The sequence below is a fragment of the Pedococcus aerophilus genome (assembly GCF_039532215.1).
Classification (GTDB): domain Bacteria; phylum Actinomycetota; class Actinomycetes; order Actinomycetales; family Dermatophilaceae; genus Pedococcus; species Pedococcus aerophilus.
The window spans coordinates 57,672-115,342 of the sequence record NZ_BAAARN010000002.1; the positions used below are offsets into that span (position 1 = coordinate 57,672).

Sequence of the window (57,671 nt, forward strand, 5' to 3'; positions counted from 1 at the left end):
CGCGCCTTGGAGAAGCCCTGGTTGTAGTAGAGCTTCAGCGGCTGCCACGGCTCGCCCGCATGGGGGTATGCCGCCGCGTCCCCGGCAGCGAGGAAGGCCGCCATGGAGACCGTGTGGGTCATGATGTGGTCGGGGTGGGGGTAACCACCGTTCTCGTCGTACGTCGTGACGACGTGCGGACGGAACCTGCGGATCTCGCGGACCAGCGCCTCCGTGGTGACCTCGATCGGCTCCAGGGCGAAGCAGCCCTCGGGCAGCGGCGGGAGCGGGTCACCCTCGGGCAGGCCGGAGTCGACGAAGCCGAGCCAGGTGTGCTCGACACCGAGGATCTCCTGGGCCCGCTTCATCTCGTCACGGCGCACCTGGGCGAGGTCGCGCAGGATGTGCGCGTCGTCCTTGAGGTGGGGATTGAGCACGTCGCCGCGCTCACCACCCGTGCACGACACGACGAGGACGTCGGCGCCCTCGGCGACGTACTTCGCCATCGTCGCCGCGCCCTTGCTCGACTCGTCGTCGGGGTGCGCGTGCACCGCCATGAGCCGCAACCGGTCAGCCACCTGCACAACCTCACTCGTCCATCGAAGAGAATGGGGGCGCGAGTCGGTCGACTCCGCGTCCGACCGACATCCTCTCACCCGTGGAAGGCCCACCATGCCGCTCCCCCGTCCCGCCTCCGGCACCGGTCGCTGGTGGGTGATCGGCATCGTCGGCTGCGTGGTCGGTGTCGCCCTGGCCACTTGGTGGGGGCTGGCCGCCAGCCTGGGCAAGGTCACCTTCACCGACACGGGGTACGAGGTCATCGACCAGCGCAGCGTCCGCGTCGAGTTCGACGTGCACCGCCCGGACGGCGAGGCCGTCACCTGCCGGTTGCAGGCCCTCGACACGACCTTCGGCGTCGTCGGCGTGCTCGACGTCCAGATCCCGGCGTCGCAGGAGCGTTCGGTCCACCGCGAGGAGGTCGTGCGCACGACGTCGCGCGCGGTCACCGGGGTCGTGGACACCTGCACGCCCGTCGCCACAGGCCGCTGACCAGCGGGATCCCGCGTCTCACGGCGTCCACGAAGGGCCTGCCCCGAGCGCGGTGAATGGACCGGTTCGCCGCACGCGGGGTACCCTTGGTCCTTCACCGAGCGGTCTGGGCCTGACCACGCACACGTGTGGGCGCCCGGACCTCTTTGCGTATCACCCCTCCTCGGCGACGCGACCGCGTCGTGCCGGGGACCCGATCAAGGAGTACACCGTGAGCGAGACCGCGACCCCCACCGCGAGCTACCTGACCCAGGAGGCCTTCGACCGTCTGAAGGCCGAGCTGGACCAGCTCTCCGGCGAAGGCCGTACGGAGATCGCCAAGAAGATCGAGGCGGCCCGTGACGAGGGCGACCTCAAGGAGAACGGCGGCTACCACGCGGCCAAGGAGGAGCAGGGCAAGATGGAGGCCCGCATCCGCCAGCTGACGCAGCTGCTCGACAACGCCATCGTGGGCGAGGCCCCGGCCGACAACGGCGTCGTGGCCCCCGGCATGGTCGTGACGGTCGAGATGTTCGGCGACGACGTCGAGTTCCTCCTCGGCTCCCGCGAGATCTCCGACGGCGACGACCTCGAGGTCTACAGCGAGAAGTCCCCCCTCGGCGCTGCCATCAACGGCAAGAAGATCGGCGACACGGCGACCTACTCGGCGCCCAACGGCAAGAAGATCGAGGTCACCATCAAGGCCGCCAAGCCCCACGTGCCCTGATCAGCCCCTGATCTGCTCTGCAGGCACCGCACGACGAAGAAGGGTCGCAACCACCCGGTGCGGCCCTTCGTCGTGTCGGGGTCCGTGGGCTCTCGCTCAGGGCGCCCTGCCCGTCCCCGGGGGGCGGGTCAGCCGAACTTGAGCTGGTAGCCCTTGCCCCGCAGGGTGCGCAGCACCTCTTCGCAGTGCTGCTTGCCGCGCGTCTCGAGCTGGAGGCCGATCTCGACCTCGTCGACGGTGATCGTCGTGCCGGTGCGGATGTGCTCGACCTCGAGGACGTTGGCGTCGACGGCGGCGCAGTCCGCCAGCAGCCGGGCGAGGTGGCCGGGGCGGTCGGAGACGCGGACCCGGAACTGCAGGTAGCGCCCGGCGGCGGCCATGCCGTGCCGGATGATGCGCAGCAGCAGGATCGGGTCGATGTTGCCGCCCGAGAGGACCGCGACCACGGGGCCGTCGACGCGCTGCCAGGCGCGGGACAGCAGGTGCGCCACGGCAGCCGCGCCCGCCGGCTCGACGACGAGCTTGGCGCGCTCGAGGACGAAGAGCAGCGCCCGGGACAGCTCCTCCTCCGTCACCGTCTCCATGCCGTCGACCAGCTCACGGACCAGGGCGTAGGGGACGTCGCCGGGCATGCCGACCGCGATGCCGTCGGCCATGGTCTGCATGTTCTCGAAGGGCACCGGCTTGCCCGCGGCGAGCGACAGCGGGTACGCCGCGGCCTGCTCGGCCTGGACGCCGATGATGCGCACGTCGCGCCGGGCCGCCTTCACGGCCACGGAGATGCCGGCGAGCAGCCCACCGCCCCCGGTGCTGACGACGATCGTCTTGACGTCGGGGCACTGGTCGAGGATCTCCAGGCCGGCCGTGCCCTGCCCCGCCACGATGTCGTGGTGGTCGAACGGGTGGATGAGGACGGCGCCGGTCTCGGCCTCCCACTCCCGGGCACGCAGCAGGCACTCGTCGATCGTCGTGCCGACCTGCTCGATCGTCGCGCCGTAGGCCTGGGTCGCGATGAGCTTGGGCATCGGCGCCCCGTGCGGCATGTAGACCTTGACGTCGATGCCGAGCAGCTGGCCGGCGAGGGCCACGCCCTGCGCGTGGTTGCCGGCGCTGGCGGCCACGACGCCGCGGGCCTTCTCCTCGTCGCTGAGCCGCGCCATCCGCGTGTACGCGCCGCGGATCTTGAACGAGCCGGCCCGCTGGAGGTTCTCGCACTTGAGGTAGACCTCGGAGCCGACGCGGTCGGACAGCGCCCGGCTGTACTCCAGCGGGGTGGGACGGACGACGCCGCTGAGCAGGTCCTGCGCAGCGTGGACGTCGTCGAGGGAGACGGACAGCAACGGTGATGCCATGGCCGCAGGCTATCGCCCGTGCGGCCCCTCCCCGGACGCCTACTGCTGGGTGCGGCGGTTGAACGCCCTGATGGCCAGCGGCGCCATCACGGCGGTGATCCCGACGCACCAGATGACGGTCGTGAGGACGGGGTGCTGCAGCGGCAGTGCCGCATCGCTCGGTGCCGGCCCGACGTTGCCCCACAGCTCACGGACCGCCTGCACGAGCGAGGAGATGGGGTTCCACTCGGCGATGGTGCGCAGCCACGGCGTCATCCGCTCGGTGGGGGCGAAGGTGTTGGCGAGGAACGTGATCGGGAACATCGTCGTGAACATCAACCCGTTGACCGCTTCGACCGAGCGCATGGCCGAGCCCACGAGGATGCCGACCCAGATCATCGCGAAGCCCCACATGAGCAGCAGGCCGTAGGCGAGGACGGCGTTGCCGAGGCCGTTGTCGATCCGCCACCCGATGACCAGGCCGGTCAGCGACATGACGAGGATGCCGATGCTCGAGTGCATCAGGCTCGAGATGCTGCGGCCGACGAGGACCGCGGCGGGGTTGATCGGCAGCGAGCGCATCCGGTCGACGATGCCCTTGTCGATGTCGGCTGTGAGCCCGACGGCGACGATGAAGGACGCGAAGGCGATCGTCTGGCCCATGATCCCGCCGAGCAGCCACTCGCGGTAGTTGGAGCCGCCGCCGGGGATCTGGATGGAACCGCCGAAGACGTAGGCGAACAGCAGCACGAACATCACCGGCTGGATGGTGACGTCCATGAGCATCTCGGGCATGCGCTTGATGTGGGTGAGGTTGCGCCGGGTGATCGCCCAGGACTGGCGCAGCAGTCCGGTCTGGCGGATCTCGGGGCGGGCGATCGCGCCCGATCGGATGGCGGGGCTGGTCTGGGTGGTCATGACGCCTGCTCCTCGGTGGTGTCGCTGGAGTCGCGCTCGGTGGTGTCCTCGGCGCGGTGGCCGGTGAGGTGCAGGAAGACGTCGTCGAGGCTGGGACGCTTCAGCCCCAGGTCGTCCAGCTCGATCTGGCTGTCCTCGAAGACGGCCGCGATCCTCGTCATGTCACGCAGACCCTCCGCCGGCGAGGTGAGCTGTCGGGCGGCCTCGTCGACGTGCACCTCGGAGACCCTCGTCCGCAGGAGCGCCTCGGCAGCCGGCAGGTCGTGCGCGTGCGACACGGTGAGCACCAGGCTGGCCCTGCCCGACCGGTCCTTGAGCTCCAGGGCCGTGCCCTCGGCGATGATCGTGCCGCGGTCGATGACGACGATGCGATCGGCGAGCTGGTCGGCCTCCTCGAGGTACTGCGTCGTCAGCAGCAGGGTCGTGCCGTCCTTGACCAGCGTGCGCAGCACCTCCCAGAGCTCGACGCGGCTGCGCGGGTCGAGGCCGGTCGTGGGCTCGTCGAGGAACAGCACCGGCGGCGTCGCGACGAGGCTCACCGCGAGGTCGAGCCGACGACGCATGCCTCCCGAGTAGGTCTTGACGATGCGGTCGGCCGCGTCGGTCAGCGAGAACCGCTCGAGCAGGTCCTCGGAGGCGCGCTTCACGTAGGACGACGACAGCCCGTACAGGGCACCGATGAGGCGCAGGTTCTCCCTGCCCGTCAGGAGCTCGTCGACGGTCGCGGCCTGTCCGGTCAGGCCCATCGACCGCCGCACGCGGTCCGGCTCGCGCACGACGTCGTGGCCGGCCACCCGGGCGGTGCCGCTGGTCGGACGGGTCAGGGTCGTGAGCATCCGCACCGTCGTGGTCTTGCCGGCGCCGTTGGGACCGAGCAGGCCCAGGACCGTGCCCTGGGGGACGGTGAAGCTGACGTCGTCGACGGCGCGGTGGTCGCCGAAGGTCTTGACGAGGTGCTCGACCTCGATGGCGGGCGAGCTCATGGGGTCCACCCCTCGACGGTAGAACGTCGGGGTGGCCCGGGGCGAGGGGTTTGTGCAGCGGGGTCGGCCATGGCCAGACGTTAGGGGCGACCACCGACAGCGGGGGTCACGACCCTGCGGGCCAGCGCCCGCGCGGTGTCCGGGTGGCTCCCCCGCAACAGGCCCACGGCGAAGAGCAGGTATGCCGAGTCCGTCACCACGGCGGCGTCCCGGGGCACCTTCCACCCGCCGCCGTGGTCGGTGGCCACGGCACCGAGGACGTGCGCCCGCCCTGCCTCGTCGGCGTGGCGCAGGACCCCGCCCGACCCGACGACGAGGGCCACGTCGGCCAGCGGCCTGGCGCTGGCGCCCGGACCCGACGGTCGCGCGTGCCGCCGGACGGCGACGAGCGCTGCAGCCCGCGCCAGGTCGAGGTCGAGGCGGCGCTCGGCGCCGTCGACGGGCAGGCGCGCCGGGTCCGCGGCGACCATCGCGGCATACGGGTCGAGGTCGTCGGGCACGTCGAGGTGCTCACGGGCCGCGGCCTCGACGACGCCCACGGCGTTCCACCGCATGCCGAGGTCGGCCTCCACGGTGCGCGACTGCCACAGAGGGGCCACGACGTCCTTGGCGAGCCCGGCGTCCTCCCCCTGGGGACGCAGGGCCGAGTAGACGTCGGTGGTCGCCCCGCCGACGTCGACGACGAGGACGTCGCCGTCGAGCTGCTCGGCCAGCACCTCGACGCCGTCGAGCACCGCGTCCGGGGTGGGTGCCTGCACCATCGCGGCGAACTCGGGCCCGCGCGACAGCCCCTTGCCACCGATCACGTGCTCGAGGAACGCCGCCCGGATCGCAGCACGTGCCGACTCCGGGGCGATGACCCCGATGGAGGGGAGGACGTTGTCGGCCAGGGTGAACCGTCGACCGGTCGACCCCAGCACCTCGGCCACCTCCGCCTGTGCGTCACGGTTGCCGGCGACCACGACGGGCGCACCGAGGCGACCACGCGCCATACGGGAGGCGTTGTGCAGCAACACTTCTGCGTTGCCGCCGTCGGTGCCGCCCACGAGGAGGACGAGGTCGGGGCGGGCCGCGCGGAGGTCCGCGAGGTCGGTGCCGGACATCGGTCCGGCGACGAGGTGGGCGACGCGGGCGCCGGCGCTGAGGCCCACGCGGTAGCCCGCCTGCGCCGTCACCTCGCGCTCGTACCCCACCACCGCGAGCCGCAGTCCGCCGCCCGCGCTCGAGCAGGCGAGCACCTCGTCGACGTCGCCGTGCTGCGCGAGCTCGTCGCGCAGCAGGCGGTAGCCGTCGAGGACGTCGGTGCCGATGGTGGTCGGCGTCGCCGCGGTGGCGACCACCTCGCCGGAGGAGTCGACGAGCGCGGCCTTGGTGAACGTCGAGCCGAAGTCGACGCAGAGCAGCCGCGCCACGGGTCCGCCGGTCGCTCAGCCGAGCCGGTCGAGGGCCTGCTTGAGGTCCTCGACGAGGTCCTCGACGTCCTCGATCCCGGTGGACAGGCGGATGAGGTCGGCGGGGACCTCGAGCTCGGTGCCACGGACCGAGGCGTGCGTCATCCGCGCCGGGTGCTCGATGAGCGACTCGACGCCGCCGAGGGACTCGCCGAGGGTCCACACCTGCGTCTCGCCGCAGACCTTGACTGCGACGTCCTCACCACCGCGCACCTGGAACGAGATCATCCCGCCGAACCGCTTCATCTGGCGGGCGGCGACCTCGTGACCCGGGTGGCTCTCGAGGCCCGGGTAGTGCACGGCGCTCACGGCCGGGTGCCCGAGGAGGAACTCGACGACGCGCTCGGCGTTGTCGCTGTGCTTCTCCATGCGCAGGGCGAGGGTCTTCAGGCCGCGTAGGACGAGCCACGCGTCGAACGGACCGGCGACCGCGCCGAGCGAGTTCTGGTGGAACGCAACGCGTTCCGCTGCGTCCTCGTAGCCTGGCACGGTGATGCCGCGGCCCACGACGACCGCACCACCGACGACGTCGGAGTGACCGCCGCAGTACTTCGTCGTCGAGTGCGTGACGATGTCGGCGCCCAGCGAGAGCGGCTGCTGGAGGTAGGGCGAGGCGAAGGTGTTGTCCACCACGAGCAGGGCGCCGGCCTCGTGCGCGAGGTCCGCGAGCGCCGCGATGTCGGCAATGCCGAGGAGGGGGTTCGTGGGCGTCTCGACCCAGACCACCTTGGTCTGCCCGGGACGGATCGCGGCGCGGACGGCGTCGAGGTCACCCATCGGTGCGATCGAGTGCTCGACGCCCCACGGGACGAGGACCTTGTTGAAGAGCCGGTAGGTGCCGCCGTAGGCGTCGTTCGGCACGACGACGTGGTCGCCGGGGGTGAGGAGGGCACGCAGCACGGTGTCCTGACCGGCCAGCCCGGAGGCGAAGGCGAACCCGCGCTCGCCCCCCTCGAGGGCCGCGAAGCATTCCTCGAGCGCGGTGCGGGTGGGGTTGGCGGAGCGGCTGTACTCGTAGCCCCCGCGGAAGCCGCCGATGCCGTCCTGCTTGTAGGTCGACACCTGGTAGATCGGGGTGATCACCGCACCGGTGCCGGCGTCCGGCTCCTGTCCTGCGTGGATCGCGCGGGTGGAGAAACCACCCGCGTCCTTGCCGTGCTGCTGCTCGCTCATGCCGGCAAGGCTAACGGCTGGGGTGCGCGCCTCAACCGTCGGTGTCGAGCACCTCGACGACGTCCCCGACCCGTATGGTGCCGGACTCGAGGATGCGGAAGACGGCACCTCCGCGGGCGTGCAGGGCCTTCATGGCACCCGGGCCGACGTAGTCGTCCATGAGCCGGCACGGGGCGGCCAGCCGCACCACCTCGAGGAGGGTGTCGCCGACGCGCATCCTCGTGCCCGGCTTCGTGGGGATAGGGCCGAGCGACAGGGTCACGTTGCGCCGGGTGGAGCCCGCCGGCACCGCCGAGCCCAGGTCGGCCGCCGCGGCGTCGAGGTCGGGCTGGGACTGCACGGTCACGTGGCGGTGCCGCGTGCCGTGGTAGCGGTCGCCGACCAGACCCTTCCCGGCCTCCGCCTCGACCAGCTCGACGGCCTTGGTCGGCAGCCGGGTGCCCGGCGCGAGGTGGATGGAGGTCACGACCGGCGTGCTGGCGGTCCCTGCGTCGTCCATGCCCCCAGTCTCCCCCGCGGCGCCGACCGGGCTCACACCACCTTCTGCCACTCCCGCAGCCAGGCGTCCTGCTCGTACCCGATCTCCCGGTTCACCGCGAGCATGTGCAGGTTGTCGTCGGCGTTCCACGTGCGGATCCGCGTGACCTCCGGCAGCTCCGTCATCACGGCGAGCGTGTTGGCGGCCTTGAGCCGCAGCCCGAGGCCGTGGCCCCGGTGCTCGCGCATCACGAGGGTGTCCTGCTGGTACGCCAGGTCCGGCGGGGCACCGACCTGCACCTGGGTGTACCCCACCAGCCGACCGGTGGACTCGTCGACGGCGAAGGTGTCGGCCACCCTGCGGCCCATCGCGGCGATGCGCGCATAGCCTTCTCGCACGCGGTCCTCGTCCCACACCTCCTCCTCGAGCTGGAGGTCCCCGAGCGGGATGTCGGTGCTCATCCGGCGGCTGAGCTCGGCCCGACCCGCCAACCAGCGGTCGGGGACGCCGTCCCAGACGGTGTGCACGGCGTAACCGTCACCGTCCCGGGACCCGAGCACGGCCCGGAGCGCCGCCCTGTCTCCCGGCAGGGTCAGGGTGCTGCGCACCACCGTCTGCGCGGCGGCATACCCGTGCTGCGCGGCGAAACCCTCACCGCACCCGTCGGTGCCCGTGACCGGCCACTGCGTCTCGGCGAGGAGCAGGGTGCGACCGTGCTCCGCAGCGCGCGCCTCCGCGTGCTGGAGCACCCGGGTGCCCAGCCCTGCGCGTCGGCGCGCCGGGTGCACCACGAGGTCGATGCCGGCCATGGTCGTGTTGTCGTGCCGGGGCATCGCCACGTTCACCCCCGCCACCACGCGGTGGTCCCCGTCGAGCGCGACCCACGACAGGCGCAGGCGCTCGGTGCTCCGCTCGAGCTCGCGCAGCTCCTCGACGCCCCAGCTCGAGTGGTCCTCGCCGAAGGTGGCGCGCGCGGAGGCCTCCTGGACGGCGGCCCACTCCCGGAACAGGTCGTCCTGGGCCGGGTCGAGCCCACTGACCGGGCGGATGACGATGTCGGTGGAGGTCATCGCGCCAGCCTGCCCCGTCCCACTGCCGTCCCGCCACCACGACTGCCGTGGAACAGCCGCGACCACCGCGGCGTTGTCACCATCGTGATATTCGGATCGCGAGCCAAGACGACCCTGCCCACTGCCGAGAACGCCCTCAAGGGCCGTTCCACGCGCCCGTTCCACCTCGACGGCACCCACACGGTGCTCAAGACCCCGCTCGAGGGTCCGTGGCCGGACGGCACCGAGGTCCTCTACATCGGCATGGGCTGCTTCTGGGGCGCCGAGCGCATCTTCTGGCGCCAGCCCGGCGTGGTCACCACGGCCGCCGGCTACATGGGCGGCTTCACGCCGAACCCCACGTACGAGGAGAGCTGCACCGGGCAGACCGGCCACACCGAGGCCGTCCTCGTCGCCTACGACCCCGAGCAGACCAGCCCCGAGCTGCTGCTCAAGGAGTTCTGGGAGAACCACGACCCGACCCAGGGCAACCGCCAGGGCAACGACATCGGCACGGCCTACCGCTCGGCCATCTACTGGACCACGCCGGACCAGCAGCGGGCCGCCGAGGCCACCCGTGAGGCATTCCAGAAGGTCCTGACCGACCACGGGTACAAGACCATCACCACCGAGCTGCGGTCGGCCGAGGACGCGGGCCCGTTCTGGTACGCCGAGGACTACCACCAGCAGTATCTCGACAAGAACCCCGGCGGCTACTGCAACCACGGCCCCAACGGCATGACGTGCCCGGTCGGCCTCGTGAAGCAGGACGAGCTCCCCTCGCAGGAGAGCGTGCTCCGCGTCAACGACTCCGGCCGCTGACGGGCGCCCGCTCACCCTTACGCGTGCCGCGCACTACGTCACTGACCGCACAGCGCGTTCAGTGACGTAGTGCTGCAGAAACCCCGTGGAGCCCTGCGGCTGCCTCGGCCTACGCTGCTCCGGTGCTGATCCGCGACGCCCGTCCAGACGACCTCGCCGCCTTCGCCCCGGTCTTCCGGGCGGTCGTCGACGCTGGGGAGACCTATGCCTTCCCCGAGGACCTCGACGACGACCAGGTCTTCGCGATGTGGTTCGAGCAGCCGCCCGGTCGGACGGTCGTCGCCACCGACGACGACGGCACCCTGCTCGGCAGCGCCAAGATGGGCCCGAACCGGCCCGGGCGTGGAGCCCATGTCGCGACCGCCAGCTTCATGGTCGCCACCGCCGCGCGCGGTCAGGGGGTCGGGCGCGCGCTCGGCGAGGAGATGCTGCGCTGGGTGCGCGAGCAGGGGTATGGAGCCGTGCAGTTCAACGCCGTCGTGGAGACGAACACCGCTGCGGTCCGGTTGTGGCGCGACCTCGGCTTCGAGGTCCTCACGACCGTCCCAGCAGCCTTCGAATCCAGGACCCACGGCCGCGTCGGGCTGCACGTGATGCATCGGCCGCTATGACGGCCCGGGCCTCGGCCGCAGCGCGCACCGCCTGCTGACGTCGCTCCTCACGCAGGACGCGCCAGCGCTCCACCATCTCGTCGACGTCGACGATCCGCGCCCAGACCGGGGACCGCGGGCCCACCCCGGGCCGCAGCCGGTCCTCGCGGACCCGGTGGTTGTAGTCGTCGAGGACCGCGCGGACGCTCTCCTCGGTGCGCAGGTCCAGCAGCGACTCGGGGTAGCCGGCGACCTCCTTGCGCAGGGCCATCGCCGGCGACATCGCACCCGACATGTCGAGGTTCTCGCGCTCGACCAGGCTCTTGACCCACCAGTCGGGGTCCTCGACCTCGGGGTTGCCGAGGCTGCGCAGGGGCTTGCCTGCGCCGGGCAGGTTGTCGAACTCCCCGCGCTCCTGCGCCTCCCGGATCGCCTTCTCCACCGGCGACTCCCACCGCTCCACGATTCGACCCTAACCCGACGCCCTGCGGCTCTGCACGCCTGCCCGGTCGCCCTCCGCAGGGCTGCGAGGTCGCCCTCCGCAGGCCTGCAAGGTCGGCGTCCGCAGGCCTGCCCGTAGGGTCGGGCCATGCGCATCGTCTCCCTCCTGCCGTCCACCACGGAGATCTTGTTCGCCGTGGGAGCGGGCCCGCAGGTGGTCGGGGTGACCTTCGAGTGCGACACCCCTGCCGAGGCCCGGACCCGCACGATCGTGTCGACCACCGCGATCCCGGAAGGGTTGCCCCCACACGAGATCGACGCCTTCGTCAGCCGCGCCATGGCCGCCGGGGAGGACCTCTACCACCTCGACTCCGGCGCCCTGTCAGCGCTCGACGCCGACCTCGTCGTCACCCAGGACCTGTGCGCGGTGTGCGCGGTGGACGTGTCGGTGGTCGACGATGCCCTGGCCTACCTGGGCTGCCGCGCCGAGGTCCTCACCATCGACCCGCACAGCCTCGACGAGGTGCTCGGCTCCGTCGAGACGCTCGGGGCTGCGAGCGGTTGCGGCGACGCCGCGGCCGACCTGGTGCGTGACCTCCGCGGCCGACTGGCCACCGTGCAGGAGCAGGTGTCGGGCGCCACTCGACCGCGCGCGCTGGTCCTGGAGTGGACCGACCCCGCCTTCGCCCCCGGCCACTGGGTGCCCGAGATGGTCACCGTCGCCGGCGGCACCAACGCCCTCGGCGACGCAGGCGAGAAGTCGGTGCGCGTGACGTGGGAAGCGGTGCGCGACAGCGCCCCCGAGGTCATCGTCTGCGCGCCCTGCGGCTACGACCTCGAGGGGTCGACCCAGCTCGCGCACGCGGCGATCGCGTCCGGGGAGCTGCCGAGCGGCATACCGGTCTGGGCGGTGGACGCGAACGCGAGCTTCGCCCGCCCCGGACCCCGGCTCGTCGACGGGGTCGAGGCGCTCGCCGGGATCCTGCACCCGGGCCTCGCTCCGGCCCCGCGCGCCGACATGGCCCGCCGCCTGCGCTGACCGCGCAGGCGACCGGCCGGACGGTCAGTCGACCAGCGAGAGCAGCAGGTCCGCGCGGGTCAGCACCCCGACCGGCTTGCCGTCCTCGACGACCATGATCGCGTCGGACTTCTCGAGCTCGTGGCGTGCGGCGGACACCGGCTCGCCGGCACCGACCAGCGGCAGCGAGGGCTCCATGTGCTTCTCGACCGGGTCGGTGAGGTGCGCCGAACCGTTGAACAACGCCTCGAGCAGCGCCCGCTCGCTCACCGAACCGGCGACCTCGCCGGCCATGACGGGCGGCTCGGCGCCGACGACCGGCATCTGCGACACGGAGTACTCGTGGAGGATCTCGATGGCGTCGCGGACCGTCTCGGTCGGGTGCGTGTGCACGAGGGCGGGCAGGTCGCCGGCCTTGTTGTGCAGCACCTCGCCGACGGTCGCCTGACCGGCGGTGCGCATGAACCCGTAGGAGCTCATCCAGTCGTCGTTGAAGATCTTGGACATGTAGCCGCGACCGCTGTCGGGCAGCAGCACGACCATGACGGCATCGGCCGGCAGGTCCTTGGCGGCGCGCAGCGCGGCGACGACCGCCATGCCGCAGGAGCCGCCGACGAGCAGGCCCTCCTCCTTGGCCAGGCGGCGGGTCATCTCGAACGAGTCGGCGTCGCTCACGGCGATCACGTCGTCGACGACGGCCGGGTCGTAGGCGGTCGGCCAGAAATCCTCGCCGACACCTTCGACGAGGTACGGGCGACCGGTGCCGCCGGAGTAGACCGAGCCCTCCGGGTCGGCGCCGATGATCTGCACGCGGCCACCCTCGCGGTCGGCCGAGGCCTCACGCAGGTAGCGACCCGTGCCGGTGATGGTGCCGCCGGTGCCGACGCCCGCGACGAAGTGCGTCACGCGACCGTCGGTGTCGTTCCAGATCTCCGGACCGGTCGACTCGTAGTGCGAGGCAGGACCGTTCTGGTTGGCGTACTGGTTCGGCTTCCACGCACCCTCGATCTCGCGGACGAGGCGGTCGGAGGTCTCGTAGTAGGAGTCCGGGTGGTCGGGGGCCACGGCGGTCGGGCACACCACGACCTCGGCGCCATACGCCTTGAGCACGTCGCGCTTGTCCTGGCTCACCTTGTCGGGGCACACGAAGACGCACTTGTAGCCCTTGCGCTGCGCCACCAGGGCCAGGCCGACACCGGTGTTGCCGGAGGTCGGCTCGACGATGGTGCCGCCGGGCTTGAGCTCGCCGGAGGCCTCAGCGGCCTCGACCATCTTCAGCGCGATGCGGTCCTTCACGGACCCGCCGGGGTTGAGGTACTCGACCTTCGCGAGAATGGTGGCCGAGATGCCCTCGGTGACCGAGTTGAGCTTGACCAAGGGCGTGTTCCCGACGAGGTCGGCGATGTGCTCTGCGTACTTCACCGTCTCATCCTCTCAGACCGTTGAGGGAGGCCGGACCACGCCCGGTGGGGCACCCTGAGGTCAGGCAGGGCGTTGGTGAGGGCACGTTCCGCTGGAGCAGAGAGCGAGGAGAGCACTGATGGGCCGGGCACGCAGGGCACGCAGGATCGCCGCGACCGCGGCCTACGGCGGGGGCGGACTCGCGGCAGGCATCGGCGCGATCGGCGCCATCGGGTACGGCGTCCTCAAGGTCGAGGCGAAGATCGCCCGCCGCATCGTCGGCCAGCCCTTCGACGGCTCGCCGGACGACAACGGCACGTATGGCGCGGGGGTCGGTGAGCCGGTCGAGCTCGTCGTCCTCGGTGACTCCTCTGCCGCCGGCATGGGGGCCGACACCCCTCACCAGACGGTCGGGGCGATCATCGCCAACGGTGTCTCCGCCCTCACCGGCCGACCCGTGCGGCTGACCAACACGGCCGTGGTCGGCTCGGAGTCCTCCGGCCTCGAGCTCCAGCTCGCCAACGCCCTCGACCGTGTCCCGCGCCCGCACGTCGCCGTGATCATGATCGGCGCCAACGACGTGACCCACCGGATCGACAAGGCCATCGCGGTGCGGCACCTCGAGACCGTCGTCCGGGCGCTGCGCGAGCTCGGCACCGAGGTCGTCGTCGGCACCTGCCCCGACCTCGGGACCATCGAGCCGATCCCCCAGCCGCTGCGCCTCATCGGCCGCCGCTGGTCGCGTGACCTCGCCGCCGCGCAGACGGTCGCCGTCGTCGAGGCCGGTGGACGCACCGTGTCCCTCGGCGACCTGCTCGGGCCCGAGTTCTACGAGCGGCCCAAGGAGATGTTCAGCGCCGACCGCTTCCACCCCTCCCCCGCCGGCTACGCCCGGGCCGCCGCTGCCCTGCTCCCCAGCGTGTATGCCGCCCTCGGGGTCTGGTCCGGCCAGCCCGACGACGACCGCGTCCCCGACTCCCGCCGTGGCGAGGGGGTGGGCCCGGTGGCCGTCGCCGCGACGTATGCCGTCCGCGACCCCGGCACCGAGGTCAGCGCCACCCAGATCGCCGGGCAGGCCCGTGGCCCGCGCGGCCGTTGGGCCAAGCTGCTGCGCCGCCCGCACGACCCCGTGCCGGACCGCGCGGACAACATGGACGACGTCGCGGAACCATCGGGGGCGCAGGGTGGGGACGCCGGCAACGCCGTGGGCGAGAGCAAGGCCACACCCGGTGACCAGCGCACCGACGAAGCCCCACGGCATACGATCGAGGCTGACTAAGCGACCGCTCACCCGGCGGTCGCCCTCGACGAGGAGGAACCCCCGTGACCGAAGCCGTCATCGTCTCCACCGCCCGCACGCCGATCGGCCGGGCGTTCAAGGGATCGCTCAAGGACATCCGTCCCGACGACCTGTCGGTGCAGGTCATCCGTGCCGCCCTGGCCAAGATCCCCGAGCTCGACCCGACGCTGGTCGAGGACCTCTACTGGGGCTGCGCCGAGCCGTCCGGCCGCCACGGGTCCAACATGGCCCGCGTGGTCTCGGTGCTGGCCGGGTTCGACGGGCTGCCGGGCTCGACGATCAACCGGTTCTGCGCCTCGTCGGTGCAGACGACCCGCATGGCGTACCACGCGATCAAGGCCGGCGAGGGCGACATCTTCCTGTCCGGTGGCGTCGAGTGCGTGTCGCAGTACACCAACTGGGCGGGCGCGGGCGGCTCTGCCGGCGACGACCAGAATCCCGCGTTCACGCCCGCCAAGGAGCGCAGCGAGGCGATCGCCAAGTCCAACGAGACCTGGACCGACCCGCGCGAGCAGGGCCTGGTCCCCGACGTCTACCTGTCGATGGGCCAGACCGCAGAGAACGTCGCGACGCTCAAGGGAATCAGCCGTGAGCGCCAGGACGAGTGGGGCGTCTCGTCGCAGAACCGCGCGGAGAAGGCCATCGCCGACGGGTTCTTCGAGCGCGAGATCGCGCCCGTCACCCTCGCCGACGGCACGGTCGTCAGCAAGGACGACGGTCCCCGTGCGGGCGTCACGCTCGAGGCGCTGCAGGGGCTCAACCCGGTGTTCCGCGAGCAGGGCACCATCACCGCCGGCAACTGCTGCCCGCTCAACGACGGTGCGGCTGCGGTCGTTGTCATGAGCGACACCAAGGCCGCCGAGCTCGGCCTCACCCCGCTCGCCCGCGTCGTGTCGACCGGCGTCTCGGCGCTGTCGCCCGAGATCATGGGTCTCGGCCCGGTCGAGGCGTCGCGCCAGGCGCTGGCCCGCGCCGGCATGACCATCGGCGACATGGACCTCTACGAGATCAACGAGGCGTTCGCCGCGCAGGTGCTGCCGAGCGCCGACGAGCTGGGCATGGACTTCGACAAGCTCAACGTCCACGGCGGGGCCATCGCGCTCGGCCACCCGTTCGGCTCGACCGGCGCCCGCATCACGACGACCCTGCTCAACGGGCTCGCCTCGCGCGACGGGCAGTTCGGCCTCGAGACGATGTGCGTCGGCGGCGGCCAGGGCATGGCCATCATCTACGAGCGCCTCAGCTGACGGCTCGTTCCTCTCCCATCCCTCATTCGATGTGAACGCGCCGGGAGAACCCGGCGCGTTCACATCGAATCGACGGAGAGGTCGGCCAAGAGGCCCCGGAGTCGGTGCGGCAACGCGTCGACGTCGGGGCCTCCTGCTGTGCAGACGTCGAAGACGAGGACGGTCAGCTGGTCCATGACGACCGCCGGCCCCAGGTCGGGCAGCAGCGGTGCCCGGTCGCCGGCGAGGTCGGCGAGGAGGGTGCGGACGGTCGGGACACAGCGGAGCGCGTGGTCCAACGGCAGCTGGTGCCACCGTCGGACCACGCGCTCGAGCTCTGTCGAAACCTCCTGCGGGACAGGTGATCTCGAGGGCACGCGGGACTACTCGCTGCGCAGGCGGCCGAGCAGGCGCAGGATCTCGAGGTAGAGCCACACGAGCGTGACGATGAGGCCGTGGGCCAGCAGCCAGGAGTACTTCTCCGGGGCGCCGGCGGCGATGGCCTTGTCGATGGAGTCGAAGTCCAGGGCCAGCATGGCCGAGGCGAGGCCGATCGCGAACAGCGAGATGCCGATGCCGAGGGCGCCGGAGCCACCGATGCCGAACGCGGTGTTGGTGACCAGGGCGTAGACCAGGTTGATGAGCGCGAAGATCGCGTAGCCGATGACCGCCATGGTGACGATGCGGCGGAACTTGGCGGTGACCTTGATGATGCCGGTCTTGTAGGCCAGCAGCATGCCGGCGAAGACGGACAGCGTCGCGAGGATGGCCTGCGGGACGATGCCCTGGAGGATCCCTGCGCCGGGCTCGGGCGGGAACGCCGCGGCGTAGAACCGCGAGATCGAGCCGACGAGCACGCCCTCGAACACCGCGTACGCCACGATCAACGGCACGCTGATCGTCTTCTTGAAGGCGATCACGAGGCCGAGCACGAGGGTGGCGGCGATGCCGGCCATCATGAGGAGGGCACCGAGCTGCGGCGTGAGCTGCCAGGCGATGGCGCCCACGACGACGACGATGGCGAACAGCCCACTGGTCTTCATGACCACGTCGTCGATGGTGATGCGGCGCGACTGCACCGGCCCTGCGGCCGGCTGGTTGTAGAGGTCCTGCAGCTGCTGGGAGGACATCGCGTCCGTGCCAGACATGCCGGCGGTGGGCTGCTGGGGCCCGCGGCCGAAGCCTGCGTAGCCCTGGCGGGAGTCCTTCTCGATCCGGTCGAACACCGGGTTGCTGGCCATGCGTTGCTCCTTGAGGGGCGTCGTGCGGCCCTGCGGTCGGCCGCTCACCCCAGAATACGTGCGGGACCCACCCGAGAGTTCCCGTGCCACGCCCCCCGTGGACGGTGGCGAGAATTCACACGGCGCATCTGGCGTGCCGCGGGGCCGGCGGAGGACGCTTGGGTCGTGAGGATCGCGAGCTTCAACGTGGAGAACCTCTTCGACCGCGCCACCCTCCTGGCCGCCGACGACTGGGCCACGCACCGCGTCCTGCTGGAGAAGTACGCGCGCCTGACGCGGATCCTCCAGCGCCCGACGTACACCGCGGAGGACAAGACCCTGATCGTCCTGCTGCTCGCCGACCTCGGCCTCGCTGCGTCCGACTCCGGGACGTGGGTGAGGTTGCGCCAGAACCGCGGCCGCCTCGTCACCCGGCGACGGGCCGGCGGCATGAGCGTGGTCGCCGACGGTCGCAGCGACTGGGTCGGCTGGCTCGAGCTCACCACCCAGGCGGTCTCCGAGCTCACGGCGCGGCACACCGCACAGGTGGTGCACGACCTCGGCGCCGACGTGCTGGGAGTCGTCGAGGCCGAGAGCCGGATCGCCCTGCAACGCTTCAACGTCGACCTGCTGCGACCCCTCGGCAACCGCATCTACGGCCACGTGATGCTCATCGACGGCAACGACGACCGCGGCATCGACGTCGGCATCATGACGCGCGGCGACCACCCCATCGAGCGCATCGTCAGCCATGTCGACGACGCCGATCTCGCCGGGCTCGTCTTCGGGCGGGACTGCCCCGAGTACACGGTCACGCTCCCCGGGGGCGGCACGCTGCTGGTGCTGGTCAACCACTTCAAGTCCAAGGGGTACGGCCAGGCTGCGGACTCGAACCGGCGTCGGCGCCGGCAGGCCGAACGCGTCGCCGAGATCTACCGCCGTCGCCGGGCCGAGGGCCACGAGCACGTGGTCGTGCTCGGCGACCTCAACGACACCCCGGACTCGGCACCGCTGGCCCCGCTCCTCGTCGGCAGCGCGGGCGAGCCGTCCGACCTGCGGGACATCTCGGCCCACCCGGGCTTCGACGACGGCGGCTACCCGGGGACCTACACGACCGGGCGCGCGGGCAACAAGATCGACTACATCCTCTGCTCCCCCGCCGTCTTCGCCGCGATCACGGCGGCGGGGATCTTCCGCAAGGGGGTCTGGACCGCCTCGAACCGGTGGGAGATGTACCCGACCCTGACCCGCGAGCAGGACGCGGCGTCGGACCACGCCGCCCTCTGGGTCGACGTCGACCTCTGAGCGACCGGGCGCACTGGTGCCCCCGACGGGGGTCGAACCCGCACCTGTGGCGATTTTAAGTCGCCTGCCTCTGCCAGTTGGGCCACGGGGGCGCGCCCAGTATGCCGCGAGCCCACTTGCGCCGCGGGACCTCCCGGTGCGTGCCGCCGGGAGGTCCGTGGCCGTCAGTGACCGCGGGCGGCGAGCCGCCGGGCGCCGGTGGCCTGGAGCTGGATGACCGCCCGGGTGACCACGGGGACGTAGCGCAGGCCGCGCCAGGTGAGGTGCGCCATCGCCCCGACCGGGATGACGGCCTTGTTGGCCGCCAGGCCGTCCACGCCGCGCTTCGCGGTGAGCTCGGCGGTGAGGAACCTCGGCTGGAGCATCCGGACGCGGGACCGGACGCTGCTGCCGCCGAAGCTGGCCGGCGCCTCGTACATCTCGTCCAGGAGCGGGGTGTCGACGAACCCGGGGCACAGCACGCTCACCTGGATGCCCAGCGCCGCTGCCTCGGCGCGCAGTGCGGTCGAGAGCCCGACCACGGCGTGCTTGGTCGTCGTGTAGGGCAGCATCGACGGGGCCGGGATGAGACCGGCCAGCGACGCGGTGTTGAGGATGTGGCCGCTCCCCTGGGCGCGCATCACCTCGTAGGCGGCGGTCACGCCGTTGACGACCCCGCGGAGGTTGACGTCGATCGCCTTGTCCCAGTGGCGCTCGTCGAGCTCCTCGAGCAGGCCGCCGATGCCGATACCGGCGTTGTTGACCATGACGTCGAGGCGTCCGTGCTGGGCGACGACGTCCTGCACCACCGTGCGCACGGCAGCGGCGTCGGCCACGTCGAGCGCGACGGCCGAGCACCACGGGCCGAGCTCACGGGCGGTCGCCTCCGCGGCGTCGAGGTTGAGGTCGGCGAGGACGACGTGGCTGCCGCGGCCGACGAGCTCGGCGGCGATCGCCTTGCCGATCCCCGACGCGCCACCGGTGACGATGCTGACCTTGGGCTCGAACGTCTTACGCATCAACGGGTTCCTTTGCTGAGGGAGGGTTTGCGGGGACGGTGACGCGTTCGAAGACCGAGTCGTCCATCGTCCGGGTGCGCCACCAGTAGGCGATCGTGGATCCGGGCCACAGGGCGGTGTTGTGGCCGAACCTGTCGAGGTACCAGCTCTTGCAGCCGGTGGCCCAGACGGTGTGCCGCGAGCGTCGCTGCATCTCGTCGGTGAAGGCGTCCTGCGCGGCCTCGGTGGTCACGCGGGCCCCGCCGCGGGCCCGGTCCAGCCCCTGGAGGATGTAGCGGGTGGCGAACTCGGTCATCATGACGACCGAGCTGTGGCCGAGCCCCGTGTTGGGGCCGAGCAGCAGGTAGAGCTCGGGGAACCCGGCCACGGTGATGCCGAGGTGGCTGTGGGCGCCCGTGGACCAGGCGTCCTCGAGGGTGCGTCCCTCGAGGCCGCGGATGCCCATCCGGTCGTAGCTGCCGGTGAGCGAGAACCCGGTGCCGAGCACGATCGCGTCGACCTCGTGGCGGGCGCCGTCGGCGGTGACCACGGCGTCGGGCTCGACCCGCTCGATCGGCGACGTCACGAGGTCGACGTCGTCGCGGTCGAAGGTTGGCCAGTAGGTGCTGGACAGCAGGATCCGCTTGCAGCCCAACGTGTAGTCGGGGGTCAGTGCGGCCCGCACCTGCGGGTCGCGCACGGCCTTCGCGAGCTCGCGCCGCGCAATACGCTCTGCTGCCCGGGCGATGACCGGGAAGCGGACGAAGAGCGGGGCCTGGGCCTCCATCCGCCAGTAGGTGAGCCAGCGGACCGCGCGCTGCAGCGCCGGCCGGCGGCGGAACGCCTCCTGGCGTCGCGTGCTCCACGGCAGGTCCTTCTTGGGCAGCGTCCAGGCAGGGGTCCGCTGGAAGACCGTGGTGCGCGCAGCCCGGGGGGCCAGCTCGGGGACGAGCTGGACCGAGCTCGCCCCGGTGCCGACGACGGCGACCCGCCGGCCGTCGAGGGCGTCGCGCTCCGGCCACTGTGCGGTGTGGATGACCTCACCGGCGAAGTCGGACAGGCCGGGGAAGTCCGGGAGGGAGGGCTCGTGCAGGGCCCCGACCCCGAGGACCAGGGCGTCCGCCGTCCACCGGCGACCGTCCGCGGCGGCGAGCTCCCAGCGCTGTTGTGCCTCGTCGTACTCGGCGGCGACGAGGTCCGCGCCGAAGACGATCCGCTCGCGCAGTCCGTGGCGGTCGACGACGTCGCGCAGGTAGCCCCAGATCTCCGGGGCGGTGGCGTAGTCGCGGCTCCAGTCCGGCTTCTGGTCGAACGAGAAGCTGTAGAGACGGGACGGCACGTCGCAGGCGCACCCGGGGTACCGGTTGTCGCGCCAGGTGCCGCCCACGTCGTCGGCCCGCTCCAGGATGACGAAGTCGTCACCGCGCTGGGCGAGCCGGACCGCCATGCCGAGGCCCGAGAAACCGGTGCCGACGACGACGACCTGGTGGTGGGGAGTGGCCATGAGCGGCAACTTACCATCAGTAAGTTACCAGCGGTAGCGGTAGGGTTGGGGCGTGCCCACGACCACCTCCTCCGCGCGCCGGGCCTCCACCACCGGGCCCGACCGACCGACCCGGGTCAGGATGCCCCGCGCCCAGCGCGAGGAGCAGATCCTCACGATTGCCGAGCAGGTCTTCGCCGAGCGGGGCTACCAGGCGACGACGATGGAGGACATCGCCGAGCAGGTCGGGGTCACCAAACCGCTGATCTACGAGTACTTCGGCTCCAAGGAGGGCCTGCTGGCCGCGTGCATCAACCGCGCCCGGACCCAGCTCCGCGAGGCCACCGAGGCCTCGTGGGCCGCCGTCGGTCCGGACGCCTCCCTGGAGGAGGTCTTCCGCGCCGGGGTGCGGGCCTTCTTCACGTTCATCGACGGCCACGCGACGGCCTTCGTCCTGATCCAGCAGGAGGGCGCAGTCGCGTCGCAGGCCAGCCCGCTCATCGAGTCGATCCGCGAGCAGCAGTCCGCCGCGACCGTGGCCACCTTCCGGGCCGCGCCCGCCCTCGCGGGCGTCCCCGACGTGCTGCTCGAGGGGTATGCCGAGGTGGTGATCGGCGCGTGCGAGCGCCTCGCGCTGTGGCGCGCGGGACGGAGCGACGTCGGGGTCGACGACGCCACCGACATCGTCGTGTCGAGCGTCTGGGGTGGCCTCGCCGCCCTGGTCCCGTCAGCCGGGTGACTGGGAGACCGTCGCTCCGCGCAGCATCGGTCCCGCGAGCAGGGTGGTGATCGCGGAGGGCGCGCGCCCCGGGTCGAGCAGGGCGCCGACGACCGCCTGCTCCTGCGTGGTGCCGGCCAGGCCGGCATCGGGATCGGTCACCGCCGCCCCGGCAGCACCGGAGAGCAGGCCCGGCAGGGCCGAGAACTCGGGGTTCGCGGGGTAGCCGCCGATGTTGTCGGTGCCGTCGTCGAACTTCTTGCCCGGGACCGGTCGAGCCTGCGACGTCCTCGGGTCGGGGAGCAGGCCGCAGCTGGCCGGGCGACGCTCCCCCCACCGCGGTTCCTCCCCCGTCCGGTACCCCGGACGCTGAGGGGCGACCTCGACGGTGATGTGGAAGGTGTCGTCCCGGAACGCCTCGTCGATGCGGGGCCGCCAGTCCACGAGCGCCTCGGTGAAGCACGGGTACTGCGGGGAGTACTTCGCGAACAGCTCCACCGTCGGCCGCTGCACCTGACCCACCCGGATGATCCGCTCCCCGTTCGCCTCCAGGAACCCCGACGCCTCGTTCGCGAACCCCGCCGTCCCCGCCAGGAACCCCGCCAACACATCCTTCTTCTGCACGATCGTCGTGTTCGTCGTCGCCAACGTCGACGCCGCCCGCACCAGATCCGGCGCCGCCACCGCATACGTGCTCGCCAGGTCAGCCAACCCCGAGATGTCCGCCTGGATCACCGGCACCTTCGGATTGATCTCCTTGAAGTAGGAGTCCACCAGCACCAGGTTCTGACCCAACCGCGTCCCACGACCCTCCAACGCCGACGCCAACGCGTTCAACGTCGCCGACAGCTTCGCCGGCTCCACCGCCCGCAACAACGGCAACAGGTCCGCGAACACCTTCTCCAGCTCGATCGCCACGCTCGACCGGTCCTGGGTGATGACGTCACCGGCCCTGATCGGGGCGGCGGGCTCGGCCTGGGGCACGAGGTCGACGTACCGCTCACCGAAGAGGGTCTTGGGCAGGAGCCGGGCGTGGACGTTGGCCGGGATGAGGTCGACCGAGTCGGGATCGAGCGCGAGCCCGAGCCGCGCCCCGTCACCGGTGGTCTCCACCGAACGCATCTGCCCGACGATGACGCCCCGGACCTTGACGTCGGCCGCGGTCTGCAGCTGCGACCCGATGCGGTCGGTCTCGAGCGTGACGCGGACGACGCGGGTGAAGACCTGGGCGTACGACGCGATGGACACCGAGATGAGCAGGCCGACCACGAGGAGGAAGGCGAGGCCGTACGTCTTGTCGCTCAGCCGGGCGAGGCCACCGGTCGCCGGGCCGAGCGGTGAACGTGGTGTCGTCGGCAGCCGGGCAGCCTCGAGCCGCCCGGGATCAGCCAGAGACGGGTCAGCCGGGTCAGCGACAGGGCGGGCGCGCTCGACGTCGACCGTCCTCACCACCCTTCGTTGCGTGATGTACGACACCGTGGCAACGAGCGAACGGGGTGGAGGTTACGTCCGGTTTCGACCGGACTCGACGGCGTCGGCGACCGACAGGGCGATGCCGTCGAGGATGTCGTGCTCCGAGGTCACCACGCGGTCGACACCGAGGTCGGCCATCCGCTGGACGACCTCGCGCCAGACCAGGGCACCGGCACCGATGACGTCGACGCGACCCGGGTGCATGAAGCCGAGCGCCGCCCGCTCGTCCCGCGTCATCTCCAGCAGCTCCTCGCAGGCCCGCAGGACGGCTTCGCTGGAGAGCTCGGCGAGGTGGATGCGCTCGGGCTGGTAGCTCGTCAGGCCCAGCGCGTGCGCGGTCACGGTGGTCACGCTGCCGGCGAGGCCGACGAGGGTCTGCACCCCGTCGAGCTCGACGCGCTCGCGGGCGAGCTCGATCGCCGCTTCGACGTCGGCCACCGCGGCGGCGACCTCGGCCGCCGTCGGTGGGTCGGAGCGCAGGTGGCGCTCGGTCATCCGGACGCAGCCGACGTCGACCGACCGGCCCGACTCGACCGTGTCGAGGCCGCGGACCAGCTCGGTCGAGCCGCCGCCAAGGTCCACGACGAGGTAGGGCCCGGGGATGCCGGCAGCGCGCAGGTCACCGGTGGCCCCGCGGAACGACAACCCGGCCTCCTCGTCGCCGGAGACGACCTCGGGGGTGGTGCCGTAGTGGGCGAAGGCCTCGCGGACGCCGGTGACGAACTCGTCGGCGTTCGAGGCGTCGCGGGAGGCCGAGGTCGCCACGAAGCGGACCTGCTCGGCACCGAGCTCTCGGCACTGCCCGGCGTACTCCGACGCCATCGCGAGGGTCCGGCGCATGGCCTCGGGGTCGATCTGCCCGGTCCGGTCCACGCCGTACCCGAGGCGCACGACCTCCATCCGGCGCAGCACGTCGGTGAGCGCACCGGTGTGGGGGTCGATGTCGGCGACGAGCAGCCGGATCGAGTTGGTGCCGCAGTCGACGGCCCCGACGCGCGTCACGCGGACGTGCCGTCCGGCACGCACGAGCCGTTCGACCACCAGTCGCCGAGCAGTGCGAGCGTCTCGTCACCGAGGGGGTTCACGCCGGGACCCGCGGCGAGGGAGTGCGCCGCGAGGACGTGCAGGCACTTCACGCGGGTGGGCATGCCGCCCGCGGAGATGCCCTCGATCTCCTCGACCCGGCCGAGCTCGTACCGGCGCCGCAGGTAGTCCTCGTGCGCGGCGGCATACCGGGCCGCGAGGTCCTCGTCCGCGGCGAGGCGGTCGGTCATCTCCTTCATCACGCCCTGGCTCTCCAGGGTCGAGATGGCTCCGGTGAGCTTGGGGCAGGTCGCGTAGAACGTCGTCGGGAACGGTGTCCCGCCCGGCAGCCGCGGCTCGGTGGTGAGCACGTCGGGCCGGCCGCAGGGGCAGCGGTGGGCCACTGCGACGACACCGCGCGGCACCCGGCCGAGCTGGACGTCGACGGCGGCGATGTCGGCCTGCGTGGGTGGCTGGGCCTGGGGCACGTCGGGGGGCAGTTCGGTCACGTCGGGGAGGTCACTTCTGCTGGTGTGGTCGGGTCACTTGCCGGGGGTCGCAGAGCCGGACGTCGCCGCCGGGCCGGAGTCGGCCACGCGGACCGACTCCCAGAGCTGGCCGTACCACGGGTGGTCGCTCGAGGCCGCAGGCGCCTTGGCCACCCCGGGCAGGGCCTTCGCCGACGGCTTGCCGTCGATCACGGTGTAGGACTTCTCGCCGACCTTGACGAACTTGAGGCGTTCGCGGGCCTGCTGCATGACGTAGGCCTCGTCGTCCCAGCGGGCCTGCTCCTTCTGGAGCTCGGCGACCTGGGCGCGCTGCTGGCCGACTCCCTCGTTGAGCGCGTCGATCTCCCCCTGCTGGCGCAGGTAGGACCGCAGCGTGGGCACGAGCGTCACGGCGAGCAGCACGAGGATCGTCGCGAGGACGACCCCGCGCAGCACCGTGCGCGACGCCTTGCGCTCGGTGGCGACCTGCGCGGACGCCGCCTTGCGGACCGCGCCGGACGCCGTGGCGCGTGAGCGCCCGGGCCCCGCCCCCGGTCGGGCGGAGGTACCGCGCGAGCTGCTGCGCGCCGTACCTCCCGAGCGGGGCGCGGCAGGACGGCGGGGCGGTGTGCCCGACCCGCTCGTCCCGTGTCCCGTTCCTGCCATGGCTGTCCCGACCGACCCGTGTCCGGCCGTCAGGCCTTGCTGCCGGCCGAGAAGCGCGGGAAGGCGCCGACCCCGGCGTAGCGGGCGGCGTCGTCGAGCTCCTCCTCGATGCGCAGGAGCTGGTTGTACTTGGCGACGCGCTCGGACCGGGCCGGGGCGCCGGTCTTGATCTGGCCGCAGTTGGTGGCGACGGCGAGGTCGGCGATGGTGACGTCCTCGGTCTCGCCGGAACGGTGGCTCATCATGCAGCGGTAGCCGTTGCGGTGGGCGAGGTCGACGGCGTCGAGGGTCTCGGTGAGCGAGCCGATCTGGTTGACCTTGACGAGCAGGGCGTTGGCCGTGCGGGCGTCGATGCCGCGCTGGAGGCGCACGGGGTTGGTGACGAACAGGTCGTCGCCGACGATCTGCACCCGGTCGCCGAGGCGGTCGGTCATGGCCTTCCAGCCGTCCCAGTCCTCCTCGTCGAGCGGGTCCTCGATGGAGACCAGCGGGTAGCTGTCGACGAGCTCGGCGTAGTAGTCGATCATCTCGGCCGAGGTCTTGGACGCACCCTCGAACGCGTAGGTGCCGTCCTCGTTGTGGAACTCGCTGGCCGCGACGTCGAGGGCCAGGGCGATCTGCGTGCCCGCCTCGTAGCCGGCCTTCTCGATGGCGATGAGGATGAGGTCGAGGGCGGCGCGGTTGGACTCGAGGTTCGGCGCGAAGCCACCCTCGTCGCCGAGGCCGGTGGCCAGGCCCTTCTCCTTGAGCACGCTCTTGAGCGAGTGGTAGACCTCGGTGCCCCAGCGCAGCGCCTCCTTGAAGGAGTCGGCGCCGATGGGGGCGATCATGAACTCCTGGATGTCGACGTTGGAGTCGGCGTGGCTGCCACCGTTGAGGATGTTCATCATCGGGACGGGCAGGACGTGGGCGTTCGGGCCGCCGACGTAGCGGAACAGCGGGAGGCCGGAGGACTCCGCGGCGGCCTTGGCCACGGCCAGGGAGACACCGAGGATCGCGTTGGCGCCGAGCTTGCCCTTGTTGTCGGTGCCGTCGAGGTCGAGCATGACCTGGTCGATGATCCGCTGCTCGCTGGCCTCGTAGCCGACGAGCTTGGGGTTGATGTCGTCGAGCACGGCGTCGACCGCCTGCTCGACACCCTTGCCGAGGTAGCGCTTCTTGTCGCCGTCGCGGCGCTCTGAGGCCTCGAACGCGCCGGTGGAGGCGCCGGAGGGAACGGCTGCCCGGGCGATGGTGCCGTCGTCGAGGGCCACCTCGACCTCGACCGTGGGGTTGCCTCGTGAGTCGAGGATCTCGCGGGCGCCTACTGCGTCAATGGTGGCCACAGACATCTCCATCAGTGCTCGAAACCAGGGGTCCAACAGGTACCCGACGAGGCTACCCGCTGCCCCCTCCCCCGTCGGCGACCGACCCGCAGTCCGGACGTATGGCGCGGGGCGGGCCCCGCGCCATACGTCACCGGCAGGTCAGGTGAGCCGCTGGTGGGCGACGGCGATCGCGGCACCGAGGCGGGCGTTGTCGCGGACGAGCGCGATGTTGGTGTCCAGCGAGCGGCCGTCGGAGAGCTCGACGATGCGGCCGAGCAGGAACGGCGTGATGTCCTTGCCGTGGATGCCGCGTTCGTCGCACTCGGCGAGCGCCTGGTCGATGAGCACCCCGATCTCGGCCGCGGGGATCTCGTCGTCGGCGGGCACGGGGTTGGCGACGGCGATCGCTCCGGCCAGGCCCAGGTCCCACTTGGCGGCCATCATCGCAGCGATCTCGTCGGCGGAGTCGGCCCGCAGCGGGGCGCGGTGGCCGCTGGAGCGGGAGTAGAACGACGGGAACTCGTCGCTGCCGCGGACGACGACCGGTACGCCGAGGGTCTCGAGCGTCTCGAGGGTGAGGCCGATGTCGAGGATCGACTTCACGCCGGCGCTGACGACGGCGACGTCGGTCTGGCCGAGCTCGGTGAGGTCGGCCGAGATGTCGAAGCTGTGCTCGGCGCCGCGGTGGACCCCACCCAGTCCGCCGGTGACGAACACCCGGATCCCGGCGAGGGCCGCGAGGCGCATCGTGGCCGCGACGGTCGTCGCGCCGTGCGCGCGGCGGGCGATGACGTGCGGGAGGTCGCGCAGGCTGACCTTGGCGACGTCGGGGTGGGTGGCGAGGGTCTCGAGCTCGTCGCGGTCCAGGCCGATGCGCGGCACACCGTCGAGCACCGCGATGGTGGCCGGGGTCGCGCCGCCGTCGCGGATGATCTGCTCGACCTCCACGGCCATGGCGACGTTGCGCGGGTAGGGCATGCCGTGGCTGATGATCGTGCTCTCCAGGGCCACGACCGGCCGGCCCGCCGCGAGCGCGTCGGCGACCTCGGCATTGAGGCGCAGTGAGTGGTGGGGCGTGGTCATCGGGACTCCTTGGTCGGGCGGCGGTGGGTGGAGGGTGTGGTCGAGCGGGAGGTGGTCGGCACGGCGGTCCTGGTCGCGGTGGCCGATGCGGTGCTGGCAGCGGCGGCCTTGGCGAGCTCGGCGTCGACGAGCCGCGGGGTGAGGTCGGGGCGCACCGTCTCCGAGCTCGAGACGGTCAGACCGGCCGCCATCTGGCCGAACCGCGCGGCGTCGGCGGGGCTGTCGCCGCGCAGGATCGCATGCACGAACGCCGCGGTCATCGAGTCACCGGCACCCGTGACGTCGACGACCTTGACGGCCGGGGCCGGCAGCAGGGTGACAGTGACCCGGCCGTCGTCACCGAGGCTGCTGAGCAGGCTGCCCCGGGTGCCACGGCGGACCCAGACGTGCTGGACTCCGAGCCCGTGGACGATCCGGGCCGCCCGCGAGATCGCGGCGCGGGTCTGGGCGACCGGCGCCCCGACGAGGGCGGCGAGCTCGTCGAGGTTCGGGGTCAGGGCGAGCAGTGGACGCTGCGGCGAGAGCATGGTCACGAGGTGGCGCGCCTTGGCGACGCTCACCGGGTCGATGACGACCGGCACCTGCACGGCGGCTGCGAAGTCGAGCAGCCACGCCGCCGGCGCCTGCGGCACGTTGCCGTCGACGACGAGCAGGTCGGCGTGGGTGATGAGGTCGCGGGCCGCACCGAGCTGGCGGACGGTGAGCCGGTCGGTCATCGCCATGTTGGACACGGCGACGAGCAGCTCTCCCGTCGCGTCCATGACCGCCAGATAGGTGCCGGTGCTGCCCTCGGTCACGATCATGTGGTCGACGGCGACGCCGGCCGCACGCGTCATGGCCAGGACCTGCTCGCCGAAGGCGTCGCGCCCCACCGGTGCCACGAGGTGCGTCGGGCTGCCGAGCCGGGCGAGGTTCTCTGCGATGTTGCGTCCCACCCCGCCCGGTGTCGTGACCGCTGCCCCGGGGTTGGAGGTGTGCAGCTGCGCCGGCTCGGCCGAGTGCGCCTTGACGTCCATGTTGGCGCCGCCGACGACCACCACGGACTGCGCCTCGGACCGCACGACGTACCCGCGACCGAGGATCTCGCCCTTCTTCGTGAGGTTCGACAGGTGCACGGAGACGGCAGCCTTGGTGGCACCGAGCCGCTCGGCGATCCCCGCGGCGTCCAGCATCGGCTGCGCGCGCAGCAGCTCGACGATGTCCCGTTCACGCTGGGTGAGGCTCATACTTGGAATCCTAAAGGAAACTTACATTTCCAAAGGATGGAATCGCCGACGTCAGTCGATGCCCGCGGACCTGACCTGCTCGTCGAGCTCGCGCAGCACCCGCCGCAGCTCGGTGTCGGCATCGCTGCCCTCAGCACGCGCCCTCGCGACGAGGGCCAGCAGCTCGTGGCCCAGGTCGCCGGGAGGCGGCGTCGGCAGCGCTCCGCGACCGGTGCGCTCCCAGCGGGCGACGACCTTGCCGGCCGCGAGGAGCGCGGGCAACGACGCCGGTATGCCGTGCAGCAGCCCGTCGTGCCCCACCTCCCCACCGGGGTGCGAGGCTTTCGTGGCGCGCTCGGCCGCCTTGATCTGCTCCCAGCTGGCCTCGACCTCGGCCGGTGTGCTGGCGCCACCGTCGGCGAACACGTGCGGGTGGCGTCGGACGAGCTTCTCCACGAGCGTCCCCGCGACGTCGTCGATGTCGAACGGCTCGGTGGCGTGGTCCTGAGCGACCCTCGACTGGAAGGCGACCTGGAGCAGGACGTCCCCGAGCTCCTCCCGGATGTGGTCGCGGTCGCCGGACGCGATCGCCTCGGCCGCCTCGTGCGACTCCTCGATGAGGTACTTCACGAGCGACTCGTGGGTCTGCTCGGCGTCCCACGGGCAGCCCCCCGGTGAGCGCAGCCGGTCCATCACGGCGACGACGTCGAGCAGGCGTGCGCCCGGGACGTCCCAGGACGCGACGAGGACCTCGACCTCCGGGGGTTGGCCCAGCCGCGACACCTCGGAGGCGACCGCGTCGGTCAGCCCGGGGTCACCGTCCGCGGACGCGACCCAGACGACCTCGGCCTGCGCGGCACGGTCCATGAGGTCGCGGGCCAGGTCCGGGGCGGACGCCGCACCGAGGAACGTGACCTCGAGACCGGCCTGGATCACGGCGTCGGCCAGCGGCTCCTCGGCGTCGCGGGCGAGCACCATGGTCGCCGCGTCGAGGGTCTGCCAGGCGACCCGGGTGAACAGCCCCGGCGCGATCCGCGGACTGCCGACCAGCAGCGAGAGGCGTCCGGGCACCGCCCGGTCAGCCCTGCGGGGTGGCGGCAGGTGCGGGCGCCTCGGCAGGCGCGGGCTTGATCCAGTTGGGGGTGCTGGGGTCAAAGCTGATCTTCTGCGGATCGAACGTGCCGTACCGCGGGTTGATCGTGATGTCGGCCTTCTGCGCCAGCGTGACCGCGCGGGACTGCTCCTCGGACGTCATCTGGTTGAAGGCGAGGCTCGCCTTGACCAGCTCGAGCGTCGAGGGAGCCGGGTCCTGGATCGTCTGGATGGCGGTGCGCGCCGCCGAGTCGGACAGACCCTTGCCGGCGTCGTTGGCCACCGTGTTGATGAAGCCGGCCATCACGAGGCTGGCGACGGCGCTCGAGGTGGTGATCCCCGAGTCGGGCTGTGCGGCGAGGATCTGGCGGGACGCCTCCTGGGCCTCCTGCTCGGTGATCCGCTGTCCGTCGACGATCGCGGCGGTGTCGGCGGTGGAGCACCCGGAGACGGCGAGCACACCCGCCGTCGCGATGGCCACGACCGAACCACGCAGGACCTGTCGCAAAGCTGTCGGACGTGCCTTCACAGACTTCCCTTTCTCCGTGCCCACATCGGGCTCACCTGGCACAGACCGTACCTGCACCGCTGCCGGCCGTGCCCACCGCGCCATACCTGATGCGCCGCACCTACCGAGTCGCACCTACCGCGCCGTGCCCACCCGGGCCGCGTCGGCGACGCTGCCCAGCAGGACCGCACGGATGAGGTCGCTGGCCCACTGCAAGACTGCCGTGTCGCGCAGCGGTTTGCCAGCCACCCTCGCCGTGGTCGGCTTCGGCACGAGAATCGTATGCACCGACTCCTTGACCAGTGACTTGGGGTAGAGCCGCTGGAGCCGCAGCTGGGCCGACTCCGGCAGGTCGACCGGCCCGAACCGCACGTAGTTGCCCTGCACCGAGATGTCGGCCACCCCTGCGGCGCGGGCCACCGTGCGCAGCCGCGCCACCTCCATGAGGTTGCGCACCGGCTCCGGCAGGGCGCCGTACCGGTCCACGAGCTCGGCCTCGATCTCGCCGAGCTGGGCCTCGTCGACGACGCTGGCGAGCTTCTTGTAGGCCTCGAGCCGGAGCCGTTCGCCGGGCACGTAGTCGTGCGGCAGGTGCGCGTCGACCGGCAGCTCGATCTTGATCTCGGTGGGTGCGGTCTCCCCGTCACCACGGAACTCGGCGACCGCCTCGCCGACGAGGCGCACGTAGAGGTCGAAGCCGACGCCGGCGATGTGGCCGGACTGCTCACCGCCGAGCAGGTTGCCGGCGCCGCGGATCTCGAGGTCCTTCATGGCGATCTGGATGCCGGAGCCGAGGTCGGTGTGGCTGGCCATCGTCTGGAGCCGGTCGTGGGCCGTCTCGGTCATCGGCTTCTCGGGCGGGTAGAGGAAGTAGCAGTAGGCCCGCTCGCGCCCACGGCCGACGCGGCCGCGGAGCTGGTGCAGCTGCGAGAGCCCGAGCACGTCGGCGCGCTCGACGATCAGGGTGTTGGCGTTGGAGATGTCCAGACCCGTCTCGACGATCGTCGTGCAGACGAGCACGTCGAACTTCTTGTCCCAGAAGTCGAGGACGACCTGCTCGAGCTTGTGCTCACCCATCTTGCCGTGGGCCGTCGCGACCCGGGCCTCGGGGACGAGCTCGCGGATGCGACCGGCGGCGCGCTCGATGCTCGACACCTTGTTGTGGACGAGGAACACCTGCCCCTCACGGAGCAGCTCGCGCCGGATCGCGGCGACGATCTGCTTCTCCTCGTAGGCACCGACGTAGGTCAGGACCGGGTGCCGCTCCTCGGGCGGGGTGGCCAGCGTCGACATCTCGCGGATGCCGGTCACCGCCATCTCCAGCGTGCGCGGGATCGGCGTGGCGGACATCGCGAGGATGTCGACTGCGGTGCGCAGCGCCTTGAGCTGCTCCTTGTGCTCGACGCCGAACCGCTGCTCCTCGTCGATGACGACCAGGCCGAGGTCCTTGTAGCGGATCTCCTTGGACAGCAGGCGGTGCGTGCCGATGACGAGGTCGACCGAGCCGTCGGCGAGGCCGGCGATCGTCTCCTTCGCCTCCTTGTCGGACTGGAACCGCGACAGCGCCTTCACCGTCACCGGGAACTGCGCGTAGCGCTCGGAGAACGTCTGGAAGTGCTGCTGCACCAGCAGCGTCGTCGGCACGAGCACCGCGACCTGCTTGCCGTCCTGGATCGCCTTGAACGCCGCGCGCACCGCGATCTCGGTCTTGCCGTAACCCACGTCGCCGCAGATCAGGCGGTCCATGGGCACGGTGCGCTCCATGTCGGCCTTGACCTCGTCGATCGAGCTGAGCTGGTCGGGCGTCTCGATGTAGGCGAAGGCGTCCTCGAGCTCGCGCTGCCACGGGGTGTCGGGGGCGAAGGCGTGCCCGGAGGTCGCCATGCGCGCGCTGTAGAGCTGGATGAGCTCGGCAGCGATCTGCTTGACGTAGCGACGGGCCTTGGACTTGGTCTGCTTCCAGTCCGAGCCGCCCATCTTGCTCAGCGTCGGCTGCTCGCCACCCACGTAGCGGGTGACCTGGTCGAGCTGGTCGGTCGGCACGTAGAGGCGGTCACCGGGTTGGCCGCGCTTGGAGGGGGCGTACTCGAGGACGAGGTACTCGCGCGTCGCCCCACCGACGGTGCGCTGCACCATCTCGACGAACTTCCCGACTCCGTGCTGCTCGTGGACGACGAAGTCGCCGGGCTTGAGCTGCAACGGGTCGACCTGGTTGCGCCGCCGCGAGGGCATCTTGCGCATGTCCTTGGTGGAGCCGCCCTGGCCCGGGGTGCCGGTGAGGTCGGTCTCGGTGAGCAGCACGAGCTGCCCGCCGGGCGCGACGAACCCCGACCCGACCGAGCCGGTCGCGAGGTGGACGATCCCCGGGGTCAGGTCGGCGAGGTCCGCGTCGAGGCGGGCCGGGACCGACTCGCCGGCCAGCACCTCCGCGACCCGGCGCGCGAGGCCGGAGCCCTCGGTGACGACGATGACGCGCCAGCCGTCGCCGACCCACTTCCGGAGGTCGGTGACCGCCTCGGGGGTGGAGCCGCGGTAGCGCGGCGCCTCCTCGAGCCCGGTGTTGACCACGGTCGCGTCGTCGTCGGCGAGCTCCTCGTCGGCGACGAACGGACCGAGGTCCCACCACGGCATACGGGCCTGCGCGGCGTGGGCGCGCAGGTCGGCGAGGCTCCAGAAGGAGGCGGTGCCGAGGACCCCCTGCAGGTCGATGGGGACGGCGTTGCCTGCGGCGGCGTTGGCCCACCCGGCGTCGAGGAACTCCTGGGAGGTCGCGACGAGGTCGTGGGCGCGGGTGCGCACCCGCTCGGGGTCGCACACCACGACCGCGGTGCCCTCGCGCAGGGTGTCGAGCACGCTCTCCATGCCGTCGACGAGTGCGGGCGCGAGCGACTCCATGCCCTCGACGGCGATGCCCTCGGCGAGCTTGCCGAGCAGGTCGGCCGCACCGGGGAGCTGCTCGAGCAGGGCAGCGGCCCGTTCGCGGACGGCCTCGGTGAGCAGGACCTCGCGGCACGGCGGCGCCCAGAGCCCGTGCTCGGCGACCTCGAGGCTGCGCTGGTCGGCGACCTTGAACCAGCGGATCTCCTCGACCGTGTCGCCCCAGTACTCCACGCGCACCGGGTGGTCCTCGGTCGGGGGGAAGACGTCGAGGATCCCGCCACGGACCGCGAACTCACCACGGCGCTCCACGAGGTCGGTGCGGGTGTATGCCGCCGCGGCGAGGTCCTCGACGACGCGCTCCAGCGGTGCCTCGTCCCCGGCCCTGAGGGCCACGGGGCGCAGCTCGCCCAGCCCCTTGGAGACGGGCTGCAGGACCGCGCGGACCGGGGCCACGACCACGTCGAGCGGGCCGTAGGTGGCGTCGTCGGGGTCGGGGTGGCGCAGGCGGCGCAGGACGGCCAGCCGCTTGCCGACGGTGTCGCTGCGCGGGCTGAGCCGCTCGTGCGGCAGCGTCTCCCAGGCCGGGAAGTCGGCCACGCGGTCGGGGTCGAGGAAGCACCCCAGGGCGGCGACGAGGTCCTCCGCCTCACGCGTCGTCGCGGTGATCGCCAGCAGCGGTCGTCCCGCCTCGCGGGCCATCGAAGCGACGAGGGCCGCGCGGGCCCCGGTGGGCGCGGACACGTCGACGGCGAGCTCGCCGGCGCGCGCGGCAGCGAGCGCGCGCCCGACACCGGGATCGGTGGCGAGCGCGTCGAGCAGCGGGGCGAGGGTCATGGGTGGGGGCTCCTGCAACGGCGAGGGACAGCACGAACGCCCCACGGCTGGTGCCGATGGGGTGTTCTCAAGGGTAGTCGCCGGTCCCGACACCCCTCACCGGCCCGGGCCGCTCGACCCTCCTGCCCCGCGGGGCATTGCGGTCGCGGACGGACACTCCGTCCCACGTCGGGCAACTCACTACTGCGTTTGCATGATCCGGTCCGCCGACCGTCCCCACAGGATGGTCGGACGGTGCAACGCGGCACGTGGCAATGGGGGACGCGTGAGAGGGATGGACATGACTGGACAGGGACAGCCGGGACCGCCGCAGTGGGCCGGGCGACAGGGGCAGGGCGTGCGTGGTTACGTACCGGGGGTCTTCGACCTCTTCCACATCGGCCACCTCAACATCCTCCGGGCCGCGCGCGAGCAGTGCGACTGGCTCATCGCCGGGGTCGTCACCGACGACAAGGCCTACCGCGCCAAGGCGAAGTACCCCGTGATCCCCCTCGCCGAGCGCGTGGCCATCCTCGAGCACATCACGCTCGTCGACGAGGTCGTCGTGGAGCACCAGCCGAGCAAGCTCGACGTCTGGCGCGAGCACCCGTTCGACGTGATCTTCAAGGGCGACGACTGGCGCGGCACGGCCAAGGGCCGCCAGCTCGAGACCGACTTCTCGACCGTCGGGGTCGAGGTCGCCTACTTCCCGTACACGATGCAGACCTCGAGCACCCTCCTGCGCGCCGCCCTCGAGTCCGCCGCGTCCTGATGGCCGACTACGTGGCCCAGGGCGGGCTCGACTCCCGCCGTGCCCGGGCCCGGGAGCTCTCGGCGAGCGCGGGGAAGTCCAACCGCGGCGCCCCGGGGTACTCCCGGTGGGTCAACCGGCCGGCGGGGCGGCGGCTCGCCATCTGGGCGTTCCTGCTCGGCCTGACCCCCAACCAGGTCACGATCATCTCCGGCCTCACCACCCTGACCGGGATCGTCGTGCTCGTCGTCGCGCCCCCCACCGTGGTGACCGGGCTCGTGGTCGCGTTCCTGCTGGCCCTCGGGTACGCCCTGGACTCCGCGGACGGGCAGCTCGCCCGCATGCGCGGCAGCGGCAGCGTCACCGGCGAGTGGCTCGACCACGTCATCGACTGCGCGAAGGTGGCCACGCTGCACGTGGCCGTGCTGCTGTGCTGGTACCGGTTCTACGACGTCCCCGACTGGGCGCTGCTGGTCCCCATCGCGTTCAGCATCCAGGCCTCGGTCTACTTCTTCACCAAGATCCTCAGCGACCAGCTGCGGCCCCCGAAGACCGCGCCCCCGGAGGTGCAGCAGGGTGGTGAGGGCCGACCGCCCGTGCTGGCGTCGCTGCTCGTGCTCCCCCTGGACTACGGCCTGCTCTGCGTGACGTTCGCCCTGCTCGGGTTCCACACCCTGTTCGCCGTCGCGTACACCGCCCTTGCGCTGGCGGGCGTCCTCCTGCTCGCTGCCGCGCTGCCCAAGTGGTACCGCGACCTGGCCCGGGCCGACCGCGCCCGCCAGAGCGTCTAGCCCGCACGGCAGCCGCCTCTCCCGGGCCTGCCCGCCTTTGCCCGCCCACGCCCGCCGCGCCCTTAGCGCGGCGGGCGTATTTCGTGCGTGATCGACACGTCCCGGACACCCCTATTGGCCGTTCGGACTAGTCCTTTTCCTACGTCATCAGCACTAGTCCCTACGTATAGGAGATGAGTAAATAACTCGTCTATGTGGGTGACAGGGATGACCGACCGATGTTTGTCTACCGACGACCACATCGGCGGGGGGCCGCATACGAGAGGTTCTCCATGATCGACATCTCCAGCACGTCCACCGCCGTCACCCGACGCACGACCTTCGTCCGAGGGCGCCGCCTGAGCCGCACCGGATGGGTCGTCGGCCTGACCCTGGCGCTCGTCGCGGGCATCGCCCCGTGGTCGCCGACCGGCGCCCAGAGCCCCGCCTCGGCGGCCACCGGTCGTCGGGCGGACACGGGTGGCTCGGTCGCCCCCGGCGTGGCCCGCTACCCCTACCCGGGTGGTGCGATCTTCGTCTCCCCCTCCGGCAACGACGCAGCCCCCGGCACCTCGAGCCGTCCCGTGCGGACCATCGCCCGCGGCATCCAGCTCAGCCCCTCGCGCGGGACCGTCGTCCTGCGCGGCGGGACGTACCACGAGAGCGTCACGATCTTCAAGACCGTGACCCTGCAGAGCTACCCCGGCGAGGCCGTGTGGCTCGACGGCAGCGTCCCGATCAGCGGCTGGACCAAGGTCGGGTCCGTCTGGCGCCACAACGGCTGGACCCCGCGCTTCGACTCCAGCCCCACCTACACCAAGGGCGCCGCGGACGGCACCGCTCCCGGCTGGGGCTTCGTCAACCCGGCGTTCCCCATGGCCGCCCACCCCGACATGGTCTTCCGCGACGGCGTCTCCCAGCGTCAGGTGAAGTCGCTCTCCCTGGTCAAGCCCGGCACCTTCTACCTCGACACCGCGACCTCCCAGCTCTACGTCGGCAGCGACCCGAGCGGCGCGGCGATGCGTGGCACCGACCTCGCCAAGGCCCTCTCGGTCCGGGCGCCCGACGTGCTGATCCGCGGCTTCGGCATCCGCCGGTTCGGCAACAGCGTCTGGCACATGGGGGCCATCACCCTCGAGTCGCCGCGCAACGCCCTGGCCAACATGGTGATCGACCAGATGGCCACGACCGGTGTCGCCGCGATCGCGTCGGACATCGTCCTCAACCAGGTCTCCGTCCTCCGTAGCGGCCTGCTCGGGGTGCACGCCTCGACCGCCGACCGACTCCGGGTGCTCAACAGCCGCCTGGTCGGCAACAACGCCGAGCGCTTCAACACCGCCCCGGTCTCCGGCGGCATCAAGGTCGGGCGCCTGCGGACCATCACGGTCAGCGGCACGACGATCTCCGCCAACTGGGGCCACGGCTTCTGGGCCGACCAGTCGGTCTACGACACCCGCCTGCTGCACAACAACATCGAGTCCAACCAGGGCACCGGGGTGTTCCTCGAGATCTCGTCGCTGGCCGTCGTCGTGGACAACCTCATCGGCCGCAACACCGGCAACGGCATCAAGGTCAACAACACGAGCAACGTCCGGATCTGGAACAACACCATCGTGGCCAACCACCGCGAGCTCAACATCGTCGCCGACTCCCGGCTGGCCTCCAACACCAGCTGGGGCCACGACCCGCGCCGTCCCGACCCCGACCCCACCATGACCTGGGTCCTCGGGCCGGTGCAGGTCCGCAACAACGTCATCGGCCTGGCCCGGGGTGGCAACTGCCTCACCTGCGTCGAGGACTACACGTTCCGCCGCAGCGCCGAGCAGATCGGCGTGACCACGGGCGGCAACATCTACAACCGTCCGGCCGGGTCGACCCCGACGTGGACGCACGTGTGGAGCAGCGGCCGGACGAACCCGTACGTCTTCACCGGGCTGGGCTCCTTCCAGCGCGCCACCGGCCAGGACCGCACGAGCGTCTCCTACGAGCACGGTCCGGTCGTCACCCTGAGCGGCAAGCTCACCCCCGGCGCCCGCACCAAGGGTGCAGCCATCGCCGCACCCCTCCCGGCGGACCTCGCGAAGCTGAGCGGTCTCACGGCGGGTTCGCGCCGCGTCGGGGTCTGGGGCCGCTGACCGCCCTCACCGGCCACTTCACCAGACCGGCTGCACTCCCCGGAGCACCCCGCCTAGGGTGTCCTCCGGGGAGTGCAGCACGTCAGGGCTCCCGTCACGGACGCGGTGCCCACGAGGGCAGATGACGGAGTTCTCGCACAGATGGTCAGAACGGTTCGGATCCTCGGCACCCACGGTGTGCCCGCGGCATACGGCGGTTTCGAGACCGCCGCCGAGAACATCGCCCTGTTCCTCGTGGACCGTGGCTGGCGGGTGGTCGTGTACTGCCAGGGCACCGGCACCGGACCCGTCGTCGAGGACACCTGGCGCGGCATCGAGCGAATCACCATCCCCCAGCACCGCGAGGGCTGGCTCGGCACGTCGGCCTTCGACCTGGCCTCGATCCGGCACGCGATCGCCTTCGACGACGTCCACCTGACCTTCGGCTACAACACCGGCGTCTTCAACATCCTCCAGCGGCTCAAGGGAATTCCCAACGTCATCAACATGGACGGGATGGAGTGGACCCGCCGCCGGTGGGGCCTGGCCAAGCAGGGGATCCTCCTCGCGAACGAGCGGTGCGCCGGCCTGTTCGGCAACCAGCTGGTCGCCGACCACCCCGAGATCGAGAAGTACCTGCGCACGTTCAACCGCGCGCGGCGCGTCTCGATGATCACGTATGGCGCGCACGCCGTCACCGACGCGCCCACCGACCCCGTCCTCGCCCTCGGCCTGGAGCCCGGGCGCTACCTCACCTGCATCTGCCGCCCGATCCCGGAGAACTCGCTGCTCGAGATCGTCACCGGGTACTCCGCGAAGCCGCGTGGGGTGAAGCTCGTCGTGCTCGGCAACTTCACGCCGGAGACCGACGACTACCACCGGCAGATCGTCGACGCAGCCGGCCCCGAGGTCGTCTTCCCGGGGGCGATCTACGAGCCGGAGGTCGTCCAGGCGCTGCGGTTCCACAGCCTCGCCTACGTCCACGGGCACACCGTCGGCGGCACCAACCCCTCCCTCGTCGAGGCGATGGCCGCGGGGAACCCCGTCATCGCGCACGGCAATGCGTACAACCGCTGGGTCGCGGGGCCGGCCCAGCGGTACTTCACCGACGCGCGGTCGCTGTCGGACCAGCTCGACGCGATCCTGCAGAAACCTGACGTTCTCCACCAGATGCATGACGCGGCAAGGGCCCGTCATGCTGAAGAGTTCACGTGGGAGTTCGTCGCGGGCCAGTACGAGGCCGTCATCGCACGCCTCCAGGCGAAGCGTGGGACCACGGGCAGAGCGGCCCGAAGGAGCGCCCGCCAGACGAGTGCCGCGAGGGGCGGCACCGCACCGAAGTGAAATGGAGCTGGACGTGATCAGGCTGGGCGTCGTCGGGTTGGGGAAGATGGGACTCTCCCACCTGGCCATCTTCAAGGCCCATCCGGAGGTCGAGCTGGCCGCCGTCTGCGACTCCACGGGGTACGTTCTGGACGTCCTGGCCAAGTACACAGGTGTCACGACGTACAAGGACATGGGCGTCATGCTGCGCGAGGCGCGCCTCGACGCCGTCGTCATCGCCACCCCGTCCCACCTGCACGCACCCATGGTGCGGTCGGCCCTCGAGGCAGGTGTCCACGTCTTCTGCGAGAAGCCCTTCACGCTCGACGACGCCGACGGCCAGGCGCTCACGCAGCTCGCCGCCGAGCGCGGCCTGGTGACCCAGGTGGGCTACCACAACCGCTTCGTCGCAGCCTTCGGCGAGCTCAAGGCGCTCATCGAGTCCGGCGCCCTCGGTGACGTGACCCACGTCGTCGCCGAGGCCTACGGGCCCGTCGTGCTCGCCCCCAAGGGCGGCACCTGGCGCAGCCGCAAGTCCTCCGGCGGCGGGTGCCTCTACGACTACGCGGCCCACCCCATCGACCTCGTCCAGTGGTACCTCGGCTCCCCCACCTCGGTGGCCGGCAGCCGCCTCAACCGCATCTTCTCGGCCGAGACCGACGACGAGGTCGTCAGCACGCTGATGTACCCCGACGACGTCACCGCGCAGGTGTCGGTGAACTGGTCGGACGAGTCCCAGCGCAAGATGACCACGAAGATCAGCGTCTGGGGCACCGCCGGTCGCGCCTTCGCCGACCGCCAGGAGCTCCAGGTCTACCTGCGCGACACCGCACCGGTCCCCGAGGGGTACCGCACCGGCTGGAACGTCCGGTACACCACCGAGCTCAGCGAGCAGCCCTGGTTCTACCTGCGCGGCGAGGAGTACAGCGCACAGGCCGACGCCTTCGTCCAGCGCGTCAAGGCGCGCAGCCGCGAGGGGGCCAACACCTTCGAGTCCGGGGTGGCGACCGACCGCATCCTCACGATGATCTCCCGCGACGCCGCTGCGGCGGCCTCGGCGCCGGCTGCCAGCGAACCCCTCGGAACCATCTCGACGAACCTGCCCCTGAACGGTCGACCCACCTCCACGACGACCACCAGGCGCCGTCGCTCGCTGCCCGGCCGGGTCCCCGCCGCGCTCCGAACCCTCCGCACTCTCCGGCCCCGGCGCTCGAGGAAGGCAGCCTGATGCAACGACTTCTCTTCGGGGACAACCAGTTCTTCGGCGTGAACCACATGTCCGAGGACAAGGCCCGCAGCCAGTCCATGAAGTTCCAGGACCTCAGCGCGATCATGGAGGTCCTCGACGCCGCCTACGACGAGGGCGTCACCACGTTCATGTGCACGACGCACGACCGCGTCGCGGAGATCGCCGACCTGGTCCGGGCCGAGCCCGAGCGCTACGCGGACATGGAGTTCTTCCCCTGCATGCCGTACGCGCACAAGTACGCCAACGCGATGACCGAGGACGGCCCGCTGGGCGCGCTCAAGCGGTTCCTGCCCGACGAGAGCCTGTTCAGCGCCGCCGTCAAGGGTGGGAAGTCGTTCGCCAGCAAGGACATCGACCACGTCACCCGGATGCTCATCGACGCGGAGATGTCGATGTTCAAGGGCCTCAAGACCCCGGTGGTCTTCCTCCAGAACGTCGTCGTCGACCTGCTGCTCGGACTCGGGTTCGACGAGGCGTTCACGATCTTCGCGGACCACGTGCGTCGCGAGTACGACGCCGAGCCGGGCTTCATCACCATGAACCTCCCGTTGCTGCTCGACACGCTCGAACGGCTCGGCATCGACAACCCCATCGTCTGCTCCAACATCAACAAGATCGGGTTCCGGATGCCCGGCGGCCTCGAGGCGTACGACGAGGCGTTGCGCGGCCGTCGGTTCCGGGCCATCGCGATGTCGGTCTTCGCCTCCGGCGCGGTCCCGCCCGACGAGGCGATCGAGTGGGTCTGCGCCCAGCCGAACATCGAGTCGATCGTCTTCGGGGCGTCCAGCAGGCGGAACATCGCCTCGACGAAGTCCTTGGTGGACCAGCACTGGCCCGCCCACGTGGGAGTCTGATCTCCTCCATTCGGACGAGGGCGTCCAGCCGTGACGCACGGACAATGGATGACGCGAAACAGACAGCTGGTCGCGGTCCCGCGTGGACCGACTCGGAAAGGGGGCAGGTGGCATGACCTTGCGCGCCTACCTGCAGATCCTGCTCAAGCGGTGGCGGATCGTCGTCGCCGCCACCCTGCTCGTCCTGTCCGCCGCCGCGGCGTTCACCTACTTCACCCCCCCGACGTATGCCGCGTCCTCCATCGCGTTCGTCTCCATCAACTCCCCGGGGTCGTCGGAGTCCTCGTCGATCTACCAGAGCTCGCAGTTCGCCATGCAGCGCGTGAAGTCGTACACGGAGGTCGTGAAGAGCCCTGACGTGCTCCAGCCGGTCATCGACGAGCTCGACCTGCCGATGACCGTCCAGGAGCTGCGCCGCGTGGTCACGGCGGAGAACGAGGTCGACACCGTCCTGATCACGGTCACGGCCACCGACCGCTCCCCCACCCGCGCGCAGGCGATCTCCAACGCGGTGAACACCCAGCTCGGCCTCGCCGTCGAGAAGCTCGAGACGCCCCGCGCCGGCGGCGTCTCCCCGGTCAAGATGACGACCACCGTGCCGGCGGCGACCCCCCGCTACCCCATCTCCCCCCGCGTCACGCTCAACCTCGCGCTGGGCCTCATCGCCGGGCTGGCCTTCGGCGTCGTCGTCGCCGTGATCCGCGAGCAGCAGGACACCACGGTCAAGGGCGAGGAGCTCGAGCAGCTCACCGGTCGTGCGCCGCTCGCCCTGGTCGGCGTCATCCCCAACGCCAAGACCAAGCCGCTGATCACCATGGAGGGACACGGCCGGGGCGTCGAGGAGTTCCGCTCGCTGCGGGCCAACCTCCAGTTCGTCGACGTCGACCAGCCGCCTCGCGTCATCGTGGTGACCTCGCCGCTCGCGGGCGAGGGCAAGACGACCACGGCCTGCAACCTGGCCATCGCGCTGGCCCAGTCCTCCCTCAAGGTCTGCCTCGTGGAGGCCGACATGCGTCGCCCCCAGGCCGCGAACCTGCTCGGCATCGACGGCTCCATCGGCCTGTCCAACGTGGTCGCCGGGCAGCTCGACCTCGCGGACGCCCTCATGCCGTGGCACCGCGGCCTGCTGCAGTTCCTCGCTGCCGGCACCACGCCCCCCGACCCCAGCAAGCTCCTGGGCTCCAAGAACATGCAGGCCCTGCTCGAGACGCTGCGGGCGGACTTCGACTACGTCATCATCGACGCTCCGCCGATCCTGCCCGTGAGCGATGCAGCCGTCCTCGCCCACAACACCGACGGAGCTGTGCTGGTCACGCGGTACGGCAAGACCCGTCGCGAGCACGTCACGCGCTCGGTCGCAGACCTCGCAGCGGTGCAGGCACGCCTCATCGGAGCCGTCATCACCATGGTCCCGGCGCGCGGACAGCGCTCGCTGCGCGGCCACGACGAGGACTACGCGGCCCTCGCCGCCGCCGACAACGACTGGGTGGGCGCGAGCGCCCCCCTCGCCCAGGGAGCACGGCGCACACCCCAGCGCGGACGCCACGAGCCGCCCGAGGCCGCGCCCGGTCCCTCGGACGAGTTCGTCGACCTCGAGCGCGACCTCGACATCTACCGCGACGACGCCCTCGCCCCGGCTCCGTCCCCCGCGGCCGAGCCCTCCAGCCCGGCGTCGGCTCCCCCGACCTCGGAGGTCGGCAGCAGCACCCACGGGGAGGCCCCGAGTGCCCCCGCACGCCCGAACAGCCAGCGTCGCGCGAAGCAGCGACGTGCCCAGCGGCGCGCCACCCGGCCGCAGGGATCCGGGAACGAGCAGGACCAGCCGACGACGGACAGGGAGGACTCCCTGACCTGACCGACAGTGACTGCTCAGACCGCGACGGTCCGGGCGGTCACCTGGGAGATCGTCACGGCGAAGGTGCGCATCGCGCGGTCGAGCGCCGAGACGGCCTGGCGGTGGTGGCCGCCCATCATGTGGGGATCGAGGACGTCAATGCCGAGGACATGGGAGCGGGGAATGCGCGAGAGCCAGCCGTGCGCGGGCGCGGGCATGGTCACCAGCCCCCTCAGCGAGTCCATCTCCTCCACGAGCCAGGCGAGCTGGGACGCGGTGTCGGTCGCCACCTTGGCGTGCCGCGCACGGACCGCGAGGTCCGACGCCCGCCGCTGCACGACCGCTGCGCCGAGCACGGCTGCCTCGAGCACCGTGAAGGTGCGGTGGGCGCTGTGGACGTCGAAGGCACGCGGCGCACTGCGGTACCTGCGCTCGGTCGCCAGGATCACGTCCGCCTCCTGCACCATCGCACCGGTGACCTGGCGGGCCCGGTGGGCCCACCGCGTCTGCTCCCCGTTCGCCCCGGCGAACCGGGCGCTGTCGGCGCACCACGGGGTGCCGACCTCGGCCCGCACCCCCGCGGTCTGCACCACCACCGCACCGGAGCCGCCCGCCTCCTCGAGACCGGCGCGCAGGGCGACGGCGGCTGCAGGGGCCAGGCAGGCATCGCTGCCACAGACCACGAGAACATTCGACATGTCGACCTCCCCCGGTATGTCCGCAAGGACCCATGTCTACCGGCTCGGGGTCTTCGTCGGACCCGCCAAACTGCAGGGTGCGGCTACGCACAACGCAGGAGCCACCGCGTCACTGAGGGGCACCTCGTGAGCACGACCACGGGACGCCACGCCGCCCCGCCCCGGGAGCGACCTCCCACCGTGGCGCCACGCCCTCCCCGAGCCGAGGGCGGTGCTCCGGGTCTCCAGACGTCGGCCGGCCGGTCCACGGAGGAGTCCGACGCGCCCGACGGCCAGCCCTCGAGCGGGTGGCCGCTGTACCTGTGCTGCATCCTGCTCGTCGCCTGCACGATCCCCTGGCGTCGTGGGACGTACTTCTCCGGCGGCCTCGACCCCGTCGTGGCGCTCAAGGGCCTCATCGGTGCGGCCGGGCTGGCGCTCTCGTTCTACCTGTCGCGGGACCGCGGCAGCCAGCTGCGGCTCGGCGCCCGCACGATCGCCCTGGCCACGTCGTACCTGGTGATCTCGGTCATCGGCGGCTGGGCGGCAGGGACGACTCTCCCGTCGCTGGTCATCGCGGTCCGGGTGGCGATGCTGCTCGCCAGCCTGGCGTTCCTGCTGCAGGCCTTCGGCATCGCCCGCGTCGTGCCGGCCATGCTGCGCACCATGGGCCTGCTCGCCGCCCTCGCCATCGCCACCGGCATCGGGACGCTCGCCAGCGGACGCCTCCAGGGCGGGATCCCCCCGCTGGCGCCCAACGAGATCGCCTTCCTCTGCGGTGCCCTGCTCCTGCTCACCGTGCACCGGATCGTCGAGCGCGAGGCGACGCGCGGGGAGCTGCCCCTCGCGGCGCTGCTCGCCGCCCTGGTCTGGCTGACCGGGTCGCGCACCACGGCGGCGACGCTCGCGGTCGCCCTGGTCGTCATCATCATCCAGGCCCGCCGGTTCTCCGTGCCCGCCTTCCTCGCCCTGGTGGCGGCCGTGCCGGCCGTGGCGTATGCCGTCCTGGCCACGAGCGCGGTCACGGACATGCTGCTGCGTGGCGGGAGCCAGAACGTCACGACGCTCAGCTCGCGCACCATCGCCTGGCAGGCCGCCCTGACCATGGACACCTCGACCTACCAACGGTGGTTCGGTGGCGGGCTGACCATGAAGCACATCCCCGTCGGTGGCCAGTACTGGCAGACCCAGCTGCTCGACAGCAGCTGGGTCTCGGGGCTGGTGCAGACCGGCATCCTCGGGCTCGCGGTGATCGGGCTGTGGGTGCTCACGACCACCGTGGCGGCCCTGCGCACCCCCCGGCCGTGGCGTCCGCTGTGGTTGGGCCTGCTCGTCTTCATCGTGTTCCGCAGCCTGCTCGAGAGCGGCTTGTTCGACGCCAGCACGTCGTTCATCGTCTTCGCCCTGGTGAGCCTGGCCTCCGAGCACTCGACCCGGGTGTCGGGTGCGGAGGAGGTCGACGCGGCTGCTCAGCCGCGCCGTGAGACCTCGCCCAGCAGCCTGGCCACCGCAGACCGGTAGCGCGCCGGCGCGTAGGCCTGCGCGGCGACGTCGGCGTCGCCGAGCGCGTCCTCCCGTGACTGCGGCCAGCGCCCCACCAGCCGCTGGACCGCGTCGGCGATGGCCCCGGGGTCGTCGTTGGTCACGGGGACGGCCGCGCGCAGCCGCCCTGCCGCCTCCCGCAGGCCGGTGTGGTCGCTCACCACGACCGGCCGCGCGCTGAGCGCCGCCTCGATCACGCTGTTGCCGAAGGACTCCTCCGCGCGTGACGGCACGAGCACGACGTCGGCCGCCCTCAGGTGCGGCCAGACGTCGGTGGCGAACCCGACCAGGGTGACCTGGTCCTGGACGCCCTCACGACGGACGAGCTCGACGAGCTCCTCGTGGTACCACTCGTACCCCGGGAAGACGTCTCCCACGACCTCGAGGCGGGCCTCGATGCCGCGGCGAGCCAGCTCGGACACCGCGAGCACGGCGAGGTCGACACCCTTGCGCGGCGACAGCCGACCGACGAACACGAGGCGCACGACGTCGAGCCGCTCGCGCGGTGCCTCCACCCGGTCGGGACCGGCCACACCGTTGGGCACGACCACCATCCGGGCCGTCGGTCCCCCTGACGACGCGGCCACGGCCCGGCTGGTCTCGCTGTTGCAGATCACGCGGGTGGCCAACCGCGTGGGCAGGGCCAGGCCGACCCGGGCGACCCGGGGAACCGAGCTCTCGGCCTCGTGCACGTGGATCACCGACGGGACCCGCAGGACCTTCGCGACCAGCAGCCAGAGCGGGATGGTGACGGTGTTGACGTAGAGGACGTCGGGTCGCACCCGGCGCAGGATGCGCACCATCGACGGCAGGCCACGCACCACCTCGCCGGCGAGCCGGACGAGCCCGGACGGGCTCAGGTTGCTCTTGCGCACCACCGGCGCCCGGCAGAGCTGCCACCGGGCGCCGAGGGCGATCATCTCGGCCTTGAGCGGGCCGTCCTGGGTGGCGGCGACCACGACGTGCCACCCGGACTCACGCAGGCCGCGGACGGCTTCGAGGACCATCCGGTCGGATCCGTAGAGATCGGCAGACGGGTTGGCCACGAGGGCCACCCGCCTGCCGATCTCGGGAGGGGCTGAGGTCACGGGCGCGGCGGTCCGACCCACAGCTGGTCGAGGCCGTACACGACGGGCCCGTTGGTCGAGCTGCTGCTCAGGTAGGCGTACATGCCCACCGACCCGGCCGACTGGAAGGCGGCCGTCGAGTCCGAAGCCGTGAGGCTCCACGCCGTCGGCTCCGTCGCCGTGGACTTCCAGACCTTCACGCGCAGGGCCGTCGGCGTGGTGCCGTTGACCTGGAGGCGGACCTTGAGCTGGTCGCCGGCCGCATACGTCACGCCGGCCAGTGTGGCACTGGTCAGGATCGTCTCCGCACCGCTCTGGTTGCGTGTCAGCCACACGGCCACCTGGCCGTTGGCCGCCATGCGGACCTTGGCGCGGTAGTCGACCGTGGCGCTGACCCGGCGCCCGAGGAGGGAGACGTACTGTCCGCCGCCCGTGGGCACCTTGTCGGTCGTGACGGTGGCCGCCACCTCCGTCGTGGTGCTGCTGACCGAGGGGAGGAAGGCCGTGTAGCCGTCCCCGACGTTGAGGCTCACCCGGCCCTGGCCACCTGCGACCGACCAGCGAGCTGCCGGCCCACCGAGGGTCCAGGCGCCGCCGACGTCGGCGGTGCCCCAGCCGCTGGCCAGGGTGCGACCGAAGTCGTCCCGGGCGTACAGCAGGGGTGCCGCCACGGTGACCGGGTCGACCTTGGTGTTGGTCGCACCGCTGTTGTCGGTGACGGTGAGCGACACGGAGTAGGTGCCTGCCGCTGCATACGTGTGGCTGGCCGTGGCGCCGGAGCCGTTGGCGGTCCCGTCACCCCAGTTCCACGAGTACGAGGCGATGGTTCCGTCGGGGTCGCTCGAGCCCGACCCGTTGACCGAGACCGCGAGACCCGCCACCGAGGAGGTGAACGAGGCCGTCGGCGCCTGGTTCGCCGCGACCGTCACCGAGGCGGTCTCGGTGTCGTCCGCGCCGTCGTCGTCGACCACGGTGAGCGTCACCGTGTAGGTGCCCGCCGCCGCATACGTGTGGCTGGCCGTGGCACCGGAGCCGTTGGCGGTCCCGTCACCCCAGTTCCACGAGTAGGAGGCGATGGTGCCGTCCGCATCGGTCGAGGTCGAGCCGTTGACCGAGAGGGTCAGGAAGCTCTTGCTCGAGGTGAACGCCGCCGTCGGCGCCTGGTTCGGCGGGCCGGCCACCGTGACGGTGCCGGTCTTCGTGCCGGTCAGGCCCTTGTCGTCGGTCACCGTGAGGGTCACGGTGTACGTGCCACCCGCGGCGTAGGAGTGGGTGTCCGTGGCGCCGGAGCCCGCAGGCGACCCGTCGCCCCAGTTCCACGCGTACGAGGCGATGCTGCCGTCCGCGTCGGTCGAGGTCGACCCGTCGACCGAGACGTTGAGCAGGTTCTCGGTGTGGGTGAACGCCGCGGTGGGTGCCTGGTTGGCCACCACCGACACGTCCTTGGTGGAGCTGTTGGTGGCGCCGTCGTCATCGGTCACCGTGAGGGTGATCGTGTAGTCACCGGCCGCAGCGTAGGTGTGGGTCGCGTCGACCCCACTACCTGCAGCCGATCCGTCACCCCAGTTCCACGCGTAGGAGGCGATGGTGCCGTCCGCGTCGCTCGACGTGGACCCGTTCACCGACACCGCGAGGAAGTCCTTGGTCACGGTGAAGGCCGAGGTCGGCGCCTGGTTGGGCGGCGGCGCCGTCACCGTCACCGTCTGGGTCGTCGTGCTGGTCCCGCCGCGGTTGTCCGTCACGGTGAGCGTGACCTCGTGGTCACCGGCGGTGGCGTACGTGTGGGTGGCGGTGGCGCCACTGCCTGCGGGCGAGCCGTCACCCCAGTTCCACGAGTACGACGCGATGGTGCCGTCCGGGTCGCTCGAGCCGGAGCCGTTGACCGACAGGTCGAGGAAGGACTCCGTGTGGGAGAACGACGCCGTCGGGAGCTGGTTGGCGAGCTGCCCACCACCGGCCTGGAAGTGCGCCTTCACGGTGCTCGCCGAGAGCACGGTCGAGTAGACCGCGGCCTCGTCGATCGTGGCGTCGAGGAACGGGCTGCAGCAACCCCAGTGGTTGTCGCCACCCACGCGCCAGTACCCGGCATAACCCTGGGCGTCGGTCTGGCCGTTCGTGCCCACCAGGACACCGTCCACGTACAGGGCCATGCCGACGACGTCGCTCTGGGTGGCCACCACGTGGTGCCACTGACCGTCGTTGAGGGCGTTCGCAGTGGTGATGGTGTTGGTGAACCCGGTCCAGACCCCGAAGGTGACCTTCCCGTCGTTGCTCATGTAGACGTGCCGGTCGTAGCAGCCCGAGGTGTCGGTCTGGCTGCACCCGAACCCGATGATCTTTCCACCGTTGTTGGTCGTGGTCTTGAACCACGACTCGATCGTGTAGTTGTGCGGGTTGTTGAACTCCTGGTTGGAGGACACGAAACCGTTGCTGCCGTTGAAGCTCGCGGCGGTGTCGCTCGTGCCGGTCACGGCTCCGGCTGCGCCCAGGGTGTATCCGCCCCGGTACGTGCCGTCGGACTCGTTGGGTCCGGAGTCCTTCGCCGTGGTGCCCGTGGCCTCGCCGAGGCGCCAGTACAGGTCCGGGCCGGAGTCCCACACGGCCTGCCCGTAGGCGTCGGCCGGACGGGTCGGACCGCTGACGGTACGACCGCTGTCGCTGAAGTGGTCCTGCACCTGGGCCAGCGAGAGGCCGGTCGGGTAGATCGCCACGTCGTCGATGTCACCCTGGAAGAAGGCGTTGCCGTTCCAGGGGCTGTCACCACCGATGCGCCAGTACCCGTCGTACGGCTGGGCCGTCGTCGTGCCGCCGTTGCGGCCGACGCGCTTGCCGTCGACGTACAGCGTCACGCCGGTCGGGTCGAGGCTGCCGACGACGTGGTGCCACTGGCCGTCGTTGAACGACTGCGAGGTGTTCACGGTGTACATGCCGTTGTTGTAGACACCGAAGTACACGCGTCCCTGGGGGTCCATGTAGGCGTGCCGGTCGTAGTTGTTGCTCAAGCCGGTCGCCTGGTTGCCGAAGCCGATGATCTTGCCACCGCTGGTGGAGGTGGTCCTGAACCACGCCTCGACGCTGAAGACGTTGGGGCCGGTGATCGGCGCGCTGTTCACCGCGTAGCCGGTCGACCCGTCGAAGCTCGTCGAACCGTCGCTGTCGCCACTGATGGCGCCCGTCTGGCCACGGGTGTACGTGCCGTTGAGGGTCGCGTCGTCGAAGGCGACGTGGTCGAGCACCGCGGCGCCGGTGGGCTCACCGAGGCGCCAGAAGTGCTCCGCACCGTCGGCGAGGACCTGCGACTCGTAGGCGCTGGGAGCACCGGCCCCGATGGTCACGGTGTTGGACACCGGGCTCCACAGGATGTTGCCGTCCGGGTCGGTGATGCGCACCTGGTAGCGGTGCGTCGAGCCGGGAGCGAGCCCGGTGTCGATGAAGCCCATCTTGGGCAGGGTCCAGAAGTTGCTCTTGCCCGTGGTCTCGTGGACCCAGGTGTTGTTGTCGCGGAGCACCTCGTACTTGAGGGTCTCGTCGTCCTGGTCCCAGGCACTGCCCCACGACACCCGCGCCGTGCCGGACGTCAGTGACACCGCGGTCGTCGCCGGGGTCGGGGTCGCCGGCACGGTCGAGTACGACGGACCGGACTTCTTGGGAGCGCCCGCCTTGGTGCGGAAGCGCACGAGGCCCTGCTGGGCGACGTTGTTGACGCGCGGGAACTCACCGCCGTAGACGAGCCACTGGCCGTCCGACGAGGCGTCCACCGCCCAGCCGGCCTGGCGCGAGCTCGTGTACGAGCCGAAGGCGAAGTTGGGGTACCAGTGCAGGCCCTTGGCGTAGGGCAGACCGATGAGGCCGTAGGTGCTGCCCCACCCGTAGGCGTCGTCCTTGGTGGCGATGTCCGTGGCGTGGGAGTACTGCGCCGCGGCCTTCTGCCAACGCACGCGCGGGTTCGTGTCGGGCCAGCCGCCGATGACGGTGCAGTCGTGCTGGTGCGAGGCGTTGTACAGGACGTCACCCGCAGGGGCGATGTCGTAGGTGTCACCGAGGCAGTCGTTGACCCAGTTGATCTGGCCGGACATCGGGTCGACGGCGAAGGTGCCCTCGTAGGCCGCGCCCGCGCCGAACGCGTAGCTCGTGCCGTAGATCTGGGACCCGTCGCTCTTCACCGAGGTGATGGCGCCGTTCGCACCGGCCGCGCGGATCTTCTCCTGCGCCGGCCACGGGTTGACGCTGCCGTCCGAGGCGTTGAGCGACCCCATGCCGTAGGCGGGCTGGCCGCTCAACGTCGTGAAGGAGCCGGAGGGGATGACCCTGGACTTGTCCGGCGACATCGTCATCGCCCAGACGTAGCCACCCGCCGCCGCGGGAGCCCACGACGTCATGGCGCCGTTGCTCACCGAGAAGGCCGCCAGCCGCGTGCGGGCGACCCCGTTGGCGGAGGTGAAGTTGCCGCCGACGTAGAGCGTCGTCGGCGTGATGCCGAAGCCGCGGACCTGACCGCCCACGTTCGGGGGGACGAAGCCACCGCCGGCGACCAGCGAACCGTCGGCGGGGTTGAGCGCAGCGACGTGGCCGCGGGCCGTGCCGTTGACGGTCGTGAAGTCACCGCCGACCCACAGGCGGCTGCCGTCCGCGGACGCCCGGATGACCAGCCCCTGGGCGTTCAGGCCCGGATTGGTGCTGAAGGAGCTGACGCGCTCCCCCGTCGACAGGCGGTAGGCGAAGATGTTGTTCGCGACGACCTCACCGGCACCGCCCGCAGCGACGCCCGGCGGACGGGCTCGGGTGAACGAACCGGTGACGTAGACGACGTCACCGACGATCGCCTGGCTCCACACGACGCCGTTGATCTGCCACGTCGGCAGGGCGTCCGAGCTGACGGTCTGCGGATCGGGCACGGCGGCGGGTGGGGCGGGGTCCACCGCCTGCGCGGGTGAGGCCAGTGCGGCCATCCCGGTCAGGGCCATGGCCACCGTGACCACGCCCACCCCGACCTTGCGAGACCACCGAGCTACCGGTCCACGCGTCATGACGTCCTCTTCTTCCCCTGCTGGCAGCAGGACATCCCGGTTGTTCATCAGTTGCGAGGCCCGACCCACAGGTCGTCGACGCCGTATCCGACAGGACCATTGGTGGTGCTGCCGCTCAGGTAGGCGTAGAGGCCGATCGACCCCGGTGCCTGGAGTGCTGTCGTGCTGTCCGTGCCGGTCAGGAGCCAGGCGCTGGGCTCTGTGGTCCCTGCCTTCCAGATCTTGACCCGCATCGTCGTGGGTGCCGTGCCGTACGTCTGGAGCTTGACCTGCACCTTGTCACCGGCGGCGAACGTGAGGCCGGGGACGGTGATGCTCGTGAGGACGGTCTCCGTGGCGCTCTCGTTGCGGGTCAGCCAGACGGCCACCGCACCCGTCGAGGCGAAGCGGACCTTGGCCCGGTAGTCCAGCGTCGTGCTCACGCGACGACCCATGAGGCTGACGTACTGACCACCGCCCGTGGGCACCTTGTCGGTGGTCACCGTGGCCCGGAACTCGTTGTCCGTGCTGCTGACCGAGGACAGCGACGCCGTGTAGCCGTCACCGGCGTTGAGGCTCACCCGACCCATGCCACCGGAGACGCTCCACCGGGTCGCGACGCCACCCAGGGTCCAGGCGCCACCGGTGTCGGCCGTGCCCCAGCCCGTGGCCAGCGTGCGCTCGAAGGCGTCCGCGGCGAGGGCCACCGGCGCTGCGACGGTGATGCTCTTCGTCGTGGTGCCCGTGGTGCCCTGGTCGTCGGTGACGGTGAGGCGGACGGTGTAGGACCCGCTCGCGGCGTAGGTGTGGGTGGCAGTGGCGCCACTGCCGTTCGCGGTGCCGTCACCCCAGCTCCACGAGTACGACGCCAGGGTGCCGTCGGGGTCGCTCGAGGCCGAGCCGTTGACGGCCAGGTCGAGGAACGACTCGGTGTCGGTGAACGAGGCGGTCGGTGCCTGGTTGGCCACGACCGTGACCGACGAGGAGGTGGTCCCCGTGTCGCCGTCGTCGTCGGTCACCGTGAGCTGCACGGTGTAGGTGCCGGCTGCCGCGTAGGTGTGGGTGGCGGTGGCGCCACTGCCGTTCGCGGTGCCGTCACCCCAGCTCCACGAGTACGACGCGACGGTGCCGTCAGCGTCGCTCGACCCTGCGCCGTCGACCGAGGTCCGCAGGAACGACTCGCTGTGGGTGAACGCTGCCGTCGGCGGCTGGTTCGGCGCCGTGGCGACCGTCACCGCACGCGCGGTGGTGCCGGTGGCTCCCTTGTCGTCGGTGACGGTGAGGCGCACCGTGTAGGTGCCCGCCGCGGCATACGTGTGGCTGGCCGTGGCACCGGTGTCGGTGCCACCGTCACCGAAGTCCCAGGCGTAGGAGGCCACGGTGCCGTCGGCGTCGCTGGACGCCGACCCGTTGACGCTCAGGGCGAGGAACGACGCGGAGTCGGTGAAGGACGCCGTCGGGGCCTGGTTCGACACCACGGTGACCGAGCGGGTCGTGCTGTTGGTGGCACCCCGGTCGTCGGTGACGGTGAGGCGCACCGTGTAGGTGCCCGCGGCGGCATACGTGTGGCTCGCCGTCACCCCCGTGTCGGTGGCGCCGTCGCCGAAGTCCCAGGCGTACGAGGCGATCCCGTCGTCGGGGTCGCTCGAGGTCGATGCGTTGACCGACGTCGTCAGGAAGGACTGGGAGCTCGTGAAGGCCGCGGTCGGCGACTGGTTGGTCGCGGTGAAGCCGGCGGCCTCGTAGTGGCTGCGGACCTGCGCGGCGGTCAGGGCCGTCGGGTAGACCGCTGCCTCGTCGATCGTCGCCGCGATGTAGTTGCTCGTCGTGCCGCCGAAGGTGCGGTCACCGCCGATGCGCCACCAGCCGGTGTAGTTCGACGAGTCGGTGGACGGGTTCGAGGCCGCGACCGCGCCGTCGACCCACAGGACCATGCCGTTCGCGCCCTGCGTGGCCACGAGGTGGTGCCACTGGCCGTTGTTGTAGGAGGCCGTGGACTCGGCGAGGCTGCGGACCGCGCCGTTCACGCCGAACTGCAGGCGCCCGCTGTTGAGCATCACGACCTGGCGGTCGTAGGTGCCGCTCAGCCCGGTCTGCGCGTTGCCGAAGCCGATGAGCTTGCCGCCGCGGGTCGTGGTCGTCTTGAACCACAGCTCCGCGGAGTAGGTGCGCGGGTTGGTCCACGACTCCTTGTCGACGACGAGGCCGGAGGACCCGTTCAGCGTGACCGCGGTGCCCGAGCCCGAGGCCGGCGACCCGGCTGCGCCGAGGGTGACGCCGGTGACGTAGGTGCCGTCGTGGCCCGAGGTCGAGGAGTCGACCGCGGTGGAGCCGTTGGCCTCGCCGAGCCGCCAGTAGAGCTCGGGCGAGTTGGCCGTGACCGAGGCGGCGTACGCGTCGGTGGGCGGCGTCGACCAGGCCGCCGGACGGCCGGAGGCGAGGTAGTGCGACTGCAGCTGGGCCTGGCTGAGGGCGCTCGGGTACACGGCGACCTCGTCGACGGAGCCGGCGAGCGCTGCGTTGGTGGGCTTGTTCGCCAGGTTGGACGTCTGGTCACCCAGGAGCCTCCAGTACCCGGCGAAGGTCGCCATCGAGACCGGCGCCTGGTCGCGGGCGACCCGGCGTCCGTCGACGAACAGCGAGACGCCCGTGGCGCCGGCGGTCGCCGCGACGTGGTGCCACTGACCGTCGTTGACGGTGCGGGCACTCGCGACCGTGCGGGCCGTGCCGTTCATCAGGGTGAAGGCGAGCTTGTTGGCGCTGTTGACGTAGAGCACCATGTCGTTGGTCGCTGCGTTGGACGTCCCGGACTGGCTCGTGCCGAACCCGACGATGCGTCCTCCTGAGGAGCTGGTCGTCTGGATCCAGCCCTCGACCGTCACCTCGGCCGCGTGGTTCTCGACGAACGTCGTCCACGCCTTCGGGGTGGCGCCACCGGCGGACTGCACCGCCGTGTCACCGGCCACGGCCCCGGCCTGGCCGAAGGTCAGCCCGGTGGACGTCCCCACCCCGACGCCGGTGGCGTCGGTGATGCCGGGACCGCTGTCACCGAGGCGCCACAGGTGCGTCGCACCGTCGGCACGCACCGCGTCGACGTATGGCGCCGCGGGGCTGCTCGAGACGGTCACCGGTGCGGAGGCGAGGCTCCACTGGATGTTGCCGTCCTTGTCCTTGGCGCGGACCTTGTACGTGTGCGTCGTGCCGGGGGCGACCCCGGTGTCGGTGAACGTGAGGCCGGGCAGGCGGTACCAGATGCCGGGACCCGAGACGTTGCCGATCGTGGCGCCGCCGTCACGGTAGACGTCGTAGGTCAGGGTCGCGTCGTCGCGGTCCCAGACCGAGCCCCAGGTGAGCTTGACCTTGCCCGCCTCGGTCGAGGTCGCGACCGGGTTGATGGCCGTGGTGTAGATCGGCTTGGACAGCTTCGGGGCCGCGGACGGCATCGCGAACCGGACCAGGCCCTGCTGGGCCACGCTGTTCACCATGGGGAACTCGCCGCCCAGGGTGATGTAGGTGCCGTTGCCGGTGACCGACCAGGCGGCCTGCCGGTCCGGGGTGACGGTGCCGAACTCCAGGTCGGGGTACCAGTGGGTCATGCCGGTGAACGGCAGTCCGCGGAAGTCCCAGCCGTAGGCGTCCTTCACGGTGGTCGTGCCGGTGGGGTAGGTCGGGAAGGCGGTGGCCTTCTGCCAGCGCGAGCGCGGGTTGGTGTCCGGGAAACCGCCGACGACGGAGCAGTCGTGGACGTGGCCCACGGTGTACAGCGTCTGGTTCATCGGGAAGGAGCTGTACTCGTCACCGAGGCAGTCGTTGACCCAGTTGAGCGCCCCGGTGGTCGGGTCGGCCGAGAAGTTGCCCTCGAAGGACGCCCCGGTGCCGAACGCGTAGCCGGTGCCGAAGACCTGGGTGCCGTCGGTGCTGAGGCTGGTGATGCCGCCGTTGAGGCCGGCGGTGCGGATCTTGGTGTTGGCGTCCCACCGGAGGACGTCCGCGGTGGACGCGTCGAGCGAGCCCATGCCGTACGCGGCGACGCCGCTCAGCGTCTCGAAGGAACCCGCGGCGATGACGCGGCTCTGGTCGGGCGACATGAGCAGCGCCATCACGCTGGCGTTGGACCCGCCGGCGACGGGGGCCCACGGGAGCATCGTGCTGGACGTCGAGGAGAACGCCGCGAGCGCGCCCCGGGTCTGGCCGTTGGCCGAGGGGAAGGTGCCACCGACGTAGACCGTGGAGGGAGTGGTCGCGAGGGCGCGGACCTGGCCGCCGACGTTCGGCGCCCAGGACGTCAGGGAGCCGTCGGCGGTGGAGAAGGAGGCGACGTGACCGCGGGCGACCCCGTCGACCGTGGTGAAGTCGCCGCCGACGATGACGCGCGAACCGTCGGCCGAGGCGCGGATGACCATGCCCTGCGCGTTGAGCGCGTGGTTGAACGACTCCACCCGGTTACCGGTGGTGATGTCGTAGGCGAAGATGTTGAGGGCGTCGACCTCGCCGGCGCCGCCCACGGCGACGCCCGGCGGCCGGGCCTTGGTGAAGCTGCCGGTCACGTAGACGGTGTTGCCGACGATGGCCTGGCTCCAGACGACGCCGTTGATCTGCCAGGTGGGCAGGGCGTCGGCGGTGACCGGGGCGGCGGCAGGGGGCGCCGGCGGCTCGGCGGCCGAGGCACCGCCGGAGAGGGCGGTCATCCCTCCGAGGACGACCGCCGCGGTGGCGGCTGCGGCGACAGCGCGGCGGACGAGCCCGCCGAGTTCCTCAACGTGCATGGTGTGCTGCCTCTCGGGGCTGCGCGGTGGCCGGAGCTGCCAGGGCGTCGGTGGTGGAGTGGGACTGCGGGGAGGACACGGTGGAGCGCTGCTCGTCACGGAGCATCGGCGCCAGGATCGCGAAGCGGGTGCAGAGCCCGGCGGCGACGGGACCGAGGGCGAGGACGAAGGGGGTGGCCTCGGCGGGCAGGTCGCCGAGCAGCCAGAGGACGAGGGCCAGCAGCGAGATGCCGGCGTCCATGAGGCGCACCCCGAGCATCGCCCGCTGGCGACCCCGTGCCGCTGCCAGGCTGACGACCGGCTGCATGGACGCGATGGCCGCGGCGTAGACCGCCCACCCGGCGACGGCGAGGCGGGGGACGGCGAACTCGTCGCCGGTGACCCACGGACCGAGGACCGGGGTGACGGCCCAGAGCACGGCGCCGACGGCGAGGGCACCGAGGACGAGGCCGAGGCTTCCGCGGCGGGCGCGCCCGGCGAGCGCCTCGAGCCGCAGTCCGCGGTCGCGACCGTAGGAGGCGAGCAGGTAGGAGCCGAGGCCCTGCACCATGAGCAGCGCGGGGGCGACGAGGATCCGGGCGGCCTCGAGGTGACCGAGGGCGGCAGCTCCTGCCACGGCGACCACGAGCAGGCGCAGGGCGGTGAACACCCCGGGGTTGACCGCGACCTGGGCCCCGCGCCATACGCCGAAGGACGCGACCTCGCGGACCGCGCCGCCACGGGCGGGGGCCGCCCACCGGTCTCCCGGTGCGAGCACGGCGGCGACGGTGAGCAGACCGGCGGCCTGGCCGAGGGCGACAGCCGCGAGGAAGCTGCTGAGGGTGACCCCACCGGTGAGGCCCATGACGACCAGCGCGGCGAGCGCGGTCACCAGCGCCACCGAGTCCACGGCCACGAGCCGCCAGAACCGCAGCGACGCCATGAGGAGCCGGCGACCGACCTCCTCGACGGCGAAGAGGGCAGCAGCGAGGAAGAACAGGCCCGCCTCCGCCGCGTCGAGCGACCCCGAGCCCCACAGCACCGCGGCGGCGAGCGCCGGACCGGTCGTGGCGAGGACCGCGGTCCACCACTGGAGCCCGCCACGGACCCGCGAGTCAGCCCGGTCCAGGACGGTGAGGGAGTCACCGACGAAGCCGCTGGTGAGCGCGGTCACGAGGACGATCGTCCCCAGGCAGAGCGAGACGAGACCGAGGCCCTCGGCGCCGAGCACGTGCGCGGCGACGACCTGGAGCGCGAAGCTCGCCGCCGCCTGCCAGACCTGGGCGACGACGGCACCCGAGGCGTGCGACGTCGCGAGCGACCGCAGCCGCCCGGTCGTCAGGCCCCGGGACGTGCTCACGAGAGCACGACCGCGCCGGTGTAGGTGGCCGAGGTGTGCAGTCCGTCGAAGTCGACGACCATGGTGAGCTTCTTGAGCCCGGAGTCCGGGACGGCGAAGGCGTAGTAGGCGGTGGCGGACTTGCCGGGGGCGACGGTGCCGGAGAAGTCGTAGGTCTTCGCGCTCTCGGTGTAGACCGGGGCGGCGAGCTGCTTGGACGACGAGTAGTAGGTGGTGAGGACG

Annotated in this window: 47 protein-coding genes and 1 tRNA gene (2 of these 48 cut by a window edge); 17 read left to right on the plus strand and 31 right to left on the minus strand. The window is 71.5% G+C overall.

Annotated elements, in window-relative coordinates; genetic code table 11:
• A protein-coding gene (gene mca / locus ABD286_RS11395) for a mycothiol conjugate amidase Mca (protein ID WP_344193462.1) crosses the window boundary here: on the minus strand, positions 1 to 557 show its 5' portion. Its footprint begins 382 nt before the window's first position; 557 of the gene's 939 nt are visible here — the first part of the coding sequence; its start codon is at positions 555 to 557; its stop codon lies off the left edge, out of view.
• A gap of 94 nt (positions 558 to 651) precedes the next feature.
• Here mca and ABD286_RS11400 point away from each other — a divergent pair, with 94 nt between their 5' ends.
• Together ABD286_RS11400 and greA are read left to right on the plus strand one after the other, a co-directional pair.
• On the plus strand, positions 652 to 1,029 hold the full coding sequence (locus tag ABD286_RS11400; RefSeq protein ID WP_344193464.1) for a DUF4307 domain-containing protein: 378 nt from the start codon (positions 652 to 654) through the stop codon (positions 1,027 to 1,029).
• Between the two features lie 211 nt (positions 1,030 to 1,240).
• Positions 1,241 to 1,735 (plus strand): transcription elongation factor GreA, encoded by a 495-nt coding sequence (gene greA, locus ABD286_RS11405; protein ID WP_344193466.1) that lies wholly within the window; start codon positions 1,241 to 1,243, stop codon positions 1,733 to 1,735.
• Positions 1,736 to 1,863: 128 nt separating this feature from the next.
• Here greA and ilvA read toward each other — a convergent pair whose 3' ends face one another.
• From ilvA to ABD286_RS11440, 7 genes are all read right to left on the minus strand, one after another.
• Positions 1,864 to 3,087, minus strand: coding sequence for a threonine ammonia-lyase (gene ilvA / locus ABD286_RS11410; protein ID WP_344193468.1), 1,224 nt, complete (start codon positions 3,085 to 3,087; stop codon positions 1,864 to 1,866).
• Between the two features lie 39 nt (positions 3,088 to 3,126).
• Positions 3,127 to 3,984 (minus strand): ABC transporter permease, encoded by an 858-nt coding sequence (locus tag ABD286_RS11415; protein WP_344193470.1) that lies wholly within the window; start codon positions 3,982 to 3,984, stop codon positions 3,127 to 3,129.
• Positions 3,981 to 4,967, minus strand: a complete 987-nt coding sequence (locus tag ABD286_RS11420) for an ATP-binding cassette domain-containing protein (RefSeq protein ID WP_344193472.1) — start codon at positions 4,965 to 4,967, stop codon at positions 3,981 to 3,983. Before ABD286_RS11420 ends, ABD286_RS11415 begins: the two co-directional genes overlap by 4 nt.
• An 80-nt stretch (positions 4,968 to 5,047) precedes the next feature.
• Positions 5,048 to 6,379: a glutamate mutase L gene (locus ABD286_RS11425; RefSeq protein WP_344193474.1), complete on the minus strand. Its 1,332-nt coding sequence runs from the start codon at positions 6,377 to 6,379 to the stop codon at positions 5,048 to 5,050.
• A 15-nt stretch (positions 6,380 to 6,394) separates the two neighbouring features.
• Positions 6,395 to 7,591 (minus strand): cystathionine gamma-synthase, encoded by a 1,197-nt coding sequence (locus ABD286_RS11430; RefSeq protein WP_344193476.1) that lies wholly within the window; start codon positions 7,589 to 7,591, stop codon positions 6,395 to 6,397.
• Between the two features lie 31 nt (positions 7,592 to 7,622).
• Positions 7,623 to 8,090, minus strand: coding sequence for an MOSC domain-containing protein (locus tag ABD286_RS11435; RefSeq protein ID WP_344193478.1), 468 nt, complete (start codon positions 8,088 to 8,090; stop codon positions 7,623 to 7,625).
• Between the two features lie 32 nt (positions 8,091 to 8,122).
• Complete coding sequence (locus ABD286_RS11440) at positions 8,123 to 9,139, minus strand: GNAT family N-acetyltransferase (protein WP_344193480.1); 1,017 nt, start codon at positions 9,137 to 9,139, stop codon at positions 8,123 to 8,125.
• 87 nt (positions 9,140 to 9,226) lie between these two features.
• Here ABD286_RS11440 and msrA point away from each other — a divergent pair, with 87 nt between their 5' ends.
• Together msrA and ABD286_RS11450 are read left to right on the plus strand one after the other, a co-directional pair.
• A complete protein-coding gene (gene msrA / locus ABD286_RS11445) occupies positions 9,227 to 9,940 on the plus strand; it encodes a peptide-methionine (S)-S-oxide reductase MsrA (protein WP_425565368.1) in 714 nt (237 codons plus the stop codon).
• Positions 9,941 to 10,062: 122 nt separating this feature from the next.
• Entirely contained in the window at positions 10,063 to 10,551 is a 489-nt protein-coding gene (locus tag ABD286_RS11450; protein WP_344193485.1) for a GNAT family N-acetyltransferase, read from the plus strand.
• Here the strand turns inward: ABD286_RS11450 and ABD286_RS11455 are convergent.
• Positions 10,475 to 10,993, minus strand: a complete 519-nt coding sequence (locus ABD286_RS11455; RefSeq protein ID WP_344193487.1) for a DnaJ family domain-containing protein — start codon at positions 10,991 to 10,993, stop codon at positions 10,475 to 10,477. The two genes, ABD286_RS11450 and ABD286_RS11455, sit on opposite strands and share 77 nt — an antisense overlap.
• Positions 10,994 to 11,119: 126 nt before the next feature.
• On the opposite strand from ABD286_RS11455, the gene ABD286_RS11460 reads away from it, so the two are divergent.
• Positions 11,120 to 12,010, plus strand: a complete 891-nt coding sequence (locus tag ABD286_RS11460) for a cobalamin-binding protein (RefSeq protein ID WP_344193489.1) — start codon at positions 11,120 to 11,122, stop codon at positions 12,008 to 12,010.
• Positions 12,011 to 12,034: 24 nt separating this feature from the next.
• Here the strand turns inward: ABD286_RS11460 and ABD286_RS11465 are convergent, their stop codons facing one another.
• Entirely contained in the window at positions 12,035 to 13,411 is a 1,377-nt protein-coding gene (locus ABD286_RS11465) for a cystathionine beta-synthase (RefSeq protein WP_344193491.1), read from the minus strand.
• A gap of 118 nt (positions 13,412 to 13,529) precedes the next feature.
• On the opposite strand from ABD286_RS11465, the gene ABD286_RS11470 reads away from it, so the two are divergent.
• Both ABD286_RS11470 and ABD286_RS11475 read left to right on the plus strand, forming a co-directional pair.
• Entirely contained in the window at positions 13,530 to 14,669 is a 1,140-nt protein-coding gene (locus ABD286_RS11470) for an SGNH/GDSL hydrolase family protein (protein ID WP_344193493.1), read from the plus strand.
• 44 nt (positions 14,670 to 14,713) lie between these two features.
• Positions 14,714 to 15,937: an acetyl-CoA C-acetyltransferase gene (locus ABD286_RS11475; RefSeq protein ID WP_344193495.1), complete on the plus strand. Its 1,224-nt coding sequence runs from the start codon at positions 14,714 to 14,716 to the stop codon at positions 15,935 to 15,937.
• A gap of 59 nt (positions 15,938 to 15,996) precedes the next feature.
• Here the strand turns inward: ABD286_RS11475 and ABD286_RS11480 are convergent, their stop codons facing one another.
• The gene (locus tag ABD286_RS11480; protein ID WP_344193497.1) at positions 15,997 to 16,242 is read right to left on the minus strand and encodes a hypothetical protein; all 246 of its coding nucleotides are present in this window, start codon (positions 16,240 to 16,242) and stop codon (positions 15,997 to 15,999) included.
• Between the two features lie 57 nt (positions 16,243 to 16,299).
• Positions 16,300 to 17,157 (minus strand): Bax inhibitor-1/YccA family protein, encoded by an 858-nt coding sequence (locus ABD286_RS11485; protein WP_344193499.1) that lies wholly within the window; start codon positions 17,155 to 17,157, stop codon positions 16,300 to 16,302.
• A gap of 165 nt (positions 17,158 to 17,322) precedes the next feature.
• On the opposite strand from ABD286_RS11485, the gene ABD286_RS11490 reads away from it, so the two are divergent.
• Positions 17,323 to 18,441 (plus strand): endonuclease/exonuclease/phosphatase family protein, encoded by a 1,119-nt coding sequence (locus ABD286_RS11490; RefSeq protein ID WP_344193501.1) that lies wholly within the window; start codon positions 17,323 to 17,325, stop codon positions 18,439 to 18,441.
• Between the two features lie 14 nt (positions 18,442 to 18,455).
• On the opposite strand, the gene ABD286_RS11495 is transcribed toward ABD286_RS11490, so the two are convergent.
• From ABD286_RS11495 to ABD286_RS11505, 3 genes are all read right to left on the minus strand, one after another.
• A tRNA-Leu gene (locus tag ABD286_RS11495) sits at positions 18,456 to 18,533 on the minus strand.
• 72 nt (positions 18,534 to 18,605) lie between these two features.
• Positions 18,606 to 19,439, minus strand: a complete 834-nt coding sequence (locus tag ABD286_RS11500; RefSeq protein ID WP_344193503.1) for an SDR family NAD(P)-dependent oxidoreductase — start codon at positions 19,437 to 19,439, stop codon at positions 18,606 to 18,608.
• The gene (locus ABD286_RS11505) at positions 19,432 to 20,922 is read right to left on the minus strand and encodes a flavin-containing monooxygenase (RefSeq protein ID WP_344193505.1); all 1,491 of its coding nucleotides are present in this window, start codon (positions 20,920 to 20,922) and stop codon (positions 19,432 to 19,434) included. Before ABD286_RS11505 ends, ABD286_RS11500 begins: the two co-directional genes overlap by 8 nt.
• Before the next feature lie 52 nt (positions 20,923 to 20,974).
• Here ABD286_RS11505 and ABD286_RS11510 point away from each other — a divergent pair, with 52 nt between their 5' ends.
• Positions 20,975 to 21,640 carry a TetR/AcrR family transcriptional regulator gene (locus tag ABD286_RS11510; RefSeq protein ID WP_344193507.1) on the plus strand — a complete coding sequence of 222 codons (666 nt, stop codon included), beginning with the start codon at positions 20,975 to 20,977 and terminating at the stop codon, positions 21,638 to 21,640.
• Here ABD286_RS11510 and ABD286_RS11515 read toward each other — a convergent pair.
• The 10 genes from ABD286_RS11515 to mfd all read right to left on the minus strand — a co-directional run bounded on the left by ABD286_RS11515 (position 21,629) and on the right by mfd (position 34,178).
• Positions 21,629 to 23,068, minus strand: coding sequence for an MCE family protein (locus ABD286_RS11515; protein ID WP_344193509.1), 1,440 nt, complete (start codon positions 23,066 to 23,068; stop codon positions 21,629 to 21,631). The two genes, ABD286_RS11510 and ABD286_RS11515, sit on opposite strands and share 12 nt — an antisense overlap.
• Positions 23,069 to 23,122: 54 nt before the next feature.
• On the minus strand, positions 23,123 to 24,094 hold the full coding sequence (locus ABD286_RS11520) for a Ppx/GppA phosphatase family protein (RefSeq protein ID WP_344193511.1): 972 nt from the start codon (positions 24,092 to 24,094) through the stop codon (positions 23,123 to 23,125).
• Positions 24,091 to 24,615, minus strand: a complete 525-nt coding sequence (locus tag ABD286_RS11525; protein ID WP_425565369.1) for a DUF501 domain-containing protein — start codon at positions 24,613 to 24,615, stop codon at positions 24,091 to 24,093. The genes ABD286_RS11520 and ABD286_RS11525 overlap by 4 nt, the downstream gene beginning before the upstream one ends.
• Positions 24,616 to 24,657: 42 nt before the next feature.
• Complete coding sequence (locus ABD286_RS11530) at positions 24,658 to 25,269, minus strand: FtsB family cell division protein (protein ID WP_344193515.1); 612 nt, start codon at positions 25,267 to 25,269, stop codon at positions 24,658 to 24,660.
• 29 nt (positions 25,270 to 25,298) lie between these two features.
• Positions 25,299 to 26,594: a phosphopyruvate hydratase gene (gene eno, locus ABD286_RS11535; RefSeq protein WP_344193517.1), complete on the minus strand. Its 1,296-nt coding sequence runs from the start codon at positions 26,592 to 26,594 to the stop codon at positions 25,299 to 25,301.
• Positions 26,595 to 26,735: 141 nt separating this feature from the next.
• Entirely contained in the window at positions 26,736 to 27,659 is a 924-nt protein-coding gene (locus tag ABD286_RS11540) for a pseudouridine-5'-phosphate glycosidase (RefSeq protein WP_344193519.1), read from the minus strand.
• Positions 27,656 to 28,885 (minus strand): PfkB family carbohydrate kinase, encoded by a 1,230-nt coding sequence (locus tag ABD286_RS11545; RefSeq protein WP_344193521.1) that lies wholly within the window; start codon positions 28,883 to 28,885, stop codon positions 27,656 to 27,658. Before ABD286_RS11545 ends, ABD286_RS11540 begins: the two co-directional genes overlap by 4 nt.
• A gap of 51 nt (positions 28,886 to 28,936) precedes the next feature.
• Positions 28,937 to 29,935, minus strand: a complete 999-nt coding sequence (locus ABD286_RS11550) for a nucleoside triphosphate pyrophosphohydrolase (RefSeq protein ID WP_344193523.1) — start codon at positions 29,933 to 29,935, stop codon at positions 28,937 to 28,939.
• A 7-nt stretch (positions 29,936 to 29,942) separates the two neighbouring features.
• On the minus strand, positions 29,943 to 30,437 hold the full coding sequence (locus ABD286_RS11555; RefSeq protein WP_344193525.1) for a hypothetical protein: 495 nt from the start codon (positions 30,435 to 30,437) through the stop codon (positions 29,943 to 29,945).
• A gap of 162 nt (positions 30,438 to 30,599) precedes the next feature.
• Positions 30,600 to 34,178 carry a transcription-repair coupling factor gene (gene mfd / locus ABD286_RS11560; RefSeq protein ID WP_344193527.1) on the minus strand — a complete coding sequence of 1,193 codons (3,579 nt, stop codon included), beginning with the start codon at positions 34,176 to 34,178 and terminating at the stop codon, positions 30,600 to 30,602.
• A 280-nt stretch (positions 34,179 to 34,458) separates the two neighbouring features.
• Between mfd and ABD286_RS11565 the strand changes: the two genes are divergently transcribed.
• The 7 genes from ABD286_RS11565 to ABD286_RS11595 all read left to right on the plus strand — a co-directional run bounded on the left by ABD286_RS11565 (position 34,459) and on the right by ABD286_RS11595 (position 43,073).
• The gene (locus ABD286_RS11565; RefSeq protein WP_344193529.1) at positions 34,459 to 34,929 is read left to right on the plus strand and encodes an FAD synthase family protein; all 471 of its coding nucleotides are present in this window, start codon (positions 34,459 to 34,461) and stop codon (positions 34,927 to 34,929) included.
• Entirely contained in the window at positions 34,929 to 35,699 is a 771-nt protein-coding gene (locus tag ABD286_RS11570; protein ID WP_344193530.1) for a CDP-alcohol phosphatidyltransferase family protein, read from the plus strand. The genes ABD286_RS11565 and ABD286_RS11570 overlap by 1 nt, the downstream gene beginning before the upstream one ends.
• Positions 35,700 to 35,971: 272 nt before the next feature.
• The gene (locus ABD286_RS11575) at positions 35,972 to 37,813 is read left to right on the plus strand and encodes a right-handed parallel beta-helix repeat-containing protein (RefSeq protein WP_344193531.1); all 1,842 of its coding nucleotides are present in this window, start codon (positions 35,972 to 35,974) and stop codon (positions 37,811 to 37,813) included.
• Between the two features lie 141 nt (positions 37,814 to 37,954).
• On the plus strand, positions 37,955 to 39,136 hold the full coding sequence (locus ABD286_RS11580; RefSeq protein WP_344193532.1) for a DUF1972 domain-containing protein: 1,182 nt from the start codon (positions 37,955 to 37,957) through the stop codon (positions 39,134 to 39,136).
• A 1-nt stretch (position 39,137) separates the two neighbouring features.
• The gene (locus tag ABD286_RS11585; protein WP_344193533.1) at positions 39,138 to 40,343 is read left to right on the plus strand and encodes a Gfo/Idh/MocA family protein; all 1,206 of its coding nucleotides are present in this window, start codon (positions 39,138 to 39,140) and stop codon (positions 40,341 to 40,343) included.
• Positions 40,343 to 41,218 (plus strand): hypothetical protein, encoded by an 876-nt coding sequence (locus tag ABD286_RS11590; protein WP_344193534.1) that lies wholly within the window; start codon positions 40,343 to 40,345, stop codon positions 41,216 to 41,218. The genes ABD286_RS11585 and ABD286_RS11590 overlap by 1 nt, the downstream gene beginning before the upstream one ends.
• A 112-nt stretch (positions 41,219 to 41,330) precedes the next feature.
• Positions 41,331 to 43,073 carry a tyrosine-protein kinase domain-containing protein gene (locus ABD286_RS11595; RefSeq protein ID WP_344193535.1) on the plus strand — a complete coding sequence of 581 codons (1,743 nt, stop codon included), beginning with the start codon at positions 41,331 to 41,333 and terminating at the stop codon, positions 43,071 to 43,073.
• 14 nt (positions 43,074 to 43,087) lie between these two features.
• Here ABD286_RS11595 and ABD286_RS11600 read toward each other — a convergent pair whose 3' ends face one another.
• Entirely contained in the window at positions 43,088 to 43,750 is a 663-nt protein-coding gene (locus ABD286_RS11600; RefSeq protein ID WP_344193536.1) for an arsenate reductase/protein-tyrosine-phosphatase family protein, read from the minus strand.
• 126 nt (positions 43,751 to 43,876) lie between these two features.
• On the opposite strand from ABD286_RS11600, the gene ABD286_RS11605 reads away from it, so the two are divergent.
• Positions 43,877 to 45,250, plus strand: a complete 1,374-nt coding sequence (locus ABD286_RS11605) for an O-antigen ligase family protein (RefSeq protein WP_344193537.1) — start codon at positions 43,877 to 43,879, stop codon at positions 45,248 to 45,250.
• On the opposite strand, the gene ABD286_RS11610 is transcribed toward ABD286_RS11605, so the two are convergent.
• The 5 genes in view from ABD286_RS11610 to ABD286_RS11630 are tightly spaced (at most 47 nt apart) and all read right to left on the minus strand, a layout consistent with a single transcriptional unit that may run on beyond the window.
• A complete protein-coding gene (locus tag ABD286_RS11610) occupies positions 45,199 to 46,359 on the minus strand; it encodes a glycosyltransferase (protein ID WP_344193539.1) in 1,161 nt (386 codons plus the stop codon). The two genes, ABD286_RS11605 and ABD286_RS11610, sit on opposite strands and share 52 nt — an antisense overlap.
• On the minus strand, positions 46,356 to 51,365 hold the full coding sequence (locus tag ABD286_RS11615; RefSeq protein WP_344193541.1) for a PKD domain-containing protein: 5,010 nt from the start codon (positions 51,363 to 51,365) through the stop codon (positions 46,356 to 46,358). Before ABD286_RS11615 ends, ABD286_RS11610 begins: the two co-directional genes overlap by 4 nt.
• A 47-nt stretch (positions 51,366 to 51,412) precedes the next feature.
• Positions 51,413 to 56,110, minus strand: a complete 4,698-nt coding sequence (locus ABD286_RS11620) for a PKD domain-containing protein (RefSeq protein WP_344193543.1) — start codon at positions 56,108 to 56,110, stop codon at positions 51,413 to 51,415.
• The gene (locus ABD286_RS11625) at positions 56,100 to 57,449 is read right to left on the minus strand and encodes a hypothetical protein (RefSeq protein ID WP_344193545.1); all 1,350 of its coding nucleotides are present in this window, start codon (positions 57,447 to 57,449) and stop codon (positions 56,100 to 56,102) included. Before ABD286_RS11625 ends, ABD286_RS11620 begins: the two co-directional genes overlap by 11 nt.
• Positions 57,446 to 57,671, minus strand: the 3' portion of a protein-coding gene (locus ABD286_RS11630) for a DUF4352 domain-containing protein (RefSeq protein ID WP_344193547.1). It continues 494 nt past the right edge of the window; only the last 226 of its 720 coding nucleotides appear in the window; its start codon lies off the right edge, out of view — the gene reads right to left on this strand; it ends in the stop codon at positions 57,446 to 57,448. Before ABD286_RS11630 ends, ABD286_RS11625 begins: the two co-directional genes overlap by 4 nt.

What these genes read in the sequence shown, in the direction of transcription:
- ABD286_RS11565 (WP_344193529.1), top strand. Translation starts at nt 34,459, where the DNA reads ATGACTGGACAGGGACAGCCGGGACCGCCGCAGTGGGCCGGGCGACAG.
- ABD286_RS11580 (WP_344193532.1), top strand. Translation starts at nt 37,955, where the DNA reads ATGGTCAGAACGGTTCGGATCCTCGGCACCCACGGTGTGCCCGCGGCA.
- ABD286_RS11440 (WP_344193480.1), bottom strand. Translation starts at nt 9,139, where the DNA reads ATGACCTCCACCGACATCGTCATCCGCCCGGTCAGTGGGCTCGACCCG.
- ABD286_RS11600 (WP_344193536.1), bottom strand. Translation starts at nt 43,750, where the DNA reads ATGTCGAATGTTCTCGTGGTCTGTGGCAGCGATGCCTGCCTGGCCCCT.
- ABD286_RS11400 (WP_344193464.1), top strand. Translation starts at nt 652, where the DNA reads ATGCCGCTCCCCCGTCCCGCCTCCGGCACCGGTCGCTGGTGGGTGATC.
- ABD286_RS11460 (WP_344193489.1), top strand. Translation starts at nt 11,120, where the DNA reads ATGCGCATCGTCTCCCTCCTGCCGTCCACCACGGAGATCTTGTTCGCC.
- mfd (WP_344193527.1), bottom strand. Translation starts at nt 34,178, where the DNA reads ATGACCCTCGCCCCGCTGCTCGACGCGCTCGCCACCGATCCCGGTGTC.
- ABD286_RS11545 (WP_344193521.1), bottom strand. Translation starts at nt 28,885, where the DNA reads ATGAGCCTCACCCAGCGTGAACGGGACATCGTCGAGCTGCTGCGCGCG.
- ABD286_RS11530 (WP_344193515.1), bottom strand. Translation starts at nt 25,269, where the DNA reads ATGGCAGGAACGGGACACGGGACGAGCGGGTCGGGCACACCGCCCCGC.
- ABD286_RS11595 (WP_344193535.1), top strand. Translation starts at nt 41,331, where the DNA reads ATGACCTTGCGCGCCTACCTGCAGATCCTGCTCAAGCGGTGGCGGATC.
- ABD286_RS11575 (WP_344193531.1), top strand. Translation starts at nt 35,972, where the DNA reads ATGATCGACATCTCCAGCACGTCCACCGCCGTCACCCGACGCACGACC.
- ABD286_RS11430 (WP_344193476.1), bottom strand. Translation starts at nt 7,591, where the DNA reads ATGAGCGAGCAGCAGCACGGCAAGGACGCGGGTGGTTTCTCCACCCGC.
- ABD286_RS11540 (WP_344193519.1), bottom strand. Translation starts at nt 27,659, where the DNA reads ATGACCACGCCCCACCACTCACTGCGCCTCAATGCCGAGGTCGCCGAC.
- ABD286_RS11500 (WP_344193503.1), bottom strand. Translation starts at nt 19,439, where the DNA reads ATGCGTAAGACGTTCGAGCCCAAGGTCAGCATCGTCACCGGTGGCGCG.
- ABD286_RS11570 (WP_344193530.1), top strand. Translation starts at nt 34,929, where the DNA reads ATGGCCGACTACGTGGCCCAGGGCGGGCTCGACTCCCGCCGTGCCCGG.
- ABD286_RS11415 (WP_344193470.1), bottom strand. Translation starts at nt 3,984, where the DNA reads ATGACCACCCAGACCAGCCCCGCCATCCGATCGGGCGCGATCGCCCGC.
- ilvA (WP_344193468.1), bottom strand. Translation starts at nt 3,087, where the DNA reads ATGGCATCACCGTTGCTGTCCGTCTCCCTCGACGACGTCCACGCTGCG.
- ABD286_RS11505 (WP_344193505.1), bottom strand. Translation starts at nt 20,922, where the DNA reads ATGGCCACTCCCCACCACCAGGTCGTCGTCGTCGGCACCGGTTTCTCG.
- ABD286_RS11470 (WP_344193493.1), top strand. Translation starts at nt 13,530, where the DNA reads ATGGGCCGGGCACGCAGGGCACGCAGGATCGCCGCGACCGCGGCCTAC.
- ABD286_RS11585 (WP_344193533.1), top strand. Translation starts at nt 39,138, where the DNA reads ATGGAGCTGGACGTGATCAGGCTGGGCGTCGTCGGGTTGGGGAAGATG.
- ABD286_RS11620 (WP_344193543.1), bottom strand. Translation starts at nt 56,110, where the DNA reads ATGCACGTTGAGGAACTCGGCGGGCTCGTCCGCCGCGCTGTCGCCGCA.
- ABD286_RS11615 (WP_344193541.1), bottom strand. Translation starts at nt 51,365, where the DNA reads ATGACGCGTGGACCGGTAGCTCGGTGGTCTCGCAAGGTCGGGGTGGGC.
- ABD286_RS11435 (WP_344193478.1), bottom strand. Translation starts at nt 8,090, where the DNA reads ATGGACGACGCAGGGACCGCCAGCACGCCGGTCGTGACCTCCATCCAC.
- ABD286_RS11485 (WP_344193499.1), bottom strand. Translation starts at nt 17,157, where the DNA reads ATGGCCAGCAACCCGGTGTTCGACCGGATCGAGAAGGACTCCCGCCAG.
- ABD286_RS11590 (WP_344193534.1), top strand. Translation starts at nt 40,343, where the DNA reads ATGCAACGACTTCTCTTCGGGGACAACCAGTTCTTCGGCGTGAACCAC.
- ABD286_RS11420 (WP_344193472.1), bottom strand. Translation starts at nt 4,967, where the DNA reads ATGAGCTCGCCCGCCATCGAGGTCGAGCACCTCGTCAAGACCTTCGGC.